The organism is Humibacillus sp. DSM 29435, assembly GCF_001758225.1.
Classification (GTDB): domain Bacteria; phylum Actinomycetota; class Actinomycetes; order Actinomycetales; family Dermatophilaceae; genus DSM-29435.
The window spans coordinates 287614-345284 of record NZ_MAST01000034.1; the positions used below are offsets into that span (position 1 = coordinate 287614).

The following is a 57671-nucleotide window of genomic DNA, read 5'->3' on the forward strand; positions in this document are numbered from 1 at the left end:
AGCCGACTGGTGCGCCTCGTCCCCCGTATGCACCCGTACGTCGGAGAAGTCGGCTCCGAGCCGAGACTCCATGTCCTCGCGCACCGGCTCGGCAAGCGGGCTGCCCGAGCTGTTGGCCAGGACGTTCAGCACCGGGCTCCTCATGATCGTCCCGGAGGCCGCGTTGCCGACCGTCCGCTGCAGCTGGAGCAACCCGGCCGGACCGACCACGTCGCCACGACCTGCCGCCGCCGCCCTGAAGAGCGTCGGGTCAGACCGCTCGTCGATTCTGGCTGCCGTGGGTCGCAGCGAGTCGCTTGCGCTGCGCTCGTGCTCGTGTGCGTGCATCTTCGCTCGCCTCCACCCGAACCGTTCTGTCACCGATGCTCCCAAGCTCCTCCGGATGGCGAGCGCCTGTCACGGGCCAGCAGGCGGCCCTCGGGGCACTGGTCCGTGCCCCTTCGGGCAGCCGCGGCGAGCGTTCGGTCAGAGGAGCAACGAGTGGTACCTGCCGAACTCCTGTGCCAGGCAGAGCCGCCCGAGCTTGCGGTACTCCCGCTCGACCGCCTTGACCAGCTCCCTCATCGAGACCGCGCCGTCACGGTCTGCCGCCAGGTAGGCGGCGGTGACGGCCGCCGAGCGGATTCCGCCACCGCTGAGCACGAACGCTGTGGAGCAGAACTCGAGGTCGAGCAGACCAGTGGTCGGGAGGGGAGCAAGGCAGGACCGCCACAGGGCGAGGCGGTGCGGCGCGTCCGGCAGCGGGAAGTCGACCAGCACGTCAAGACGACGGGTGAACGCCTCGTCGATGTTGGAGCGAAGGTTGGTCGCCAGGATCGCGAGGCCGTCGAAGCTCTCCATCCGTTGGAGCAGGTAGGCACTCTCGACGTTGGCGTAGCGGTCGTGGGCATCCTTGACCTCGGACCGCTTGCCGAAGACCGCGTCGGCCTCGTCGAAAAGGAGCACCCCGTTGACTCCGGCTGCCGCCGTGAAGATCCGGTCGAGGTTCTTCTCGGTCTCCCCGATGTACTTGTCCACCAGCGTGGACAGGTCGACGACGTAGAGGTCGAGGCCGAGATCTCCGGCCACCACCTCGGCCGCCATCGTCTTTCCGGTGCCGGAGTCACCGGCGAACAGGGCGGCCACCCCGAGGCCACGACCGCCACCGGGCCGCATGGACCACTCGCCGAGGACCCGCTCGCGGTGACGTCCGCGCGCTGCTACCTCGTGGAGCGCTGTCCGGGTCGGGGGAGGCAGCACGAGGTCGTCCCACCCCACGCGGGGCTCGATCCGGCGGGCCAGGCGCTGCAGGGCGCTCCCGTTCTCCGACCGCGCCCCTGACCGGACGTGCTCGAGGGTGACCACGCCATCTGTCGTCAGCCGGGACTGTTGTCGGGCGCTCGTTGCGGCCCGCGGCACCTGCCCGGGCCTCATCAGGAACTGCGAGGTGGCCCTACCCGGGTCGAAGCCGAGCCCGGACCCGCGAAAGGTCTCGCTCCACAGGCGCCCGCGCTCGGTCGCGGTGCTGGCTGGGACGTCGACGAGCAGCGGTGGGTCAGGCGACCAGAGCGGGTCCCAGGGGCTGCTGCCGACCAGGAGCAGGGGCAGGGGAAGGGCACGCAGGGCCGACAGCCCCTCGAGCGACCCGCCGATCGCCTCGACCGGTGAGGGGATGAGCCCGCAGCATCGCATCCGCGCCTCTCGGGCCGCCGCGCGCGCTGCGGCCACTGGCTCGGGCAGACGAGACAGGTGCGCGAGGTCGAGGACCAGGCCGTCGAGACCGGTCCGTCGCAAGGCGTCGAGCGCGACGAGCACGCCGGACCCGGTGGGGGGCTCTCGCAGGTAGCAGAGCCGGCTGCCGGCCCTCAGCGCTCGGGCCAGCGCAGACCCGTCCCCCCAGGCCACGGCAGGCGGGGGCACCACGACCCCGGCGAGGATCGCGTCGAGCTGGTCACTCCCGAGCAGGTGGGCCACGACGCGGTCCGGAACGCGCACGGCCCGACCCGGGAAGGGCCGGTCCTGGTCGTCGAGCACGAGCAGACCGGCCTCGATGAGCGGGCCGCTCGTGAGTCGTTCGCGCCCCGAGGCGGACGACAGAGGCACCCCACACAGAGCCAGGGCCACTCCGGCCGACGGTCGGCGGCGGGTCACATCGTCGTTGAGGTAGCCGAAGAGCTGCTCGAACCGCACGTCGAGGTCACCGGCCAGAGCCACCAGCAGCAGGTCGACGTCGAGGCCGGAGAGCCCACAGGTTCGGGCCAGGGCCGGGAGCCGAAGCCCTGCACCGACGGGGTCTGTGACATCGCCCTCCTCCCCCGACCCGAACGACCCCTGGAGCTCATCCGCATCGAGCACCCTCGACCTGGGGTCGGACTCGGCCCTGAGGAGCCGGTCCACGGCGTCGTCGCTGAGGTACAGCCCACGGAAGGGATCGTCGGGTTGCGGGTCACCCGCCCTTCGCAGTTCTACGAGTGTTCGGATTCGCTTCTCGACAAACGACATCCGTCCCATCAGATCGGTCAGGTTGGCGGTGCCGCTCATGTCCGCCGCCCGGTGCGCGGTGTTCGCGCTCGACCCTTCGACGTCGTGGCCGCCGGTCGAGCGGTACCGGCCGCATCGTCCGTGCCCGCTGCCGGACCGGGTACCCGGGTGGGGTCTTCGGCTGCGTGTTCCTTGGGCGACCCGTTCCCGGACGGGTCCACCCTACGGACCCGCGGTGGGGTGTCGGGGTTGTGACGGGACCGGTCGAAGTCGAACGCCCCCGTGGCGCGGTCCGAAAGGTCCAGCCGGGCCCCGTCCAGAACCGGCGGACCGGCGGGGCGAGGCACCCCAACGTCGATGGGAGCGATGACGACGACGTCCAGAGACGGCTTGAGCTCTCCACCGAGAGCCGACCAGACGTCGGCGAAGGCCCGGTCCTCCGGGGGCGGCAGGGCCACCGTGAGCGGGAACTCCATGCCGGTCTCGGCCAGCGGTCCGGTAAGCAGCTCGGTCGGCAACACGTCCTGCTTGATGAAGCACCGGAGCAGCTCGGAGAGGAGCCGGTGCTCGTCCTCCGGTCGCTGGGTCCAGGCCGACACCAGGTACGAGAGCTTGAAGTGACGCGGTGTCGGGCGGCGGGAAACCACTTCACCCCGAGTGCCTCTCATCTCTTGCCACCCCTGCTCTCGCCGACGCAGGTCCTCCCGGATGTCGTAGAGGTAGAGGTTGATCGTCGGTGCGTTGCGCCGTGCCGCCCAGTCCTTGGTCGGCGCGTCGAAGACGACGTCGAGCTCAGAGCCGGCGATCGCCTCGGCGCGCACGAGGGAACGCAACGCTTCGTCGACCTCAGAGATCATGGGTCAGCTCCTCGACGCGAAGTCGGCAGGGGGGGCAACGGTGCGGGGCGCGACCATCAGGGAGTCCTGGACGGGAGCAAAGAGCCGTTCGTCGGTGGCGGTCGCCACGAGGTTTCGGGGCCCCAGCTGGTCCCGACGGAAGATGAGGATCTGGGTGGCGCGGATCGTGCCGTCCGCCGCCACCGTGAGCGGGGCAGCGCGGACGTTGACGCCCGCGTCCCAGGAGAGGGTCACCTGCGTGCCCGGAGGGAAGTCGCTGCCGACTGCCAGCACGACGGATCCTGGGTCGGCCACCGGCTGCAGCAGCCGGACCACCGGTTGCAGCACCACGAGCGCGACCGAGGCGGAGTTGTTGGCCGGATCGGAGTCTGCGACGGTCGCCGTCACCACCGAGGCGGTGATGGTGGAGGTTCCGGCGGTGACGAGCTTCACGGTTGCCGTGAAGGATCTCGAGCCGCCGGGCGCTATCGGTCCCGGGTCGCAGGGGGCCCCGGTGAAGCACTCGGGTGTGCCCACGATCTCCACCGTGCCCGGTGGGGGCGTGATGGCACTCGGCTGTGACGGTGAGAACGTCGGCAGCAGGACGGTCAAGGTGACATCGGTGACGGGAACGCTCGACCGGTTGGCCACCACCACGGTCACGGTGCCCGTCCCGCCCACGTATCCCGGGGTGGGGTTCATCGCAACCGTCACCCCCGTGTCCGTCACCGGGAGCACGGCCGAGGTCACCGTGATCGAGGTGCTGGCCTCGTTGTCGGTCGCGAGGTCGTCCGGGCTGGCCGACCCGACCGCTGCCGTGACGGTGTGGGGCCCGAGCACGGTGCCCGTGACCGCGATGCGCACCGAGATGGTGGCCGCAACCAGACCGGTCGCCGGTGGCGGGGCCGCCTCCGGTCGAAGCGACTCGAGCGTGCAGGTGATGAGGGAGCCGCTGGTCGTGGTGGTGATGACGCAGCCGGACGGGAGCATCCCGGGGGTCAGCCCGGCAGGAAGCGCCATCGCGAGAACCGGGCGAGCGCTCGTTCCGGGCCCGGGGTTGGCGACGGTGGCGGTCAGGACCGTCTGGCTCGCGATGCTGATCGAGGAGGGCGAGGCCGTCAGCGACACCGCGAGGCTCGCCCACGGCTGCCAGGCGGGTTCGGTCTCGGGCCCGGCCTCCTGGGCCACGACGGTCAGGTTGGCAGCGGTAGGGCGAAGGCGGTAGACCCCCGGGTTGTCGGCGCTTCCCGCAGGCTGGCCGGACAGCACGATCCACGCACCGTCGGGCGACCACGCCGGGTCCTGGGCCGCCGAGATCGTGGTCCGGCTCGGGGTGGGCGCGCCACTGGCACCCGCCCGGCCGACCTCGTGCTGGTACTCCTGCGTGAACCCCGTGACCATCTGGACATGCGGAACCTCGTTGCTGACGGCGATCGCGGCGCCCCGGCGGTCGGCGAGGCCCACGAGGCGCACCGAGCCGTGGTGTTCATAGGCGATCCGCATGCCGTCGGGTGACCAGGCCGGGCTACGACCCTCGATGGTCCGCACGCACTGGCACGCCGTGGGAGCCGGCGTGGCCAGCTGGTGGCCCACCCCGGTTGACGCGTCGACCACCCACAGGGTCGAGACGTCGCCGGCCGGAGGTGCGGCGAAGACCTCACGGATCCCGGCCGGCCGCCCACTCGAGAGCGACACGCGTCTCGTCGCCACCTTCGATGGGGACCAGGCTGCGAAGGCGAACCGGGATGCCGTTCCCGGCCCACTCGGTGGGAGGTACCAGTCCGTCACCTCGAACGTCGAGGACGGGGAAGGGGTCGGGGGGGTGGTCGGCGTCGACGCCTGGACGGTGACCGGGATGCGGGCCTCGTTGTTACCGGTGCTGATCTCAGAGGGCGTGCCGAGCACGGCGGTCTGGATGATGAGGCTGTCCGTACCTGTCGCCTGCTGATCGCCGGTGACGCGAAGCCTGAAGGTTCTCGACTTCCCGGCCGGGATGGTGGCAACGACACAGTACGAGCTGGCGTACCGGTAGTTGCTGCACGACAGGTCCAACGGAGCTGCGACCGTGAACAGGCTTGCGCTCTGATCGGGCGGGAGGCTGATCTGAACATGACGGGCCGCACCGAGGCCGCGGTTGGTCACCGTCAGGTCGGCCTCCACCGAGGCACCGTTCTCGACGGTGAGACTCTTCGCGGCGAAGCTCGCGGTGAGGTCGGGCGGCGCCTCCAGGGTTCGGCCGATCGCGATTCGGGTTCCGTCCGGGGACCACGACGGATGCTGGTCCCACGCGATGGCCCCGGCCGGGTTCAGGGTGACGAGCCGGGCGCGGCGTTTCGCCACATCGGCGATCCAGAGCTTCGACCCGGAAACGGGGCACGACTCACCGCAGAGGTAGGTGCGGATGAAGGCGACGCGGGTGCCGTCCGGTGACCACGCCGGCTCCGAGTCGAGAACGGGGGCGGGCCGGTTCGGATCCACGGCAACCGGGGCACCTCCGGTAGAGCCGGACACCACGATCTCCCGCCCTTGCCCGGTCGGACCGATCCGGCTGTACGCCAGCCGGGTGCCGTCCGGGGAGTAGGACGGGGTCGACTCGTCCAGGGGAAGCGTGAGATCACCTCCCACGGTCCCTTCCTCGTTGGCGATAGTGCGTCGTCCGGTCCCGTCCGCTGCGCGAACGTCGTCGATGGTGGCGGGCGGGGTGCGTTGGGTGTAGCTGACGCGCAGGCTGTCGGGGTCAACACCGGGCAGCCACACCGGCTGAGTCTCCGCCCGCCCGGGTAGGTTCGCGATGTCGAGGTGGCTGTCGCCGAGCCCGAACGGCTGCGGCAGCGCCACCTCGTTCTCCCAGAAGCCGTCGTAGTCGCCGATCACAGCCACGACGTCGCCGTACGGATCGCCGTCGGTGGTCGAGAAGGCGAGGTTGACTCCCCCCTCGGAACCACGCGTCAAGGCCGCTTGCGAGCCCTGGGGCGGGTCGTTCCGGTCGCCCGCCCACGGCGAGTAGACGGTGGTCCCCCCTCCATCGAGCAGATCCGTGGCGTCTCCGTCCGTCAACAACTCAGGCAGCGTCATGGCACCGATGGAGCCGTCGGCGCGGTACTGGGTCGTCGTGAACATGAGAATCGTCTGTCCAGATTCGTCGAAGTTCATGTCGACGGATGCCGGCTGCGTCTCGGCGGCCGGCCCGGTCGTCAAGCGAATGGCGGGGTTGGGCGGGGGTGGTGTCTCCAGGCCGACGTACTGCGCCCAGATGTCTCCGAGTGGATCACCCTTCGTGCTGCTGAACGCCAGCCACTGGTCACTGAGCCACGTCGGCCAGGTGTCCGCCCCTCCCCTGGTGCCCGCGAGGTCGTAGACCGTGCTCGAGCACGGCTTCTGAGCGGGATCCAGTACGGCCAGGCGCAACCGGAAAACCCCGGACGCATCGGTGGCGTAGGCGACCCGCTTCCCGTCCGGCGAGATGACCGGATGCGACTCGACCTCGGTGTTGTCGCACGTGACCCGAACAGGGGGAGGCTGAACCGTCGGGCTTCCCGCGGCAGCAATGAAGTACACCTCCCCACGTGGGTCGTCGCGGGTGCTGATGAAGGCCTGCGCCCCGGTCGCATTGCTCGAGAGGTCACCCTCGTGCACCGGCGCCGGCGAGAACGGGGGGACGGAGGAGCCCGTGGCAGCCACACCGGGCCCGCCCTCTCCGTCGAACACCGTCACGGTGGCGATGGCATCCCGGGCGGCGGTGAAGGCGATCCGCGGCCCAACAGCATCCGGTACGGCCGTGCGCGCCGGGTCGACGGGGGGAGCTGCTGGCGCGGCGAAGCCTGCCGCACCCGCCGGCACGACGGCTGTCGAAGCAGGCGTCGCGATGCCCAGAGCAGCCACGAGCAGCACGGCCAGCACACCGGCCAGCCGGTATGCGGCCGTGGCCCCCGGGCGGGACGCACCCATCGCCCCGCCTCCTTTCTGCCGGGACCGCCGACGTCCACCCCACACTTCGACAAACGCCCCGCCGACGCACCGGCGCCGGGGACAACCTTTGAGGCAGGCCGACCCGTGCGATGGGGCAGCTCGTGACGGCACGGATGGCTCAGATGAGCCCTTGCCGTAGGGCGTACGCCACGGCGTGCGACCGGTTGCGCAGCTGGAGCCTGGTCGTGATGTCGTGCAGCACGTTCTTGACGGTTCGCTCGGAGTAGGACAGCTGCATGGCGATCTCGCCGGTGCTGTACCCGTCGGCGACGAGCTTGAGCACCTCGACCTCGCGCGTGGCCAGCCCCGTGAACCTCAGCCCCCGCGGGCTCAGCACCTGCCGCTGCAGCTGGCCCACCTGGTCGAGCAGCCGGCCCAGCAGGTCCGGTGGCACGCTCCCTTCACCGGTGGTGGCCCGACAGATCACCTCGGTCAGCCGATCCGCGGTGGCCTCGCTCCGGCGGAGCAGACCGACCACACCCATCTCGACGGCCGCGACGAGGTCTCGGTCATCGAGACGTCCAGCCACCAGCACGGTCCGGCTGGTGCCGCGCCGCTGAACCTGCCGCAGCAGCCGCACCGCATCCTCGTCGACCGCGTCGACGACGATGACCGCGACGCTGGCGAGGTCGATCTCCTGCGCCCGCAGAACCTGCACCTCGGGCCGCGGTCTGAGCTCGGCGACGACCCCCGCCGCTGAGATCGGATCCCGCGCGTGGACGCCGACAGTGACACGTTCCATGGTTCCCTCCCAGGGTGCCGCCCGAACTTCACATTCGGGCAAACCGACCGATCAGGGCAGTGTGCACGGGCATCCTCTCCGGGCACTCAACATTGGCTCAACGGGCAGACTTGGTGCCCGAGAGTGAGCCCTGGTTGCCGTCTTCGGGGGGCAGGGCACACGAGAGGGTGGAGCATGAGCACCGTGGCAAGACTCGAGGTGGAGAGCCTGACCCTCGCGGCGGGTGGTCAGGCCACCCTGCCGCTCGAGGTGCGCAACACCGGCGACTTCGTCGAGGACTACCTCGTCGAGATCATCGGGGTGCCCGCCCAGTGGTCGTCGGTCGCGGAGCCGGAGTTCACCCTCTACCCGGGAACGTCGACGACCACGTTGCTCACCCTCAACCCTCCGCGGTCGTCAGCGGTCCCGGCCGGCGAGGTGCGCTTCGGCGTCAAGGTGACACCGAACGACCACCCTGACGAGGCGGTCGTTCCCGAGGGCGTCGTCGAGGTGCTGCCGTTCCTGGACACGACGGCCGAGCTCGTGCCCCGCACCTCCCGGGGCCGCTTCAGCGGCAAGCACGAGATCGCCGTCGACAACCGTGGCAACGTGCCGGTGACCGTGTTCGTCGCCGTCACCGACCAGGGCGAGCTGCTCAAGCTCGACGAGTCGACCAAAGACGCCCTCACGGTGCCGCCGGGTCAGGCCCAGTTCGCCCAGGTGAAGGTGGCTCCGGTCGAGCGGCTCTGGCGCGGCCCGAGCAAGACGATTCCCTTCACCGCGACCGTCAGCCCGCAGGACGGCGCCCCCGTCACCCTGGACGGCAGCCACCTGCAGGAGCCGATCATCCCGCCGTGGCTCGGCAAGGCGCTGCTCGCCCTGCTCGCCCTGCTCGCGGCTCTCGCCGCCATCTGGTTCGGGCTGCTCAAGCCGACCGTGCAGGCGGCGGCCCGGGAGGCTGCCGTGCAGGTGGCGCAGGCTCCCGCCCTGAAGGCACAGGCTCAGGCCGCGAAGGCCCAGACCCAGGCCGCCAAAGCCAGCGAGGCGGCGCAGACCGCCCAGGCAGCGCAGACCGCGGCGGCGGCCACGGCCAAGAAGGCGGACACCACGAAGGCGGCGATCGCGAAGCTCGTGAGCGGGCCGCTCCCGCCCGTGGTGGTGACCGCCCCCTTCTCCAGTCGGCTCACGGTGAGCGCTGCGGCGGGCCAGACCAGGTCGGCCACCTTCACGGTGCCCAAGAACCGGACCATCAACGTGACGGACTTCGTGCTTGAGAACCCGCAGGGAGACGAGGGGCTGCTCACGGTGTCCATCGACAAGTCCATCATTCTCGAGCAGGCCCTGGAGAGCTTCCGCACGACGGACTACCACTTCATCTCGCCGTTCGTCGCGAACCAGAACACCAAGGTCATCCTCACCATCGCGTGCCGGCTGGTCGGTGCCCCACCGGGGCTCAAACCGGTGCCGACGACGTGCCGCAACGCCATGACCTTCGGCGGGCCACAGTCGACGAAGACCCCCAAGGCTGCGACGAAGAAGCCCTAGCCTCGCGCTCCATCAGGGCAGGCCCTGGTGCTGCACCCGCCTTCAGTGCGGGCTTCACGGCCCTACTCGGTCTGACGCGAGCGGCAACGGCACATCAACACGGTGCGCAGCCCGGGCCCGACGTCGTGCAGCGTGGCGACCGGGCCCTCGGGAAAGGCCAGCCATACGTTCTGGACTCCATGGTTCGACAGCGCGACGAGCTCGATGCCGTATCGGTTCAGGGTCCGCGGCACCACCGCCACCGCCTCGACGTACCCGTGCGCTCGAAGGCACCCCAGCAGCTCGGCTGCGTGCGCCGCCGCCAGGTGTCGCAGGATGGCCGCGGCCTCGCGCCGCAACGGGTCGGGCTCGGCGCCCAGGAACTCCTCGAGGCGGATCGCCTGGGCTCGCGCCCCGACCAGCCGGGCCGAGGTGGGCACCAGGTCGAACGCACGGCAGGCCGAGCCGTCGTCAGAGCCGGACCGTACGGCTCCGGTCAGCGCCAGGGTCCGGAACGGCAACGGCGCCGCGACCACCAGGGTCGCCATCGGCCAGCGCGACAACCTGGCCACCGTCGGCGACGACGGCTCGAGCCAGAACTGCGCGTGCGCCTCAGCACCCGGCTCGACACGCACGATCGTCGGGATGCTTGGGGCGGGGCAGCCGCCGGTCACCAACGTCGCCACTCGGGCGTCGGCCAGGGCCGTTCGCCCCACCTCCCCCCACGACGGCTGTCTCCCGTCCAGCGGCTGACCCTCTGTCGACTCGGAACCCCACACCTGACGTCTCCTCCCGGCCCATCTTACGCTTTCCGGCAGCGTGCACTTAGGTTAGCCTAACCTCATAATCAGTGCATCGCGGGACGTCGGGGGATGCCGGTCAGCGCAGGTGCAGGGTCACCTTGCCGAGGGCACGACGGTCGTCGATCTCGACGAGGGCGGCGGTAGCATCCGCCAGTGGGTGGGTGCTACCGATGGGGGGGTCGAGGGTGCCCGCTTCGAGCATCGGGAGGATGGCGTCCCACTGGGTGCGCAGGTAGGCCCGGTCGGAGGTCCAGAAGGCTCCCCAGCCCACGCCGACGACGCTGATGTTGTTGAGCAGCAGGCGGTTCACCTTGACCTCGGGGATCGCTCCGGCGGTGAAACCGATGACGAGCAGGCGTCCTTCCGGTGCGAGCGAGCGCAGGCTGTCGGTGAAGCGGTCGCCGCCGACCGGGTCGACCACGAGGTCCACCCCGCGGCCCGCGGTCAGCTCTTTGACGCGGGCCAGGAACCCGCCGGCCAGCACCACCTCGTCTGCGCCGGCGGCCCGGGCCGTCTCCGCCTTGTCCTCGCTCGACACGACGGCGATGACCCGAGCGCCCATCGCCTTGGCGAGCTGGGTAGCGGCCGTGCCGATGCCGCCGGCGGCGCCGTGCACGAGCACCGTCTCGCCGGCCACGAGGCGCCCTCGGCGCGCGAGGGCGAAATGAACCGTCAGGTAGTTCATCGGAAGGGCGGCGCCCGTGGCGAACGACACGGCATCCGGCAGCGGAAAGACGAGGTCGTCGGGAACGGCCACGGTCTCGGCGAAGGCACCGAGGATCGGGAAGGCCACCACCCGGTCACCCACCGCGAACGAGCTGCCCGGGGCCACCTCCCTCACCACACCCGAGCACTCGGACCCCGGGGTGAAGGGCAGGTCGGGCCGCATCTGGTAGAGCCCCTTGGTCATGAGCACGTCGGGAAAGTTGACCCCGGCCTCGTGCACGTCGACCAGCACCTGGCCGGCGCCGAGAGTGGGCTCGGCCACCTCTGCCACGGCCACGCTCGCCGGCCCGTCGAGCGACGTGACTCGAACTGCTCTCATCTGCGCTCCCTCATCTGGCACTCGGTCTCACTGTTCGCCTGACCCTAGCCGTGGCGCCGATCCGACCAGCGAGCCGGCGCCGACGCCGGCCGGGAGGCGCGCCCACCACCGCGCCCTACGCTGGCGTCGTGATGAAGCCGCTGACCCGCCTGCCCGACGGCACCGTGAAGCAGGTCAGCCCGTTGACCGGCACCCAGGTCTGGACCCTTCCCGGGCGGGCCGCGCGCCCCCTTGATGCTCCCGAGGGCGCCACCCGGCCGCTCGACCCGGCCCTGCACGATCGACACTGTGCGTTCTGCTGGGCGCGCATGCTCGAGACCACTCCCGAGATCGCCCGCGTTGTGCACGACGACCTGCACACGTGGCGGCGGCTGCGTGCCGTCGGGCCCGAGTCGCTCTGGTCGACCACGCCGGAGTTCCGGCTGTTCCCGAACCTGTTCGAGATCCTCAGCTACGACTACTGGCACCTCTCGCACGGGTTCGAGCCGACCCCGGAGTCGCAGGCCCGACGCACGTCCTACCTCGCGGAACCGGCCGGCAGGGCCCAGCTCGAGGCGCTGGCGCGCATCCGCATGCGGGCCAGGAACGCCCCAGGATGGGATGCCGAGCCGCTGGCCGAGTCGGACGTCGACCGCGAGTCGGTCGGGCTGTTCGCCGGCAACCACCAGGTCATCGCCGCCCGCCGCCACTACCTCGACGGGGCGACCGACGACTCTCAGCTCGCGTCGTCAGGAACCCTGACTCCCGAGGAGCACTGCCAGTACACGGCCTTCGCGGTCTCTGCCATGCATGACCTCTACCGGGGCAACCCCCATGCTCGTTACGTCGCCGTTTTCCAGAACTGGCTCCGCCCGGCAGGGGCGTCGTTCGACCATCTGCACAAGCAGATCGTCGCGATCGACGAGCTCGGGGCCCAGCTCGAGCGCGAAGCGGTCCGGGTGCAGTCCGAGCCCGATCTTTACGCGCGCTGGGGGGCCGGGTATGCCGCTGAGCAGGGCCTGGTCGTGGCCCGCACCCCCACCGCCGTCGCCTTCGCCGGGGTGGGCCACCGCTACCCGTCTCTCGAGGTGCACACCACGCGCCCCGACTGCCCACCGTGGCAGCTCGAGGGCGACGAGGTGCGCGACTTCTCCGACCTGCTGCACGCCTGTCATGCGGCCACCGGAGCTCACGTGCCGACCAACGAGGAGTGGCACCATCGCCCGCCCTCGTTCGACCTGCCGATGCCGTTGCGCGCCGTGCTCAAGTGGCGGGTGTCGACCCTGGCCGGCTTCGAGGGCGGCACCAAGATCTACGTCAACACCATCGACCCATGGACGGTACGAGACCACACCAGCGGCCGCCTCCGAGAGCTCGCTTCACGCGGGCTGATCTCTGCGCGTGTGCAGCTCGTCAGCTAGAGCCCGACCCCGTGGCCGCGGGTCACGACGTGAAGGCCATCGCCTCGGTGAGGTCGGCCCGGCGCAGGTCCCGCTGGTCGAGCAGATAGCTCTGGCGCATCAGCCACGGCGCTGCGTCTCCCTGCTGGGGCAGCACCCCCTCCGATCGCCGCACGTACCCCGACGTCAGCGGGAGCAACGGGCGTCCGGTCAGACCGAGGGGAGTCTGCGGCGTCGCCGAGCGCCATCCCCGCTGCTGCATCAGTGTGAGCAGGCGGCACACGTAGCGGCTGGTGAGGTCGGCCCGTAGCGTCCACGACGCGTTGACGTAACCGACGCACGCGGCCAGGTTCGGCACTCCCCCGAACATGGCGCCACGGTAGGTGACGAGCTCGCCGCTCTTCTGGGCCTTTCCGTCGACACTGATGGCGATGCCGCCGGCGAACTTCAGGGTGAGGCCGGTTGCGGTCACGATGATGTCGGCGTCGAGCTCGCGGCCGGAGCCCAGCCGGATGCCGGTCGGGGTGATGCGGTCGATCGTGTCGGTCACCACGTGGGCATGACCGCCTCTGAGCGCCGTGAACAGGTCGCCGTCGGGTACGAGGCACAGTCGCTGGTCCCACGGGTCGTAGGCCGGCTGGAAGTGCTCGCGCACCACCTCGGCCGACCCGATGCCCCGCACCGCGGCCTTGGTCAGCATCGCGCGAGCGACCTTCGGCCGGCGCCGTGTCAGCTGGTAGAACGTCGAGGTGGTGGCGATGTTCTTCCAACGCGCCAGCCTCGCGGCCGCCCCGCTCGGCAGCACGGCGCGAGCGAGCTCGCTGGCGCGGTCGCGGCGGGGCAACGACGTCACCCACGTCGGGCTGCGCTGGAGCATCGTCACGTCGGCGCCGCGCTCCGCCAAGGCAGGCACGAGGGTGACCGCCGTGGCACCCGAACCGATCACGACCACCTTGCACCCTGAGACCTCCAGGTCGTCGGGCCAGAACTGTGGATGCACCACGTGGCCGGCGAACTCGTCGTGCCCGGCGAACTCCGGCGAATGACCGCGTTCGTAGTCGTAGTACCCACAGCACAGGTAGAGAAAGCCGCAGGTCACCTGCTGGCGCACCCCGCCGCGCTCGACGGTCACGGTCCACCGGGCCTGCTCGCTCGACCAGTCGGCCGCCACGACGGAGTGACCGAACCGGATCCGCTCATCGATGCCGAACTTCGTGGCGGTGCGAACGATGTAGTCGCGGATCTGGTCGCCGTCGGCGATCGAGTCACGGCCGTCCCACGGCTCGAAGGGGTAGCCCAGCGTCGCCATGTCGGAGTCGGACCGGACCCCTGGGTAGCGGAACAGGTCCCACGTGCCCCCCACCGCATCCCGCGCCTCCAGCACGGCGTACGACAGGCCGGGGCACATGGTCTGCAGCCGGTAGGCCGCCCCCACCCCGGAGAGTCCCGCGCCGACCACGAGCACGTCGAGGTGTTCGCTCACCATCTCATTGTCCACGGCTGACCCGGTGACGTGGGCCTGGGTCGCCTACCGAAGGGTAACTTCGCTCGACCCTCGGCAGGGTGACCTCCGGCGACCTGGTCCGCCGACACGAGCGCAGCAACCGCTCGCCCGCACCACGGCACCCTGTCTCGTCACCCTTCTTCCGACGAGTCCCCGGGCTCGACCGCCAGTCCCCTCGGGTCAGCCGGCCCCGCTCAACAGGGCGTGCATCAGGCTGGCAGCGTGACCGGCGCCGTTCTCGTCGCGCAGCTGTTCACCGAGGTCGCGAGCCGTCGACGCCACCGTCGGTGACAGCGCCACCTCGATCGCTTGACGCAGACGCTCGGCGTCGAAGTGCTTGCGAGACAGAGGAGCCGAGCCGACGCCCAGCTCGGACACGCGACGGCCCCAGTAGGGTTGGTCGGCGATGTGCGGAACGACGACCTGAGGGGCGCCTGCCCGCAGGGCCGCCGCTGTGGTGCCCGCACCACCGTGGTGGACCACCACAACGCAACGCGGAAAGAGCCAGTCGTGCGGCACTGTCGCAACTGCCAGTACGGTGCCGGGAAGAGGCGCCGCCCCGAGGTCGGCCCACCCGGAGCTGACGATGCCTCGTCGGCCCGCTCGGTGCAGGGCGGTGACGAAGGTTCTCACCACCCCGACCGGGTCACCGGTGGGCATCGATCCGAAGCCGAGGTAGACGGGCGGCGACCCATCGTCGACGAAGGCGCGGAGGGCCGGGTCGACGACGCCCACCTCGGACGCGTCAGACGCCGTCGGGAACCAGAAGCCCGTCTGCCGGATCGAGGCCGGCCAGTCGGGCGACGGAGGAACGACGAGAGGGCTCGCCGCGAGCAGGGTGGGGGTCCGTCTCGCGGCAGCGGCGTAACCGAACATCGTGCGACCGGGCAGACCGTGCCGGCGCCGCAACAGGTCACCGGTCGACCGCACGACGCTCCAGGCCGCCTGCGCCGCCACCCAGCTCCAGCCGAGGTTGAGCACCGACCGGGACCGGGGCTGCAGAGCGAAGGTCGACGACGCACCGAACCCCGTCGGCCACACGGGTTGGAACGTCGCGTAGACGTGAGGGGTGCGCTGACCCCGTGTGGCCCCCGCCAGGGTCTCGACGGCGTCGAAGGTCAGCGCACTCGACACGACGGCATCCGCCGAACCGATGAGACGTTCGAGGTCGTCGGCCAGCGTCGAGGCGACGTGGCGCATCACCGTGCGCATCAGCCGCGCCTCGCGAACCTGGTTGGTGCTCGACCCGCCGAGCCATTCGCGCCCGATGTCGGACTCGATACCGCCTCGGAGGTCGAACGAGAGCGGTTCGAAGCGCAGGCCGTGCCCGACCACCAGGTCTCGGAACTCGTCGGCGGCGGCCAGCGACACGGTGTATCCGAGCCGCTGCAGCGACTCGCCCAGGGCCACGAACGGCTGCACGTCGCCGCGCGAACCCATCCCGACGAGCAGCACCCTCACTCGAGCAGCTCGCGCACCCGGGGCGCGACCTCCTCGGCGTACAGACGGATGCATTCCATCCGCTGTTCGTGCGGCAGCGTGCCGAAGGAGTACTTGAGCTGGAAGCGCGAGATGCCAAGGGAGCGAGCGGTATCGGCGATCTTGGTCGCCACCGTCTCGGGTGAGCCGCAGTAGACAGCCCCTTCCGGCCCGAGCTGCGCCCGCGCCTGACCCTCGCCCATCGGCGCCCACCCGCGCTCGCGCCCCAGCCTGTTCATGAACGGGATGAAGTGCGGTAGAAACTGCTCGACCGCCTGCTCGTCGGTGGCGGCGACGTAACCGGGAGAGTGCACCCCGATCGGCAGCTCGGGCCGGCCCATCTCGGTGAGGGCGCGGCGGTACAGGTCGGCCAGCGGCACGAACTGCTTGGACGATCCTCCGATGATCGCGATGACGATCGGGAAGCCGTAGTGCGCCGCTCGAACCACCGACTGCGGGGTTCCTCCCACCCCGACCCATGTGCGCAGCCGGCCCGACTCCGTCGCCGGCACCACGCCGGTGACCTCGACGGGCGGGCGGAACGTGCCACTCCACGACACCGGCCCCTCGGTCAGCACCGCCGCCAACAGGTCGAGCTTCTCGGAGAACAGGGTCTCGTACTGCTGCAGGTCGAGGCCGAACAACGGAAAGGACTCGACGAAAGAGCCTCTGCCGACGGTGATCTCGGCGCGACCGTGGCTGAGGGCGTCGAGCGTCGAGAAGCGCTGGAACACCCGGATCGGGTCTTCCGAGCTGAGCACGGTGACCGACGTGCCGAGCGTGATCCGCTCTGTGCGGGCGGCGAGCGCGGCGAGCACGATGTCGGGCGCGCTGATCGCGAAGTCGGGGCGGTGGTGCTCGCCGATGCCGAAGAAGTCGAGGCCGAGCCGTTCGGCCAGCTCACCCTCGGCCAGCACCTCGCGGATGACGACGGCGGGATGCAGCGGCGTGCCGCCGGTGTCGTTCGCGACGTCTCCGAAGGTGTCGAGGCCGAGTTCGAGGGTCATGCCCCCATCGTAGGGAGGTCGGGGTCGGCGCCGAGCGTCCACACCCGGCGCTCCACGGGGTTCCAGCGGCGTAGCGAGGTGATCGCCCCCTCGAGCTCGTCCAGACGTCCCAGGGCATCGAGCACCGCACCCAGCTGGCCACGGTCGACGCCCCGCGCCAGGGTCACGTGCGGGGTCCAACGGCCGGGCAGTACGAGGTCCGACACGCCCTCACCGCCGGCCATGAGGGCCGCGACGGCCGCCTGGAGCCTCATCAGCGGCTCGCTCGGCACGACGAGATGGGCCACGACGAGCCGGCGACCGCCGAGCAGCACCAGCGGGCCGAGGCGGCACGCCAGCGGCAGCCCCGACCCCGGGTCGCCGGCGAGGTCGACGAGCGTCTCTTCCACGTCGGCGGGCACACGCTCGGCCACCGACAGGGTCAGGTGCGGAGAGTTCGACTGGCCGCGGTGACTCGCCTGGCTCGGCAGGCCCGCCTCGGCGAGCACCGCCCACCGGCGGCGCACCTCAACGTCGGTGGCCTCGTCGAAGACCCCCTCGACCGACTGTCTCGGCGACACGCTCACCGGTCGAGGGTGGCCAGCATCCGGGCCAGCGACCGTCGCTCGGATGCCGTGAGGTCGCCGAAGAAGTGCTCGGCGTCGGCGCGTCGGGCCGCGTCGACCTGCGCCAGCACGGCCTCCCCCTGCGGCGTGAGGCGCACGGTCATGGCCCGTCGGTCGTCGGGGTCGGGCTCGCGGTCGACCAGGCCCCGCCCCTCGAGACGGTCGATGACGTCGGTGGCCGAACGGGGCGCGATGCGCAGGTGCTCGGCGACGACACCCAACCTCGTCGGTCCGTGACGCCCGACGACCCGCAGCGCGCGTCCGTCGTGGGGCGAGAGGTCGACCGGCCCGAGACCCACCGACCACCGACGACGCAGGGCCCGCGCCGCTCCCATCAGCAGCTCGTCGAGAGCCGGCTCCGCGGCGGCCACCGGCTGGGGCGTGACGTCATCGGCAGGGGGCATGCCCCGCAGCATACGGCTCGAGTTGCACCTCTACCTCATTGTGAGGTAACCTCACCATCATGAACTGGACAACAGAGATGGAGTAAACCTTGACAGCCACCACCGAAACCCGAGGCGCCGGCCCCCGTTCCAGCGGCGGAACCCGCGGCATTCCCGGCCCCGCCAAGATCGACCCCCGAGACCGCGCTCAGCTCGACGAGTCACCGGTGTCGATGCGCCGCGTCGTCGCGCTGTTTCGCCCCCATCGCCGCACGGTGGCCATCGTCACCGCGACGGTCGTTCTCATCTCGGTCATCTCGATGGCCAGCCCCTTCCTGCTGCGCGCGGTCATCGACGACGCTCTGCCCCACCAGAACGTCAGCCTGCTGCTCTGGGCGGTGGGCGGCATGCTCGCCGTCACCGTCATCACCTCGCTGCTCGGCGTCGTGCAGACCTGGCTGACCACCGCCGTCGGCCAGCGCGTCATGCACGGCCTGCGCACCGACGTCTTTCGCCACCTGCAGCGCCAGTCGATCGCCTTCTTCACCCGCACCCGCAGCGGTGAGGTGCAGTCACGCCTCACCAACGACATCAGCGGCGTGCAGTCGGTCATCACCTCGACCGCCACGTCGATCGCGAGCAACGTCACCACCGCCATCGCCACGATCGTCGCCATGGTCGCGCTCAGCCCGCGCCTGTCCCTGCTCTCGTTGTTCGTCATCCCGCCGGCGATCTGGATGACCCGCCGGGTCGCCCTGCTGCGGCGCGACATCACCTCGACCTTGCAACGGCGCCTCGCCGACCTGCAGAGCCAGGTCGAGGAAGGGCTCAGCGTCAGCGGCGCCACGCTCATCAAGACCCTCGGAGCGGGCCCGGCCACGGCCGACCGTTTCACCGCCATCTCTGGCGACCTCATCGACCTCGAGCTGCGCTCGCAGCTGGCCGGGCGCTGGCGGCTGGCCACGATGCAGATCATCTTCGCCGCCATCCCCGCCCTCATCTACCTCGCGGCCGGCTTCCCCGCCACCTCGGGCGGCATGACCATCGGCACCCTCATCGCGTTCACCACGCTGCAGGCCGGCATCTTCCGCCCCCTCATGGGCCTGCTCAACGTCGGCGCCCAGTGGGTCACCTCGATGGCCCTGTTCAGCCGCATCTTCGGCTACCTCGACCTCCCCGTCGACGTCGCACCGCCCGCCCACCCCGTGGCGGTCGACCCCGACCGCATGCGTGGCGACGTGCGTTTCGAGAGCGTGCGCTTCAGCTATGAGCCGGATGCCGCCGAGCCGCGGTTCGCCGTCGACGACGTCACGCTCGAGGTTCCCGCCGGCACCACCCTGGCCCTCGTCGGCGAGACCGGCTCGGGCAAGTCGACCCTCGCCGGCCTGCTCTCCCGACTGCACGACCCGAGCAGCGGCCGGGTCACCATCGACGGGATCGACCTACGCGACCTGGCACCCGAAGACCTCGCCCGCATCGTCGGCGTCGTGTCGCAGGACACCTACCTCGTGCACGCCTCGATCCTCGACAACCTGCTGCTGGCCGCTCCCGAGGCCGGCGAGCCCGAACTGTGGCAGGCCCTGGAGGCCGCGCAGGTGTCCGAGCTCGTGACCGGGTTGCCTGACCAGCTCGACACCCTCGTGGGTGCCCGCGGCCACCGGTTCTCCGGGGGCGAGAAGCAGCGCCTGGCCATCGCTCGAACCCTGCTGCGTAACCCGCGGGTGCTCATCCTCGACGAGGCGACGAGCGCCCTCGACAACGAGACCGAGCGTGAGCTGCAGACCGCGATCGACCGGCTGATGGCCGGCCGCACGACCCTGACCATCGCGCACCGGCTCTCCACGATCCGTGCTGCGGAGCAGATCGCGGTGCTGGGTGAGGGCCACGTCGTCGAGCTCGGCCACCACGACGAGCTGATGGTCCAGGCCGGCCGCTACGCCCGCCTCTCGGCCGCTCGTTCCGAGCCGTCGGCCCTCACGGCCGCCTGACCCGCCGCGACCCAGGCGATATCCGCGCTTTCGTGCAGGAGCGTCGGTTTTCCCGGGCCTCCTGCGGCCACAAGACGGTTACGGAATGCTCGTTCGCCAGACAACGAGTTGCGGTCGGTTGTCTAGTGACGTATAACCGGCCGGCTAGCGCCGGGGCAAGCGACACAACGGGGGAACCATGAGAACACGCACCTTGGCATCGCTCGGCGCCGGCATCGTCGTGGCGGGCACCTGTCTACTCAGCACTCCGGCTCAGGCCGACACCGACGGCACGATCGCGTTCTGGGACATGAGCGAGCCGGCGGGTTCGACCGTGCTCGTCGACCAGAGCGGCCATGGTGTCAACGGCGCCATCGGCAGCGGCATCCAGCTCGGAAAGCTCGACCGGTCCACCGGCACGACCTTCTTCAAATGGCCGTTCGCAAAACCGAACACCACCCCGGCCGACGCCCCTCGGCTCATCCGGGTCACTGACCCCAGAACCAACCCCGGCACGGCCGACTTCACGGTGGGGATGCGCTATCGCACCACGCAGAACTTCGGCAACGTCATGCAGAAGGGCCAGAACGGCAACAAGGGCGGCTACTGGAAGATCGAGATCCCGAAGGGTCACGCCACCTGCCTGTTCAAGGGGCAGAGCGGATCGGTGCTCGTCAACTCCAGCATCATCCTCAACGACGGACAGTGGCACACGATCGTCTGCAGCCGAACCTCCACCGGCGCGACCATGGTCATCGACGGCACCACGACGCGCCACAAGTCGGGCTTCGCCGGCAACATCTCCAACAACGTCCCCATGACCATCGGCGGCAAGAGCAACTGCGACCAGGTGACGATCACCTGCGACTTCTTCACCGGCGACATCGACTGGATCAAGCTCAGCACGCCGTGACGCCCCCTCGCAAGTAGGACGTGCGGCCGCACCCCTCGCGACCTGACCAGGCTCGCGGGTGTGACACCGTGTGCCCATGGACCTTCCCGACCAGCAGGCCCTGCGTGAGCCCTCGCAGCGCGTCTCACCGCGAGCCGTGCGGATGTGGACGGTCGAGGCCCTCTTCGTCGTCGCCTGGCTCGTCGCCGGGATGGTCGCCTGGTGGTTTCTCGACACCGGCTCCCGAGATGCGCAGTGGGTGGTCGGTTCGATCCTGCTCGTCGTCTCCGTCGGCTACGTCGCGATCATGCCCCGGTGGCGATTTCGGGTGCACCGTTGGGAGGCAACCTCCTACGCGATCTACACCCAGACGGGCTGGATCAAACAGGAGCGACGCATCGCGCCGCTCAGCCGCGTGCAGACCGTCGACCTCGAGCGCGGGCCGGTGGCTCAGCTGTTCAAGCTCGCCTCCGTCACCGTGACCACCGCGTCGGCGGCCGGGCCGGTCAAGGTGCACGGGCTCGAGCTGGCGGTGGCGGAGGAGCTGGTCGAAGGGCTCACCGCGGCAGCGGTGGCCGAGAAGGGCGATGCGACATGACCGAACAACCGCCCGAGCCCTTCCCCGCACCCGGCCCGGAAGCGGCGACGGGGCCCGTCCCCGACCTCGCCTGGCGGCGGCTCGATGCCCGGATGCTGCTCATCCACCCCCTCGAGACGCTGGTTCGCGCCCTCCCGGCCGTGCTCGCGATCTTCCTCGCCCGAGCCGGTTCCGACAGCGACGAACGCTGGGAGCTGATCGCCGTTCCGGTGATCCTCGCCTTGGGAGCGCTGCGGTGGGTGACGACGCGCTACCGCATCCAGGGCGGTCAGATCGAGCTGCGCCGGGGGTGGCTCAACAAGCAGACCACGACGGCGCGACTCGACAAGGTGCGCACCGTCGACCTCACGGCCAAGATCTACCACCGGGTGCTCGGCCTGGCCAAGGTCGAGATCTCTACCGGCAGCTCAGCGAAGGAACGCCTCGTGCTCGACTCGCTGCGGGTCGAGCAGGGCCGCCGGCTTCGCGCTGAGCTGTTGCACCGCGTCGACCGGGCGGTCACCGCACGGCCGGCGCCGACGGGCCGGCCCGTCGACGCTGCCGTGCTGGGCACGGCGGCTGCTCCTCGCGAGGGTGGCGACGTCGAGCTGCTGCGTCTCGACCCCGCCTGGGTGCGCTACGCGCCGCTGACGCTCACCGGCCTGGCCAGCGCCGCTGCCATCGTGGGCGTTGCCAGCCAGGGCTTGCGCACGGTCGGCGACGAGAGCGACACCATCAGGTCCGGGGCCAGATGGGTGTCCGAGCTCGAGTGGTGGACCGACCTGCTGCTCGTGCTCGTCGTGGTCTCGGCGCTAGCGGTGATCGCCTACGTGCTGACCTTCTGGGGCTTCCGTCTCACCCGCAACCAGCTCGGTAGCCTGCACACCCGCCGCGGGTTGCTGACGAAGCGGGAGACGAGCATCGACCACGCCCGCGTGCGCGGCATCCGCTTCGACGAGCCCCTCGGCCTGCGCCTGGCCGGCGGGCGTCGTCTCAAGGTCGTCACGACCGGCCTGCTGCACGAGCACGGCGGGAGCGACTGGCTGTGCCCGCCGGCCCCCGCAGCCGTGGTCACCGGGCTGGCCCGCGCCATCGTTCCCGACGAGGATGCCGTTGCCGGGCGTCTGCAGCAGCACGGCCCTGCCGCCCGCCGTCGCCGCCTCACCCGAACGTTGGCTCCGACGCTCGTGCTGCTGGTCGCACTTACCGCCGCGACCCTCGCGTGGGGCTGGCCGCCGGCGGTGGTCGCGCCGCTGCCGATCCTGCTTCTCGCGGCCGTCGCCCTGGCCCGCGACCGCTACGCCGGTCTTGGCCACCGCGTGACGCCTGGTCACCTGGTGGCCCGGGAAGGGTCGCTCGACCGCCGGCGCGTGGTGCTCGACCGCTCGGGGATCATCGGGTGGAAGGTGGAGCAGTCGTTCTTCCAGCGCCGAGCCGGCGTTGCGACTCTCGTCGCGACCACCGCCGCCGGGCAGCAGCACTACGACCTGGTCGACCTCCCCCTCGAACGGGCCTACGCCGTCATCGCGGAGGTCAGCCCCGATCTGCTCGCCGAGTTCCAGCCGTCACTGCCCGAAGGACCCGGGGCCATCGACTCATGCCGAGATCAACCTCTCGACTCGTCCACCTAGCTGAGGCCACCCACCTGGTGGCTACCTCTTCGGTGAGACCCGGACAGGCCCGTACGACAAGCAGTGCTCAATTTCCGCCTGTCGTACGGTGACGGTCAGATCACGACATACGAGCAGGTTCCCGGGACGTCACTGAACCCCACGCAATGGCGGTCCGGTAGCTGTAACGGTCGGAGAAGTCCACCCATTGGTGGGTGTCCGGATCGAGGAGGTACGCGTTGGCAGTCACATGAATCACGCCGGGCACGAACGGCTTGTTGGGGTGCACGGTGAACGTGCGCTCGTGGAAGGTCCCGTCACACGGCGGAACCTGGGGGTCGCCTGGTCCGTAGCCGCCGATCCGGCCGCCGTTCTGCCATGCCGAGACGTCGAAGTAATCGAGTACGTAGGGGGCCAGACACTTGACGGAGGCACTGAAGACCGCGCTGCCGTCGGCGGTGAGCCGGACTGGACCGGTCGCGATCTTGGCAAACACATAGGGACGCAGATAGACGCTCTGCGTCGCGACGACCGCCGGCAGGGGTTTCATCGTCTGTGGGTCGAGAACTGTCAGGCTGGCCGTCACCATTGAGGGACCGACGTGGAACTTCTCCTCCTCGACGCTGTAGGAGGCCACGGAGATGTCTCGACGAACCCCGTCGCAGACGATGTCGTCAGTGCGGCCACTGTAGCGCTCACCTCGGAGCGACTCCTGAGTGACCTTGACGGTCAGTTCGTTGAGGATGGCACCGCCGAAGCATCGAATTGACAGGGTCAGGGTCGCTGGACCAAATCTCAACGGGCCTCCGACATCCCTGATCTTGAGTTGCGGTGGAGCAATGTGCCTAGCCGTGGTGGCGGCTGACGCGGGACCGCCCAGGCCGGCCAGCACGAGGGCTGCCACTGCCGTCAGTCCGAACACCCTGCGCTTGACTCTGCCCATGACAAGACCAATCTCTCGATGTTGACCGTTGCTGAGCCGCCCCGCCGGCGGTGGGCTCAAGTGTGCCCCACACGGTCTCGACTCGGGTCGTGAACTGGCGAACTGCAGCTCAAGTGCGGCTCGGCTGCTGCGATGTCGGGCACCAACAGATCGAGGTGAACGTCTGGGGCCTGGCTTCTCAGCGAGGCTGCAGCAGGGTCACAATCTCGCGCTGTCCCTTCGACCGCGCATGCTGCACCGCGGTCACCCTGTCACCGTCGGGCAGCGCCGGGTCGGCGCCCGCCGCGAGCAGAGTGGCGACGATGCGCTGGTGGGCTGGGCCGCCGTCGCCGAGGATGACCGCCTCGAGCAAGGCGGTCCAGCCCAGGCGGTTCACGTGGTTGACGTCGATGCCGGTCTTGACGACCCGGTCGACGTAGTCGGCGTGCCCGCGCTCGCTGGCCGGGATGACCGAGACCCCGCCGTAGCGGTTGACGATCGTCAGGTCGGGGGTCGCTGGCAGCAGCGCCTCGAGCATGGCCGCACTTCCCGTGACGCCGGTGACCAGCCAGGGTGTGTCGTGACGGTCGTCGAGCGCATCGGCGCTCGCCCCCATCGCCACGAGCAGCCTTGCGGCGGCAACGTGGTCGGAGGTCACTGCGAGCAGCAACGCGGTGCGGTCGCGGCTGTCGCGCGTCTCGATCTGGGCCCCCGAGCGGAGGGCGAGCGCGACCCGGTCGGCGTCTCCGTCGGCCGCGGCCGCCAGCAGCTCCACGTCGGGGCGGGCCACCGGCTGGGCGGAGGCGGCCTTCTCAAGCACGGTTTCGAGCAGTGGAAAGCCGCGCAGCCGAGCCATCTGCAGGGGCGTGCGGCCCTCGCTGAGCGACGGGGTGGTGAGGTCCGCCCCTCCGGCGACAAGCACCCGCACCGTGTCGACGTAGTCGGCAGTGTTCGCGCCGAGCCAGACGGCCTCGTGCACCGCTTGGTAGCCGATGCGGTTCACGTGGTCGCGGTCGATCCCGGACTGCAGCAGCTGCCCGACGACAAGGGCATGTCCGCGCTCGGCGGCCCGGATCAGCCCGGTGCCGTTCCAGCTGTCCTTGTCGTTGACATCCGCACCGCTTCGCAGCGCCAACCGCAGCAGCTCGAGGCGGCCCTCACTCGCCGCGATGAGGTAGGCCGACTGCCGGGTGGAGTCCTGGGCGTTGACGTCGGCGCCCTTTTCGATGAGGCCGGCGGCCTGTCCGACGTCGTTGCGCCAGGCCGCAGCCCGCAGCTGGTCGTCGAGCCGCGCCTGCTCCGCCGTGGAGAGCTTCACCGCCCTGCCTATGGGCGTCGAGCCGGTCGTCGGCGACATGGTGGGCTCCTTCGTGGTCGGTGGCGAGCTCGGCGGTCGCACGCTGGTCGGCCGCCCTGTCGAGGTCGCTGTCGAGGTCGCTGTCGACGTCGCCGTCGAGGCCGCGAGACCCGCATCCGAGCTCGTACAGCCCGACAGTGCGACACTCGCCGCCAAAGCGGCGGAGGCTACGACACGACGGCTCATCCCCCTCATCGTGCCAGTGGCCGGGTGACGACCTCGTAGGGCCCCGACGCGACCGGTTCGTCGAACTTGCTGTCGACGTAGAGAGTGCGGCCCCACAGGGTCTTCGCGGTCGTCAGCACCCGCTGCGGGTCACTGGCCTGCTGACGCACGAGACGCGCCGAGCGACCCGACGGCTCGAGCCGGAGCGTCGCGATCATCCGCTGGAAGTTGCGCACGACCGTGAGCCGGTTTCCTTCTCGCACCAGCCCGTCGGCGCCGGTGAGATCGGCGCCGCCGGTCGCGACCGCCGACACCGCCCGGGTGCGCAGGTCGAACCGCCAGAGGTCTCCGGTCGTGCCCTGCGCCACGACGAGGGCTCGGCGGTCGGCCGTCACGACGACGCCACCGAGGTTGAAGCCCTCCGTGGTCTCGATCGTTCCGGTGGCGTCCGACCACAGTTCGACACCCCAGCCGATGGGGCCGGTCGCGACCCGAAACACCTGGGGCGTATTGGAGTTCGTGAAGTAGGCGGCACCGTCGGGCCCGATGGCCACGTCGTTGAGAAAGACGTTGTCGCCGGGCGCCCGCAGCGCCGCCAGCAGCCGACCGCTCTGCGAGTACACCCAGAGGTCGGGCCGCCCCGTGCCGATGCCGTTCGGGCCACCGGCGATGTAGACCCGCCCCGCGTCATCGACAGTGACGCCGCGGGCGGTGAACCGGCCGTCTACGCCGTCGCCGGGGAGCCACTCCTGAGTGCGACCGAACAGCGCCCAGCCGCGGTGGATCTCGCCTCCGGTGACCTCGCTGACGTAGAAGAGCCCTGTGCGCTGGTCAGCGCCGATCCCCTCGAACTTCGAGCCTCCGTCGTCTCCGGTCAGCCGGTACGTGCTCAGCGGCCCGTGCCGATCGGCGGATGCCGCCGGGCCGGGTGTCGTTCGCGTCGTCGCCGACACCGGGGCGACTGACGCTTCGGCGGCGACGGGGAGGACGACGAACGGAAGGGTGGCCGTGGCCACGATCGCGATGGCGGTTCGTTTCATGGTGGCTCCTGGAATGAGGTCGAGGTGGCGAGGTGTGCTGTCCTTCCACGATCGACGAGAACGCGCGAGGGCGCGTCGGGCAACGGGTCAGTGACGAGTAGCCGATCGGATGACGCCGCGCGCCCCTCGCGTCCGTACGCTGGGACGATCATGCGCAGCCAGCACACCCAGAACGAGGTCGACGTCCGGCGCCTTGGCGTGCGCGGCATCCTCGCCCCGGCGGCCACCCTCGACGCCTGGTTGCACGGGGTGCTGGTGGTGCTCATCCTCGTGTGTGCGGCTCGCTACGTGCTGCGTCACCCGGTCGACCTCACCGCCGGGCTCATCCTGGCCGGCGCCACTGCCCTGGCGGTCGTCTACACGGCCCGTCCACTCGTAGCAGGACGCTCGTGGGGCCCCACCGCATGGGTCGCCGTCGTGCTGACCCTCTGGATGGGGCTGACGCTCGTCGCGCCCTCGTTCTCGTGGACGGCCGTGCCGCTCGCCTTCGCCGCCCTGCAGATCCTGCCGTTCCGTGGCGCCGTGGGCGTCGTGGTCGTGATGACGGTCGTCGTCAGCCTGGCGTGGAACCGGATCACCGACGAGGTCGACCCGACGGTGGTCGTCGGGCCGATCGGCATCGCCCTCGTGACGGTGATCGCCTACCGCGCTCTCGACCTCGAGTCGCGAACCCGTCAGCTGCTCCTCGACGAGCTCACCGAGGCGCAGGCCGATCTTGCTATCGCCCAGCATCGCTCGGGTGTGCTCTCAGAGCGCGGCAGGATCTCGCGCGAGATCCACGACTCCGTCGGCCAGGGCCTCTCGAGCATCAACCTGCTGCTCAACGCCGCCGAGCAGGAGTGGAGCCGCCGCCCCGACCTCGCCCGGCACCACGTGCAGACCGCTTCGGCGACCGCGCGGGAAGGTCTCGACGAGGTGCGCAGTGTGGTGCGCGACCTGGCGCCCGAGGATCTCGAGGCCGATGACGACGGCGCGGCCCTGCCCGTGGCGCTGGCCCGGCTCACCGAACGAGAGGGACACGGCATCGAGGTGCAGCTCAGGGTTCACGGCACCGTGGTGGCGGTGCCCCCGCCGGTGGCGAGCGCGATCGTGCGCTCGGCGCGGGGAGCGCTCGCCAACGTGGTGGAGCACGCCGGGGCGAGCCGCGCCGTGGTCAGTCTCACCTACCACCCTGACGAGGTGCTGCTCGATGTGCGAGACGACGGGCGGGGGTTCGAGCCGAACGACGGACCGGGGTCGGGCCCGCGCGGTCGGGGGCTGCGCGGCATCCGGCAGCGGACTCACGAGCTGGGCGGCCGGGTGGAGGTGGAGAGCACCCCCGGCGACGGGGCGACGGTGTCGGTGCGCTTCCCGCTGGAGGGTCGGCCGTGAGCGTGAGATCCCCGGTCACCCTGGTGATCGTCGACGACCATCCGGTGGTGCGGGCCGGCTTGCGAGCGCTCGTGGACGGCCAGCCCGATCTCACCGTCGTCGGTGAGGCGAGTGACCTGCGCAGCGCCCGCCGTATCGTGACCCTCGAGCGCCCAGACGTCGTGCTGATGGACCTCAGCCTCGGAGACGGCCCCGGCGGGGCCGAGGTCACGCAGGTGCTGCGTGCCTTGGCCGACCCGCCGAACGTACTCGTGCTGACCACCTACGACACGGAGAGCGACATCCTCCGGGCACTCGACGCAGGAGCCGTGGGGTACCTGCTCAAGGACGCACCACCCGACGAGCTCTTCGCCGGCATCCGGTCGACGGCACGAGGCGAGACGGTACTCGCGTCAGCGGTGGCCGCCACCCTGGTGCGACGGGCGTCGTCGCACGCCGCGGGGAGCCGAGTCGTCACCGAGCGAGAGGTCGAGGTGCTCGAGCTGCTCTCGAGCGGCCGTGGTAACCGTGAGATGGCCCGCGAGCTGCTCGTCTCGGAGGCCACGGTGAAGTCGCACCTCTCGCACATCTACACCAAGCTCGGGGTCGACACGAGGGCCGGCGCCGTGGCGGCCGCCATCGAGCAGCGCATCATTCGCCGCTGAACCGCCGCCCTGTCGGGTCTGCCACCCTGCACTGTGCGGCCACGTGGCGAGCGTCGGTGCCGCAGCATCCCCCACGATGGCGAGACCGGGCAGCATCGGTCGCAGTCGCCCGGTGGCTACCGCCAACCGAGACGGGTCGCCGTCGTCGAGCGTGGTGGCCGCCAGCGTCGAGCCGTCAGGCAACCGCCCATCGGTCTCCGCGGTGAACGAGATCAGCTCCGGCCAGGGCGTCGACCTGCGCCCGGTGGTAGTCGGCCGACTCCTGCGCCCCCATCCTCGCCTCGGCCTGGTAACCGTCGCCGCGGGGGCCGATCATCCCACTGACCAGGGTCCTCGGAACGGCATCCGCCCTCTCCTGCGCCAGATCGCGCAGCAACGCGACAGCAGCCCGGTTGAGCCGCGTGAGAGCCACCCCGTCGTACCCGAGGCGTCGGCCCCAGTCGCGGTTGGCGCGCCACGTCGGTGACTCGAGCATGAGGCCGGATGCCGCCGACGCCGCGATCCTCGCGTAGTCGGCGTAGTAGTCCGACAGCAGCTGTCGGCCGGTCGCCGAGTCGAGCGGGAGCGAGAACATCCAGCCCGTGTTGTGTACGAGAAGGGCGCTACGGACTGGGTCAGCGCGATGGCGGCGCTGTGGACTCCCTGAGGATCAGGTCGGTGGCGAGCTCGACGTGGTGCGAGTCGACCGACCCGCCGTCGCTGAGACGAAGGGCGGTACGCACAGCGAGCCGGCCCATCTCGGCCAGGGGCTGGCGCACCGTGGTCAGCGGTGGAGACGACATCCGCGCGAGCTGGGTGTCGTCGAAGCCGACGATGCTGAGATCCGCCGGCACATCGAGACCGCGCCGCCTGGCCGCCTCCATGACCCCCACGGCGATCTCGTCGGAACCGGCGAAGATCGCGGTCGGCGGCGAGGGCAGGTTGAGCAGCTCCAGCCCGCAGTCGACACCGTCTGAGTAGATGAAGCGCGACGAGCGCACGAAGCCGTCGGGCACGGGCACTCCGGCGGCCTCCATGGCCGCGCGGTAGCCGTGCATCCGAGCCTGGTTGCAGGCCGCCTGTGAGTGCCCTCCGAGATAGGCGATGCGCCGATGACCGAGGTCGAGCAGGTGCTGAACCGCACTGACCCCACCGGAGAAGTTCGTCGAGCCCACGCTCGTCACGTCAACGTTCGGCATCTCGAGCGGGTCGATGACGACGAGCGAGATCCCCTCGCCGGCAAGGGCGGAGAGCTGCGATGACGACAACACACTGGTTACGGCGATCAGAGCCCGTCGCCCGGCCACGGACAGCCCGCGGGCCCAGCCACGAGCGTCCGCGTCGGCGGGTCCAGCCCCGATGGGCCGGCACGTGACCACCACCGGAACGCCCGACTCGGCCGCCGCGTCGAGTACACCCTGGAGCACCTCCGCGGTGTAGGCGTGCAGGTCGCCCTCGAAGGCGAGCTCGAGCACGTCGGTCGTGGTGGCCGGCAGCCGGTGCGTCGTGCGTGGCAGGTAGCCGTGCTCATCGAGCAGCTGCCGCACCCGGGCCCGGGTGGCATCAGACACGTCGCTACGGTCGTTCACGACCTTCGACACGGTGGCCACCGAGACTCCGGCCTGCGTCGCCACCGCCGAGAGGGTGGTGCGCCCTTGGGTCTTGGTACCCACGTCACAAGCCCTGCGGGGTGCGCAGCGGGGCCGAGACCTCGACGGGGGTCACCAGCACGCCGCCGGCCGAGACGACCCGTAACGGCCCGGTCAGCCGCACGGTGGCACTGCACGGCAGGCCATCAGACGACGAACCGACCCACAGCCGGATCTCCCCGGGCTCGACGACCCGACGCAGGTCACGCCCGGTGAAGCCGGTGCGGTCGGCGTGCACTCGGAAGGTGACGAAGCGTGACTCGCCGGGTTCTACTGCTACGCGGGCAAACCCGATCAGGCTCTTCACCGGCCGCGTCACCTGCGCGACCACGTCGTGCAGGTAGAGCTGCACGACCTCCTCGCCGGCACGGTCGCCCACGTTGGTCACCCGTACCGTCACGCTCAGTTCGCCGCCGGTGTCGATCTCGTCGGAACTGAGACTCAGGTCGCTGACCTCGAACCGGGTGTAAGACGAGCCGAAGCCGAACGCGAAGAGCGGCGTCGGGTCGAGTGTGCTGATGCCGCCCCCGCCCAGCCCAAGAGGGGGTTGGAGATAGGTGCTCGGGCCGCCTCCGGCGATGCGGGGAACCTGAACCGGCAGCTTCCCAGTGGGCTGCACCCGACCCGACAGGATGCCGGCCAGCGCACCTGCTCCCTCCTCACCGGGCATGAACGCCTGCACCAGAGCGGCCGCGCCCTCGGCGACCTCGCCCAGCGCATACGGGCGGCCCGACACGACCACGACCACGACGGGGGTGCCGCTGGCGATGAGCGCGGCGACGAGCTCTCCCTGCACACCGGGAAGCGACAGGTCAGCGGCGTCACAACCCTCCCCAGAGGTGCCCTGACCGAACAGGCCCGCGAGGTCACCCACCGCGACCACACACAGGTCGGCCTCCTGAGCGCTCGCCAGGGCCGCCTCGAAGCCGGTGCGGTCGTTGTCGTCGATGGCGCAACCCTGGGTGAAGGTGACCCGCGCCTCCGGCAGCTCCGAGGCCAGTGCGTCGACGAGGGTCGGTACCGCGACGCCGAGCCCGCGCGCCGGGTAGCGCGGCAGCACATGGTTGGGAAAGGCGTAGCAGCCCATGAAGGTTCGAGCGTCAGCGGCCGTCGGCCCCACCACGGCAATGGTTGCGGGCGACGTTCGGCCGGGGCCTGTCAGCGGTAGAGCCGTGCCGGCGTCGAGCAGCACGACGCTGCGCTCAGCGAGCCGCCTTGCGAGCTGCCGGTTGGCCGCGCTGTCGAGCTCGACGCGGTCTGCGCCCGCCGCTGATCCTTCCGGGGTCCACCCCGGGTCGAGCAGGCCCAGCCGGATCTTCTGTCGCAGCACCCGGCGGGCGGCCCGGTCGACGAGCTGTTCGTCGAGGTCTCCACGCGCGACCCGGTCGGCGAGGTGCTGCCCGAAGCCCAGCGTGTCGGGCAGCTCGACGTCGAGCCCCGCGCTCAGCGACTGCGCGCCAGCGTCGTCGACGTCGACTGCCACCCGGTGCATCGAGGCGAGGAACGGCACCGCCCAGTAGTCCGACACGACCGTGCCGGTGAAGCCCCAGGTCTCACGCAGCAGCTCGGTGAGCAGCCACGCGTCGGCGACCGCCGGCACCCCGTCGACGTCGGAGTAGGAGTTCATCACCGAGTCGGCGCCCGCCAGCCGAACGGCCATCTCGAAGGGCGGCAGGATGACGTCGAGGAGCTCGCGCCGCCCCATCGAGACGGGGCCGTGGTTGCGGGCCGCCCGGGCGGCCGAGTAGCCGGCGAAGTGCTTCAGGGTGGCCACGACCCCCGCGCTCTGAAGCCCTCGTACGTAAGCCGATCCGAGCATGGAGACGAGATAGGGGTCTTCGCCCATGGTCTCCTCGACCCGACCCCAGCGGTAGTCACGCACCACATCGAGCACCGGCGAGAGGCCTTGATGAACCCCCAGTGAAGCCATGTCCCGACCGATGGCGGAGGCCATCTGCTCGACGAGGTCAGGGTCGAAGGTCGCACCCCACGCGATCGCAGCCGGATACACCGTGGCGCCGTAGGTGGTGAACCCGGTCAAGCACTCCTCGTGCACGATGGCCGGGATGCCGAGTCGCGAGCAGTCGATGACGACGTGCTGCTGGCGCACCACCTCGGCGGCGCCCTCCGCAGCGGTCCGGGGGACGCTGCCGTAGATACGCGTCAGGTGCCCGAGACCATACGCCGCAGCGTTCTCGAGCGACACCGTGCCCGAGGCCGCGAACACGTCCTGCATCGGGGCCACGTTGAGCACGGCATCGGAGTCGGGTGCCTCAGGGGGGTCGATCGCGGTGGAACCGGCGGTATCGGCTGGGTCGTCGGCGTGCATGTCGTTACCGAGCCACCGGCTGCCGAGCTGGCCGACCTTCTCCTTGGTCGTCAGGGCCGCGAGCAGCGCATCCGTTCGCTCGTCGAGCGAACGTCGCGGGTCGCGCCACGGCTCGGTCTCCCGGGCGTCTCGGGAGTCTCTGGTGAGGTCGGCCGCGCCGAGGCCCGGCGATGCGGTGGCGGTCGGTGCTGGCTGCGTGTCGGGCACGAACAGCTCCTTTGTGGTTCTGGAGAAACGTATCGAAAACTTTCGGTCACCCTAGTACCCCAGCGGCTGCACTGTCATCATGCACAGTTCGCGCCGTGAACGAGTGATCCAGATCCAAAATCCTCGCAACAGATCGTGATGTCCAGGGTATTGACAGCGCAAAGTTTCGAAAAGTACCGTCAAACCCACTCACTGTTGCGAAACCAGGGTGACTTGGTCCGCAGCGCAGCCGCTGCGCTACCGGCCCCACACCCCGGGCGACACCAGGACGGCCGACAGTCGGCCACGACCCAGACGGAGATCACCGTGGATCCCAGAACAACCTCTCGTCGTACCTTCCTCGGGCTCGCCATGGGCGTGCCCCTGGTCGCAGCCCTGGCGTCGTGCGGCAGCGACGGCCCCAGCAGCACCCCAGGCAGCACCGGCGGCGCCGGAGCAGGTGCGGGCGGCGGATCAGGCGCCAGCTACTGGTCACTCACCGGCCAACCCGGTGAGGGCATCCGCCAAGCCACGGTCGACCGCTTCAACAAGGCCAACTCGAGCACGCCCATCAAGCTCACCCTGTTCCAGAACGACGCGTACAAGACGAAGATCAAGACGGCGATCGGGGCCGGTCAGTCTCCCACCATCATCTGGGGCTGGGGCGGCGGCACCCTGCGCACCTACGCCGAAGCCAACCAGGTCGAAGACCTCACCTCGTGGTTCGCCGAGAACCCCAAGGTCAAGGGCCGCCTCTTCCCGTCGTCGTTCGGCGCCGGCACCGTCGACAAGAAGATCTACGCGATGCCTTGCGAGACGGTGCAGCCCATCGTTCTCTACTACAACAAGAAGGTTCTCGACAAGGTCGGCGTGGCGCCCCCGAAGTCGTGGGGCGACATCATGGCCATGGTCCCCAAGCTCAACGCTGCCGGTATCGCACCGTTCTCCCTCGGCGGCCAGTCGCGGTGGACCAACATGATGTGGCTCGAGTTCCTCTTCGACCGCATCGGTGGGCCAGAGGTCTTCCAGGCCGTGTTCGACGGCCAGAAGGACGCCTGGTCGAACCCCGACGCCATCACGGCGCTCACCAAGATGCAGGACCTCATCAAGGCCGACGGCTTCATCAAGGGCTTCTCGTCGATCACGGCCGACTCGAACGCCGACCAGGCACTGCTCTACACCGGCAAGGCCGCCATGATGCTGCACGGTTCGTGGACCTACGGCAGCATGAGCGCCGACGGCGGCGACTTCGTCTCCAGCGGGAGCCTCGGCTACATGAACTTCCCACCCGTCGAGGGTGGCAAGGGCGACCCGAGCGACACCGTCGGCAACCCGGGCCAGTACCTGTCGATCTCGGCCAAGGCCAGCGACGCCGAGAAGGAGACCGCGAAGAAGTTCTTCGCCACCGCCATCCTCGACGACGCCGAGGTCAAGTCGTGGATCGACACCGGGTCGATCCCGATCGTCAACGGCAGCGACGCGAAGATCGCGGGCTCCAAGGATGCCGACTGGCTGAAGTTCCTCTACGGCGTGGCGAGCGGCGCGAAGGTGTTCGCCCAGTCGTGGGACCAGGCGCTCAGCCCGACGGCCGCCGAGACGCTGCTCGACAACATCTCCAAGCTGTTCCAGCTGTCGGTGACCCCGCAGCAGTTCGCCGACAACCTCAACGCGGTCATCGGCAAGTGACCTCGACGAGCGTTCGGCCCGTGCTGCCGGCCCCACCCGGGGGCGGCAGCACGGCCGGCAGCACGGCCGGCCGGTCTGGCGGCAAGGTCGGGGTGGGCTCCGTCGGCTGGATGGCTGCCCCCGCGCTGCTCTTCTTCACCGCCTTCGGAGTGATCCCGCTCTTCGGTGTGCTGGCGCTCAGCTTCACCTCGTGGGACGGTATCGGCGCGATCCGCTTCGCCGGTTTCGACAGCTGGACCGCCGTGCTCACCAACCCCGGGCTCCCCCACGCGCTCTGGGTGACCTTCCTGGTGATGGCTCTCTCGTGGCTGGTGCAGACCCCTCTCAGCATCCTGCTGGGGGTGTTCCTCGCCGGTGCGGAGCGCTACCGCGCCGTGTTGTCGGTGCTCTACTTCCTCCCGTTGTTGCTCAGCTCGGCCGCCATCGCGATCACCTACAAGGCGCTGCTCGACCCCAACTTCGGTCTCGGTGCGGGCCTCGGCCTTCCGTTCCTCTCCCAGGACTGGCTGGGCCGACCGAACCTGGCCCTCGGCGTCGTGGTCTTCGTCGTGTCGTGGCAGTTCATCCCGTTCCACTCCCTCATCTACCAGGGCGCCGTGCGGCAGATCCCGACCTCGATGTACGAGGCGGCGCAGATCGACGGGGCCGGGAGGATGCGCCAGTTCTTCTCGATCACCCTGCCCCAGCTGAAGAACACCATCGTCACCTCCTCCACCCTGATGGTCGTCGGCTCGCTGACCTTCTTCGACCTCATCTACATCCTCACCGCCGGCGGCCCGGGCGACGCCACCCGGGTGCTCGCCCTCGACATGTACATCACCGGTTTCCAGGCCAACCTGATGGGGCCGGCGAGCGGCATCGCGCTCATCCTCGTGCTCGTGGGTCTGTCCATCGCCCTGCTCCTGCGACGCATCGGTGGCGGCGACGACACCGCCAGCCAGCTCGAAGGAGCCTGACATGACGGCCGTCACCACCCTTCGACGCCGCGCCGCGAAGCTGAACTGGATCGGTGGCCTCGCGGGCTGGTTCTGGCTCGCGATCGTGATCATCCCGATCTACTGGATCGTCATCACGAGCCTGAAGCCGCAGAGCGTCTACTTCGTGACGAACCCGTTCGCCCCGCCGACCAGCCCGACCCTCGACTCCTACCGCCTGGTCATCGAGTCCAACTTCGTCCGCTACTTCTTCAACAGCGTGATCGTGACCGTCGGCGCCGTCGTGCCAGCGGTGTTCGTCTCGTTCATGGCCTCTTTCGCGATCGTGCGTGGCCGTGGGCGCTTCCTCAAGTCGGTCAACGGGCTGTTCCTCATGGGTCTGGCCATTCCGCTTCAGGCAACGATCATCCCGGTCTACCTGCTCATCATCCGGCTACACCTCTACGACACCCTGCTCGCCCTGATCCTGCCCTCGATCGCCTTCGCGATCCCGCTCTCTGTGCTCGTGCTCTCGAACTTCGTGCGTGACGTGCCGAACGAGCTGTTCGAGTCGATGCGCCTCGACGGGTGCAGCGAGTGGCAGACGCTGTGGCGGCTCGCGCTGCCCCTCACCCGCCCCGCTCTCGTGACGGTCACGATCTACAACGCCCTCGGCATCTGGAACGGCTTCCTGCTCCCCCTGGTGCTGACCCAGAGCCCTGACCTTCGCGTGCTCCCACTGGCCCTCTGGACCTTCCAGGGGCAGTACAGCGTCAACGTGCCCGCTGTGCTGGCCTCGGTCGTGCTCACCACGCTGCCCATTCTCGTGCTCTACGTGGTCGGTCGCCGCCAGCTGTTGAGCGGGCTCACGGCCGGCTTCAGCAAGTAGGGTCGGAGCGCTACCGAGCGCCCGCGGCCCGGCATCCGGGCCACGCCGATCCTTTTACCGTGGAGCCATTCTCATCATGAAAGCCTTCGTCCTGCCCTACGCCGGAGCCGAGCTGCCGCAGCTCGCAGAGGTGGCCCCGCCCGCGACGTCTGCTGACGAGCTGCTCGTGCGGGTGAAAGCGGTCGGCGTCGGCATCCACGACTCGTACTTCCTGCCCGGCGACGCCACCTACCCCTACCCGATCGGGATCGAGGCGGCGGGGGTCGTCGAGACGGCGGGACTCGCCGTCACCGCACACCACCCGGGCGACCGGGTCGCGTTCGTCAGCTCGATGCAGCCCAAGGGCGGAACGTGGGCCGAGTTCGTGGCGGTGCGAGCCGACAGCCTCATCGTGTCGGTCCCTGAGACGATGAGCTTCGTCGAGGCGGCTGCCCTTCCGGTTGCCGGCAACACCGTTCTCCGCGCGCTGCGGGCCCTGGGCCCCGCCGCGGGCTCGCTGTTCATCGCCGGCGGGTCAGGGGCCATCGGCACCCTCGCCATCCAGCTGGCCGTCCGGCGGGGGTGGAGGGTGGCGGCATCCGCCTCCGAGGGCAACCGCGACTACCTGCGCTCCCTCGGCGCCGAGCTGGCCGTCGACTACCGCGACCCATGCTGGGCGGCTCAGGTTCTCCGGTGGATGCCGGGTGGTGTCGACGCTGCGATCGCCGTGCAACCGGACACCTCGACCGGCAGCCTCGGTGTCGTCCGCGACGGTGGCGGTCTCATCAGCATCTCGGGCGACCGACTGGAACCGGAGCGGGGAATCGTGGTGCAGGTGGTTCCGCACAGCGCGGATGTGGGTGACGAGCTGAGCCGGCTCATGCTCGACGTGGCCGCCGGTGAGGTTCGGGTGGAGATCGAACAGGTGCTCGCGTTCGAGGATGCCGGGGAAGCGCTGGCGAAGGTGGCCACTCGGCACGCTCGGGGCAAGATCGTCCTGCAGCTCGACGCCTGAGCACGCCGGCGCCACCGCTCGAGAGCGGTGGCGCGACTGCGGGTGACTGACGCCGGTGGGGGTCAGCGTGTAGACGGCACCAGGTCGTGCTCCGGATCGGGCCCTGACGGTTCGACCGAGTCGTCATCGTCGTTGTCCAACATCGACGCTTCGTCGAACGGGCGCTGCCCGGAGAGCACGGCATCCGCCTGCTCCCGGTCGATCTCACCGACCCAGGTGCCGATGACCACGGTGGCAATGGCGTTGCCGGCGAAGTTCGTCAGGGCGCGGGCCTCGCTCATGAGCCGGTCGATGCCGACGATGAAGCCGACGCCGGGCACCAGGTCGGGCCGGTGCGACTGCAGTCCGCCGGCGAGGGTGGCCAGGCCGGCCCCGCTGACTCCGGCCGCGCCCTTGCTCGCGATGATCATGAACACGAGCAGCGAGACCTGCTGGCCGATGCTGAACGGCTTGTCCATGGCCTCGGCGATGAAGAGGCTGGCCATCGTCAGGTAGATCGCGGTGCCGTCGAGGTTGAAGGAGTAGCCGGTCGGCACGGTGATGCCGACGACCGGTCGCGAGACGCCGAGGTGCTCCATCTTGGCGATGAGCCGCGGGAGGGCCGACTCCGACGACGACGTCGAGAGAATGAGCAGGAACTCGCGGGCGAGGTACTTCATCAGCGACCAGACGCCGATCCCGGCGACCATCTTGAGGACGGACCCGAGAAAGCCGAAGACGAAGATGATGCAGGTGGCGTAGAAGGCGAGCATCAGCAGACCCAGGCTCTTGAGCGACTCGAGGCCGGTGGCCCCCACGAGAGCGGCCATCGCGCCGAAGGCGCCGACGGGTGCGGCCCACATGATCATCGCCATCAGCCGGAAGACCAGCCGCTCGAGGTGCTTGATTCCGCGCAGAACCGGCTCACCCTGTTTGCCCATCTTCTGCAGCGCGAAGCCCACGAGCAGGGCGACGAGCAGGGCCTGCAGCACCGAGCCCGAGGTCAGGGCCGACACCAGGGTGTCGGGGATCAGGCCGAGCAGGAAGTCGGCCGTGGTCTCGGAGGTCTTGGCCACCTGAGAGGTTCCCGACGCGGTGATCGCGTCGGTCAGGTCGAGGCCGGCGCCCGGCTTGACGATGTTGCCCACGACGAGCCCGATGCCCAGGGCGACGGTCGACATCGCCACGAAGTAGCCGAGGGCGAGCCCACCGACCCGGCCGACCTGGGCGGCCTTGCGCACCGAGCCGATGCCGAGCACGATCGTGCAGAAGATGATCGGGGTGATCATCATCTTGATGAGGTTCACGAACCCCGAGCCGAGCGGCTTGAGGCTCTTGCCCACCTCAGGAAAGATGGCGCCCACCGCGATGCCCAGGAGCATGGCCACGATGACGGCGATGTACAGATAGTGCGTGCGGTCGCGCTTCTTCGTCGTGGTGTCGACGGCGCTGTCGGCGGTGCTGCTCACGGTGACCTCCAGGTCGGGCAGGGTCGGGCGTTCAGAGGGTGGTCGGGGCCCGGGTCTGCCGGGCCGGCTGATCCGACTATGGCGGCGAGGGTGACTAGGGTCACGGTTGTGTTCATTGAGTTCTCGAGCCCACTCGAGACCCGGCGAGGCCCCGTTCCGGTGGGGCGACCGTGAGTGCCCTCTTCGGCAGGGCCCGACCGACCCGGCTGTTGCCGGCGCGTTGGAGCGTCGCGACACAGACGTTCGTGCTGCAGGTCGGCATCGCGGTCGTGGTCGTGGCGGCCGGCCTGGTCGGAACCTGGCTGCAGGCCGAGCGCACCGCCGATGATGGTGCCATCGACCGGGCGACGGCGGTGGCCGAGACGATCGCCCTCACGCCTTCCGTCATCGACGCCGTGTCAGGGCCGTCACCGACCGCGCCGCTCCAGCCGTACGCCGAGCGGGTGCGCAAGGAGTCTGGAACCGACTTTGTCGTCATCATGACCCTCGACGGCATCCGGTACACCCACCCCGACCCCAGCCAGATCGGCAAGCGCTTTCTGGGCCACATCGAGGCGGCCCAGCGGGGCGGCATCGTCAAGGAGGACTACACCGGCACCCTCGGCCCCTCGGCCCGTGTCGTGGTGCCCGTCACCGACGACGGCACCGTCGTAGGCCTCGTGTCGGTCGGCATCCGCAAGACGGCGGTCGGCGAGCAGGTGCGGTCGCGGCTGCCCGGGCTGCTCCTCGCCGGCCTGGCCGCCGCCCTCCTGTCGGGTCTGGGCACCGCCTTGGTGGCGCGCCGAGTGCGTCGCCAGACCCACGGTCTCGACGAGCGCCAGCTGCGCGAGATGTACGAGTACTACGACGCGGTGCTGCACGCCGTGAGCGAGGGCCTGGTGATCACCGACCTCGACGGCCGCCTCCGCCTCGCGAACGACGAGGCGGTGCGCCTGCTCGACCTGCCCCCTGATGCGGTGGGCCGGGCCGTCGGCGACCTCGGGCTCGCCGCACCCCTCGCGACGGTGCTGGGGGATGCCGGGCCGCACCAGGACGAGCTGCACGTGACCGCGGCGCGCGTGCTGGTCGTCAACACCGCCCCGGCCCAGTGGGACGGTCGGCTGCTGGGTCAGGTCGCCACGCTGCGTGACCGCACCGATCTCGAAGCACTCACGGGAGAGCTCGACTCGGCTCGCGGACTCACCGAGGCCCTCCGCTCCCAGGCGCACGAGGCCGCCAACCGGCTGCACACCATCATCAGCCTCATCGAGCTCGGTCATGCGGACCGGGCTCTCGACTTCGCCACCGACGAGCTGCAGGTCAGCCAGCGCCTGACCGACAGTGTGGTCGGCGCGGTCGACGAGCCCGCCCTCACTGCACTGCTGCTCGGCAAGGCCGCCGAGGCACACGAACGCGGCATCGACTTCGAGATCGCTCCGGACTCCACGTGGCGACCCGACATCGCGCCGACCCGGGATGTGGTCACGATCGTGGGGAACCTGCTCGACAACGCCTTCGACGCGGTGTCGGCGGTCGACCTGTCGAGCGGCGTGCGACGGGTGACCATCTCGGCCAGCAGCCATCCGAGCGACGGCGACGAAGGTGGCGGCTGCGCCGTGCTCGTCGTCTCCGACACCGGTCCGGGGCTCCCGCCAGGTGGGGTCGACGATGCGTTCCGGCGGGGCTTCTCGACCAAGGAGCAGGGCAGCGCCGGCAGACGGGGCATCGGGCTGGCCCTGGTCGCGCAGTCGGTCACTCGGCTCGGTGGCCACCTCGAGGTGTCGGGCCCGCCGGGTGCCACCTTCACGGTTCGCTTCCCGCTGCCGGACCGGGCGTGAGGCTCGGGAATGAGGCTCGGGAATGAGTGACGACCACGATCTTCGGGTGCTGGTGGTCGAGGACGAGCCCATCGCCGCGCAGGCCCACACGGAGTACGTCTCGCGGGTGCCCGGCTTCGTCGTGGTCGACACGGTGGGGACCAACCGCGACGCCCTGCGCGTTCTCCGGCAGAGCCCGGTCGACGTCGTGCTGCTCGACCTGAACCTGCCGGACCGGCACGGGCTCGACGTCGTGCGCGCGATGCGCGCGGCGGGCTACCGCGCCGACGTCATCGCCGTCACCTCGGCCCGAGACCTCGACGTGGTTCGCACCTCGGTGTCGCTCGGCGTGGTGCAGTACCTGCTCAAACCGTTCGTCTTCGCCACGCTGCGCGACCGTCTACTCGCCTATCGCGCCTACCGCGACCAGCTCGCCGACGTGGCCGAGCTCGGCTCACAGTCGGAGGTCGACGACGTGTTCGCCGGGCCGCGCAGCCCGGTCGACACCCGGCTGCCGAAGGGCATGGGCGAGGAGCTGCTCCTACGGGTCTCCCGGGTTCTGCGGGAGGCCGAGGGCGGGCGCTCGGCGTCCGAGATCGCCGAGCAGGTCGGCGTGAGCCGAGTCACCGCCCGCCGCTACGCCGAGTACCTCAGCGACAACCGGCAGGTGACCCGCAGCTCCCGTTACGCGGGGGCCGGCCGCCCCGAGGTGGAGTACCTCTGGTCGCGCTGACGCGCAGTTCGGGCGTGCGCTCGGTTCACGCGTCATCGGCGAGCCAGTCCCGGATGCCGGTGCCGTGCTGGTCGAGCGTGGGCGGTGGCCGGTGGTCGTGGCGGGTCGCCTCCTGCCCGTGCGGCCCGAAGAACCGCAGCGGCGGCCCCGGCAGGGTGATCCGTCCGAGCGTGTGGTGGTCGACCTCGATCCGCAGCCCCTGGCTCACGGTCTGGTCCCAGTCGTAGACCTCGTCGACGGTGCGTACGCGTCCGGCCGGAAGGCCCTCGGCCGACAGCCGCTCCAGCAGCGGAGCGGCATCCCAGTCGGCGAAGGCGGCCTCGACCACGGCGATGAGACGGGGCCTCGCCTCGACCCGCTCGGCGTTGGTGGCCAGGCCCTCGGCGTCGGGATCGAGGCCGAAGGCGACGGCGAACCGCTGCCAGAGGCTCTCGCTGCCGAGCGCGATCTGCACGGCCCCGTCACGACAGTGGAACAGCCCGTACGGGGCGATCGACGGGTGGTGGTTGCCCTGCGCCCGGCCGACCTCTCCGGCCACGGTCCAGCGCGTCCCCTGGAAGGCGTGCACCCCGACGGCCGAGGCCAGCAACGAGGTGCGCACCACGACGCCCACGCCGGTGCGATGCCGTTCGTGCAGAGCCGCCACCACCCCGTAGGCGCCGTTCATCGCAGCGAGCAGGTCGGCGATCGGCACCCCGACTCGCTGGGGGTCGTCGGGGCCGGGGCCGGTCAACGACATGAGCCCGCCCTCGCCCTGGGCGATCTGGTCGTAGCCGGCGCGGCCGCCTTCGGGCCCGTCGTGGCCGAAACCGGTGATCGAGAGCACGACCAGGCGCGGGTTGCGCCGCATCAGCACCTCGATACCCAGGCCCAACCGCTCGAGCACGCCGGTGCGGAAGTTCTCGACGAGCACGTCCGCCCGGTCGACGAGCGCGTGCAGCACCTCACGGTCGGCGGCATCCTTGAGGTCGAGGGCGATCGACTCCTTGTTGCGGTTGGCGGCCAGGAAGTACGTCGACTCTCGAGCGGCCCCGTCGCCGACGAACGGTGGCCCATAGCCTCGGGTGTCGTCGCCCGTACCTGGCGTCTCGACCTTGATCACCCGCGCCCCGAGGTCGCCCATCATCATCGTCGCGTGCGGCCCGGCGAGGGCCCGTGACAGGTCGACGACGAGTACATCGGCAAGGGGTCCACTCATCCCCCCACCTTGGCACCACCGGGCCAACCCGCAACGGCTGGGAGACCCCCCTCAGTTGAGACTGGCGGCGCTCGGCGGGGCGATGTCGAGCGGTGCGAGGGCGTCGAGCTCGTTCCGGGAGAGGCTCGAGACCGATTCCAGCAGGGCGGCCTCCGACTCACTGATGCGTCGGCCGACCAGCTGACGCAATGAGTAGGCGAGCGCTCCGGTCTGACGCACGGTGACGTCGTCGACCGGGGGCTGGCGCCTCGAGGTGACTGCGATGCCAACGACCCGACCGCCCTCCTCCTGGGCGGCCCCGGCCGCGAACTCCTCTCGTGGGTTGAGTCGCTCGTGGGCGTGGTGGGCCCGCAGGCGCAGCAGCAGGTCATGCCACTCGGTGGCCGCGGCATCCGGCTGAACGGCCTGCAGGTCATCGCCCGTGAGACGCCCGGTTCCCGGCAGGGCACCCGGCGCGAACGCCCGACGGTACGACAGCAGCGCGAGGGTCCAGAGACCCTCGATCACCACGCCGTCGTTGTCATCTCCGGCATCCGGGGCATCCGGAGCATCCGGAGCATCCGGAGCATCCGCGCCCTCGATACGAGTGCGGTCACCCTCTTGCACCTCCTCCGGGGGCTGCGGTCGGCGCTCGATCTCCACCATCAGCCGTTCACAGCAGCGCAGCACGACCTCGAGCTCGTCGAAGACGGCGTACAGGTCGGCCAGCTCGAGCGCCTCCGGCGAGAGCAGGGCTCGAACGTGGGTCAGGTCGGCCGTCATCAGCCGACCGACGGCCCGAGGCCGAGCGACTGCGGGGTGCTCGAGTCGGGTGACGGCTGGTGCAGCCCCCCGTCGAGGGCACCGAACTCGGTCATGAGTGATCGGCTCCCGCCCCAGGGCGTCTGCTCCTCGGCGATCAGCGTGTTGGTGGTCAACAGCAGACCGGCCACGGAAGCGCCGTTCTGAAGGGCCGAGCGACACACTCGCAGCGGGTCGATGATGCCCATCTCGATCATGTCGCCGAACACCCCTCTGAGGGCGTCGAACCCGCCATCAACCCCCATTTCGGAGACCCGTTCCACGACCTCCGCACCGGAGTAGCCGGCGTTGGAGGCGATGAGGAAGGTCGGTTCGGTGAGCGCGCGACGCACGATGTCGACGCCCATCGCGTAGTCGTCGGACAGCTGCAGCGCGTCGAGAGCAGGAGCCGCGTGCATCAGCGCCACTCCCCCGCCCGCGACGATTCCCTCGGCCATCGCCGCTCGGGTCGCGGAGAGGGCGTCTTCGACGCGGTGCTGCAGCTCGGCCAGCTCGGCGTTAGTCGGCGCCCCGACCTTGATGACCGCCACCTTGCCCGAGAGCGAGCCGATGCGCTCGGTGAGCACATCCTCGTCGATGCCGAAGCTGGCCCGTTCCATCTCCGCGCGCAGCTGGGTGATGCGGAACTGCACGTCATCGGGCTTGCCGGCTCCGTCGATGATCGCCGTCCGGTCGGCCGTCACCCGCACCTGGCGGGCGCGACCCATCATCTCGAGGGTCATGTTCTCGAGGCTGAAGCCGGAGTGCTTGCTGTAGACCTGCCCGCCGGTGATGGTGGCGATGTCCTCGAGCTTGCGCAGCCGACGGTCGCCGAAGCCGGGCGCCCTCGTGGCGACGGCCTGGAACACCCCGTTGACGTGGTTGTGCACCAACATGCTGAGCGCCGAGCCTTCTACTGTCTCGGCGATGACGACGAGGGGGCGCGGCGCCCGCATCACCTTGTCGAGAATCGGCATCAGCTGCTGAACGGAGGTGATCTTCTCGCTGCACAGCAGGATGTACGGGTCGTCGAGCACCGCCTCGAGGCTGGCCGAGTTGCTGACCAGGTAGGGCGAGAGGTAGCCGTTGTCGTACTCGAACCCCTCGACGAACGTGACACTCATGCCGTGCTCCGACGACTCCTCGACGGTGACGATGCCGCCGTCACCCACGGTGTGCAGCGCCTCAGCGAGAACGTTGCCCACCAGCTCGTCGTTGTTGGCCGAGATCGCCGCCACCCGGGCGAAGTCGGCACGCGACTCCACCGGGTGCGCGACGCTGCGCAGGTGGGTCACGAGGGTCGCCACGGCCATGTCGATGCCGCGCTTGACCAGCACCGGGTTGCCACCCTTGTCGATCGCCCGCATCCCCTCTCGGATGATGGCCTGGGCGATGACCGTCGCCGTGGTCGTGCCGTCACCGACGATGTCGTTCGTCTTGATGGCCGCCTCCTTGACCAGCTGCGCGCCCATGTTCTCGAACTGGTCACTCAGGTGGATCTCGCGGGCGATCGTGACGCCGTCGTTGGTCACCACCGGCGAGCCGGTGATCTTCTCGAGGATGACGTTGCGCCCCTTGGGCCCGAGCGTCGACTTGACCGCCTCGGCGAGCTGGTCGACTCCCGACTGCAGCAGCCGTCGGGCCTCGGGGCCGAATCGCAGGTCTTTGGCCATGGGTCCTCCTGGGTAGTTTGGTGAGTGGTCGTCGGAGTGGAACGGCTGCGGTGATCGGTGGACGCTGCGGTCCGGATGCCGTCAGGGAACGAGGATCGCGCGCCCACGAACCTGGCCGGCGGCCAGGTCGGCCAGCGCCTGGGGGGCATCGTCCAACGAGTAGGCCTTGGTGTGCAGCGTCACCTTGCCGGCCTCGGCGAGCACCATCAGCTCGGCGAGCTCGTTGAAGGTGCCGACGATGTTGCCCACGATGTTGCGCTCGGTCGAGATGATGTCGAGCGTCGGCACCGTCAGCGTTCCGCCGTAGCCGATGACGTAGTACGAGCCACCCGGACGGGTCATCGCGAACCCCTCGTTCTCGGCGCCTTCCTCCGCCACGAAGTCGAACACGACGTCGGCGCCTTCGCCTCCGGTCAGGTCCGTGACGGCTTCGACCTGCGAACCGTCTGCGAGCACCGTCTCGGTCGCGCCGAGGCGCTTCGCCAGTGCGAGGGCGTCCCCGTTGCGGTCGACGACGATGACCCTCGTCGCACTGAGTGCCGCGAGGCACTGGATGCCGATGTGGCCCAGGCCTCCGGCCCCGATGACGACAGCCGTGGTGCCCGGATACAGCAGCGGCAGAGCCTTGCGCACCGCGTGGTAGGCGGTGATGCCGGCGTCGGCGAGCGCGGCCACGTCCTGGGGCCGGGTGGCCGGGTCGAGCCGCACGCAGGCGCGGGCGGAGGTCAGCAGGTAGTCGGCCATGCCGCCGTCGCTGTCGAGCCCGGGGAACGAGCTGTTCGAGCAGTGCATGTCCTGCCCTGCTCGACAGGCCCGGCAGAGGCCGCAGGTCGGGGTCGGGTGCAGGATCACGGTGTCACCGACCTCGAGGTTCGTGACTCCCGAACCGATCTGCTCGACCCAGCCGGCGTTCTCGTGACCGATCGTGTAGGGCAGGGTCGGCGACATGGCCGCGTCCCACTGGCCCTCGATGATGTGCAGGTCGGTGCGGCAGACACCCGCTCCGCCGATCCTCACCACGACGTCGAGCGGGTTCTTCGCGACGGGGTCCGGCACCTCCTCCACCACGGGTTGCTGGTGATAACCGTGCAGTCGGACTGCTCTCATGACGCTGCCTCCGTATGGGTCGAATCCGGGGAGCTGATGGTGGCGGTCTCGGGGTAGCGATCACGCAGCAAGCCGCGGCACACGCCGCTGTTGGCTTCGGCGCTCACCCGGGTCAGTCGGCTGCGGTTGAGGTGCATCGGCAGGTCAGTGTCGACGACCCGTTCGCCGGTGACGGCATCGACGACCAGCGGTGAGTCGTCACCACTGGGAAGACCGAGCTCGGCCCGCCGCTGCCTCAACCGCTCTCGGTCGGGCGTGTGCGGCGCGTCGCCGAGGGTCATGCCGGCGAACGCGCTCGCGGGGGTACCGGCTGCCAGCATGGGACGGCAGACCCGGTCGGTGCCGGCGAGCACGGCCCGGCGCACGAAGTCGGCCCGAAGGGTGTCGAGCTCGTCGACAGCCTCCCCCTCGAACGAGGCGACGAACCCCGCTCGAGCAGCCACCCCCGCGTTGATGGCGTCAGAGGCAAAGTGGTCGTCGAGCACCACACTGGCCCGGCTCACCCCGTCGACCCCGCTGACCGCGTCGTGGGCGTCGGCCACCATGAGATACGCGAAGTTGGGCGCGCAGAAGTAGGTCGGCAACCGCAGCCGTACCTGCGCCGTCCCCCGTTCGTCGACCGTGCACGACGCCACGAACTTGAGCGTGGTGATCGACTCGTCGAGCTCGGGGTCTCGCACGGTGCCGAGCGCCGCCACCACCCGAGCCGTGACGGATGCCGTGTCGTCGACATCGCCGGTCGTGGCTGTCGTTCCGGTCGGGTTGGTGGCGGTGGCGGTCACACCCGTGCCTCCTCCTGAGTAACCAGCGCGGCGTCGTCCTGCGACGCCGGCTCGCTGGAGGCGGAAGACAGCTGGCACTCGGCCGGCACCTCGATGTCGTAGAGACGCGCGGCGTTGAGGCCGAGGATCTTCTTCTTGGTGTCGGTGGTGAGTCTCGGGTAGTCGGAGAACTCGTCAGAGGGGTAGTCCCAGTCGACGAAGCCCTCGATCTGCCACTTCGGCTCCCAGATGTTGTAGTCGCTGCCGAAGGTCATCTTGTCCTCGCCGACCCAGAACAGCAGCTCGCCCATCACCTTCGCGAAGAACTTCGGTCGGGCGTGCATGAGGCCGCCGATAGCGACCGAGAGCCCGGCGTACACGTTCGGCTCCTGGGTGGCCATGAAGCAGAAGTCCTCGATGCGAGGGAGCCCGACGTGCTCGACGATGAAGTTGAGGTCGGGAAAGTCGGTCGCGGCGTGGTCGACGTCAGAGACATCGAACGCGTCCTTGTCGAGGGGCCAGATGGTCGGGCCCTTGTGCACGTGCACGTTCTTGATGCCGAGCTCCTGGCTGCGCTCGAGGAACCGGTAGGCCTCCGGGTCCTTGAGGGTCCAGCCGCGCGAGGTGTCCTTCCATTCGGCGGTGTAGAGCTTGACGCCCTTGGAACCCCATCGTTTGACGTCCTCCTCGAGCTGCTTGAGGCCGGCGTCGCCCTCGCGCGGGTCCCACCGGGCGTTCACCACGAACCGGCCGGGGTGCTTCTCGGCCAGGGCGCCGGTCTGCTCGGTCGTGTTGAACCCGTTGCGGTACCACTCCAGAAGGTAGGTCGGCTGGAAGATCGCCACGTCGACGTGACCGTCCTCGAACACGTCCTTCATGAGGTCCTCCTCGGAGGGCTTCTGGAAGTGCTCGATCGACCAGTGCGTCTCGGGCGGGCCGAGCGACTGGTAGGCGTGGAAGCAGTCGATCCAGCCCTTGGCGTAGTTCTCGTGCCCCGCCACCCAGTTCTCGGGGCTGGCGTCCCAGAAGTGCATGTGGCTGTCGACGATGAAGTACTTCTCGCCATTCTTCTCGTACATCAGCTTCTCCCTCAGTTGGCGGTGAGGTCGAAGCCGATGTACTCGGCGGCGTCCTCGGGGTTGGCGAACATGATGGTGCGGTCGTCGAGGTGGATCATCCGGCCGTAGTGGGTCGACATGTTCTCCTCGAAGGTGGCTGCGTCGAAGAAGCCCTCCTCCTCGCCGAGCGCCTCCGAGAGCTCGTCGTAGTCGAAGTCCATCCGGCCGACGGCATCGAGGCGGATCATCGACGGCAGCGGGGTGACGGTCACGTCGGGCTTGGTGCCCATGACCTCGGCCACCACCGCCCCCACCTGGTTGTTCATCAGGGTGACACCGCACTTGTTCGACGGGCTGCTGTCGCGCTTGAACGGGCTCTCTGCGGTCGTGAACGTGGTCACAGGGTCAGCTCCTTCGGGTCGTCGAGGCCCAGCTGGCGCAGGATCTCGCTGAAGCGGCTCTTCACGCGGTCGAGGGAGTCCTCGAACCGGGGCGGCTTGGCGTCCGGCTGTGACCACAGGGGCTGCAGGTCTCGGGAGGCCTTGATGCAGCGCTCGGTCCAGGTCGAGAGCCACTGGTTCATCAGGTCCTTGTTGTGCTGCGCGAACTCCTTGTCGTTGACCAGCAGGTCGAACATGGCCAAGGTGTAGCGCAGGTCGCGCTCGGCGTAGTCGTGTTCGCCGGCGCCCACCACCGTGGGGGTGACGTAGTCGCCGTTGCGTGGCGCCGCCTGCTGCACCAGCCCGCTGCGGAAGAGCTCGCCGACGAGCGGCTCGAACACGATGTTCGCCGCGAACACGGCCTCCGCCCAGTCGTCGACCGCCGTCAGCTGCTCGGCGACCCGCCGCACGCCCTGCCAGGCCGGGTCGGAGTTCCACGTCTCGATGTGCGCCTCCCCGTCGAACGCCTCGATCTCGTCACTCAGGGTGAGGTTGTAGAGGGCCAGGTCCTGGGCGAACCGCAGGCGGTGCATGCTGTTGACCGCCATCGCCGTGTTGTGCATGTTGGTGGGACCCCGCCGGTTGGCATTGGCGAAGAGGTAGAGCCCAAGTCCCTGCTCCACGTGCATCCACGCGCCGACGTTGCGCTCCACGAACTGCACCCAGTTGGGGTTCCACTGCTCGAAGGCCTTCGTCTCACGGGCGCTGTCGACGTTCTGGGTGATCTGGCGCACCACGTTGGAGTTGTAGCGGTAGAACGTCATCTCCCACTCTTCGTTCGGGTCGCGGAACTCGTGCCAGCCGTGGGCCGGCCAGTCGTAGCCCTTGCCACCCGATCCCGGGAACCGCTCGGGCACCGGGCGGTCTGAACCCCACGCCTTGAGTGCGGTCCACTCGAGCGGGTAGCCACCCTGGCCGTCGGCGAAGCCGTAGAGCCAGCCCTGGCTCAGGTAGTGGCGCGGGTCGGGCTGCACCTCGACCGTGACGTCCTCGTAGTGGGTCTGCTTGCGCTTCTGCGGTGTGAAGTAGCTGTAGTTGCGCGCCGTCGAGTCGGGGAACTCCTTGGCGCCGGCCTCCGCGTCGGTGAAGCGCGGCTGCGGAAGGCTCCGCTCGGTCGTGGTGGTCATCTGGTCCGCCTTTGCTCGTGCGATCAGGACATTCCGGTGGTGGTGAACTTGTCGTAGTAGATGTGCTTGTCGGTCGCCCCCAGCTGCAGGAGCGTCTCCATGGCGGCCTCGACCATGGGCGGGGGCCCGCAGACGTAGCAGTCAGCGGCATCCAGCTCGCTCTCGTGGCGTCTCACGACGTCGGTGATGAGGCCGGTCTCACCGTTCCAAGGGGCGTCATCCGGCTCCGAAAGTGCTGGTACGTAACGGAACCCGGGAAGCTTCTCGCCGAGGGAAGCCAGCTCCTGCTCGAAGCAGAGGTCGTGGCGACGTCGAGCGCCGTAGTAGAAGGTGATCTTGCGGTCACTCCCCTTCTCGGCGAGCTGTCGCAAGACCGACAGCACGGGGGCCATGCCGGCGCCCCCACCGACGAACACCATGTCGCTGTCGCGACCCTCGCGCAGGGTGAACACTCCGAACGGGCCCACGACCTCGACCTTGGTCCCCGGGCCCATCGAGTGGCCCAGCAGGTGCGAGAACGCACCGTCGGGGTAGGCCCGGATCACGAACTCGAGCTGGCCACTGGTCTTCGCGGAGCAGTTGGCGATGGAGAACGACCGTGTGACATCGGTGCCGGGAACGGTCATCTCGACGTACTGCCCTGGGAAGAAGGCGAACTCGGTGGGCTCGACCAACGAGAGCACGAGGCTGTGCAGGTCGGGGGTGACGAGCTCGTTGGAGACCACCTCCATGGTCGCCGTCTGGATCGGCAGCCCGGAGTGGATCATCTCCTCGTCGTAGTTGAGCAGCTCGATCGTCACGTCCTCGTAGACGTGCGCCCGGCAGAGCAGCGTGTAGCCCTCCTCCCGTTCGAAGTCGGGTAGGGCGAACGAGGAGTACTTGTCGAGCTCGATGTCATCGCCGTCGAGCACGAACGACTTGCAGGCCGCGCACTGGCCCTCCTTGCACCCGTGCATGAGCATCAGCCCCTGCTCGGATGCCGCTCGCAGCACGGTCTGCTCTTCCTGCACCTCGATCTCGATGCCTACCGGCTCGAACCGCACGACGTGTGTCTCGCCCATGCTTGTCTTGAACCTCTCAGGTGAGGCCTGGGGAGGCGCGACGATGGTCGCGCCTCCCCCGGCCGTGCGGTGGGGAGTCCCGTGCTAAGACGGATCAGACCGCGGCGGGTGCCGGACGCCCTCCCGGTCCCTGACGGATGTAGTCAGCGTGGAAGGCCAGCTGCTCTTCAGGGGTCATCTCGTTAAGCAGCACGTTCGGGCTCGCGAAGGGCGGGCAGCGGCGCATGTGGTCAAGGGTCCACATCTTGCTCGGGTCGAGGTTGAGGTGCGGCTGCGCCACGAGCGTCTTGCCGTCGTCGCGCACGTAGCCCATGTCGGTCACCACGTCGGCCATGTTCCAGCCGTGGTAGAGCGTCTCCCACTCCCGCTTGCCGATGAGCTGACCCATGTTCGGGGTGTTGCGGCCCTGGTAGGTGGGGCGGAAGGCCTCGACATCGGTCCAGCGGCAGGCCTCGTGGCAGTAGGTGCGCATCTGCCCGCCCACCTCGGCCATCACCATGTCCTCACGAACGAGGCACGGCACCATGCAGGTCCAGCAGCGACTGGGGTACACGTAGTCGACGTCCTCGAAGATGATCGGGTTGTGGCCGTTCGGGGTGGCGAGGCGGCTGTAGTTCTCCCACCAGGCACCGTACTTGTCGTACCAGCCCGGGTACTTGTACTCGAACCACTCGAAGTCCTTGTCGGTCATCGGGTCGATGCGCCAGTAGTTGGCGAGCCAGCCGGTAGCGAAGAACTGGGCGACCTCGTGCACGTAGCCCTTGTTCCAGATCTGGTTCCACGACTCCTCGATGAGGTCGTGCGGGATGACCAGGCCGTACTTCTCGAGCGGCACCAGGTAGCTGCGGTAGTAGTCGTCGTAGATCCACCGACGCCACATCTCCGCGTAGCTCTCTCGGTCCTTGCGGCGGTCCTTGGTGCCGTACTCGATGAAGGTGCCGATGGCGGCATCCACGACGCGGTGGTTGTTCCACCATGCGTAGCGGAGGTCACGCTCGAGCAGCTGGTGGTTGCCCTCGTCGGCGAGCGCCATGAGCAGCGTGGCGTAGCCGTTGCTGATGTGTCGTGACTCGTCGGACTGCACCGAGTGGAACACCGTGGGCAGCAGGTAGTCACCGTTGGCGGCCGCTTCGGCCGGCATGGCGACGAAGAGGGTGTTGGTGAACGCGGTCTCGGCCACGATCGTCAGATAGATGCTGGCGGCGGTGATCGCGTCACCGGTGATGAAGCCCTCGGCGAACTGGCGGCCGATCGTGCCGCAGTAGTCGTTCTGGAAGTTCTTCAGGCTGCTGTTGAAGCCGGCCGGGTCGATGTAGCTGTTCATGTAGAGGCGCTTGAGGTTCTGCTGGATCGTCGAGTGACGCACCTCGTCGATCATCTGGATCGCCTGGCCGTTGTGCAGCTCGGGGTTCGGCACGTTGCGGAACAGCAGCGGCATGGCGCGGGCGGCCGAGATCTCGGGCAGCGGGATGATGCTGAGGAACAGCTTCTGCCACTCCAGCCAGCGCTCCTCGACCTGGCGGAACATGTTGCCGCGAATCGCTCCGTCGGCCGCGCCGTAGACGCGGTGGTCCTTCTCCTCCTGCATGGGGAAGTACGACCTCAGCACCTGCTTGAGGGGGTCCTTCTTCTTCGCCTTGGCGAAGGTGTAGTCCGTCCCGTACTGGGAGACCGGCTCGTGGTAGAGCGGCTCCCACGCAAGCTCTTGGATCTTCTCGTGAGCCTTCGCAATGCTCTGGCGACTCATCGACACTCCTTCGGGTCCGTGGAAGACGACGACCTTCGGGGTAGCCGTCCGAGTCTTAGTGAACCCATCCCCGACGGCATCCGCGGTCTCACTCTGAGACGGGCAGCAGCCTGGTCACGGTGTCTCGAAAACGGCGGCACGCAGCTCGTCCAGCTGAGCATGCACTCGCTTCATGACCTCTCGGTTACCCTCGGCCCGTGGCTCGATCCCCAGTGCTGCCAGTAGTTCTCGTGCGGGAGCACCAGGGTCGCCGCTCTCACCGAGCACCGGGTGCAGACCTTGGTCGACGAGGTGCTCGAAGACGAGGCTGACCACGCTCCAGGGGTTGTACGTCTCGTTGTGCACCACAGCCGCAGCCTTGGTACCGACCGGGTCGGCCTTCGGCTCGGACTCCGCAAAACGATCGATCCGCTCATTCACGACAGCCTCCAAGACGTGTTCGTCAGGTTCGTGGGCCAGCTGCGACGGGTCCACCACCACGGTGGCATCGGTCTACCGCAGCGGTGAAGGGGCGCCGTCTCACTTTGAGACACTGGCGCAATCCGGCGGGTGCGTACCATTGCCCAAGGATCACGACAGCGCTCGTCGTGGGGGCGTGGCGGGGGCGCCCCGAACAGTGACCCGGCCGGGTCGCGGAGGTGAAGCCACATGATGCGTTCTCCTGCAAAAGACCGACCCACCGATCGCGACCGTGCCGACCGCGGCGACCTCGTCGCCCGCGACCGCCAGCGGTTCCTCGCGGGCGAGCCCCTCGACCCGGCTCGCGTACGCGGTGACATCCTCGCCTCGTGGCGTCGTTCGCGCGAGCAGGACGTCCCGGCGGACCGCGTGGTGCACACCTTCCAGGACGACATCGACCCTGAGATGGGCCTCACCCGCAGCGCCCGGCCCGTGCTCCGGGCACTGCGCGAGCAGATGGAAGGACAGGCCGTCAGCATCATCCTGTCTGACCACACCGGGCTGGTCCTCTCGCGCAGCAGCGGCGAGCCCGAGCTCGACCGCTACCTCGACATGGTCGAGCTGGCTCCAGGCTTTTGCTACGGCGAGGACAGTGTCGGCACGAACGGCATCGGCACTGCCCTCGAGATGGGCGGCCCCGTCGCTGTTCTCGGGCACGAGCACTACGTCGAGAACCTCGAGCGCCTCTCGTGCGTGGCGGTTCCGATCAAACACCCGGTGACCGGTCGCACGGTCGGGGTGCTCAACCTGACCTGCTGGACCCGTGACGCCGGCCCCCTGTTGCTGAGCCTCGCGAAGAATGCCGTGGCCCAGATCCGACAGGAGCTGACCGCGGGCGCCGGCGACGGCCAGCTCAAGCTGCTCCAGGCCTACCTGCGCGCTTCGCGCCGTTCGTCCGGCATCGTCTTCGCCGTGACCGGTGACACCGTGATCCTCGGTGACAGCGTTCGCACCCGCCTCTCCCCCGACGACCAGTCGGCGATGGTGACGCACGCCCTCGAGTCGCTCGTGAACGGCAACCGCAAGCAGATCGACATCGACCTGCCCTCTGGTACTCGGGCCCGCCTGCAGGCGCAGTCGGTGGGCGAGGACGAGAAGGGGACGGTCGTCAGCGTCAGCCTCGCCGAAGCGTGGACCGGTCGGCGTCCGAACATCGAGCACTCCTCGGATGCCGGCCTGCCCGGCATCGTGGGCACCGATCCGGTGTGGGCACACTGCTGTCGTGAGGTGGAGACGGCCGCCCGGAACGACGAGTGGCTCGTCGTTCGCGGCGAAAGGGGCGTTGGCAAGCTCGCCGTGCTGCGCGCGGTCCATCTTCGTCTTCACCCCGGCAGCCAGGTCACGGTGCTTGACGCCGCAGTCGAGCGCACGGCATCCGCCTGGGCCCGGGAGCTGGCCGTCGCTCTCCACGGCAGCTCAACGGGCGTCGTCATCACTCACACGGAGGCTCTCGACGCCAACCGGCTCAACGCGGCCGCCGAAGCGCTGCAGGCTGCGAAGGCCAAGCCCGGCAGCGAGCTACGTTGGGTGGCAGCAACACTCGCCGATGGCGCCGACGAGCTCCACCTGCTGCCCCTGCTCGACCTTTTTCCGCGCACGGTCGACGTGCCGCCGCTGCGGCTCCACCTGCGGGACCTGCCCCTGCTCGTTCCTCACCTGCTGCGGCGGATCGACCCGCACGGGCACCTGACCTACTCGGCGGACGTGATCGCCACCATGGTGAGGGGAAGCTGGACCGGCAACGTGACCGAGCTCGACGGCGTGCTCCGCGAGATCGCAGCGCACCGTCGCTCGGGCGAGATCGTGCTCGAAGACCTACCGCCAGCTGCCCGCACCGTCAGTCGGCGACGCTTGACGCACATCGAGGCGCTCGAGCGCGACGCGGTGGTCGCGGCGCTTCAGCAGGCTCACGGCGACAAGACCCGGGCGGCGAAGGCCCTCGGCATGTCTCGCGCCACGATCTACCGCAAGATCCGCGACTACGGCATCCTGGCACCGGTCCGTCCGCTCAGTCAGGGGTAGCGGGGCGGCTTTGTCGCTGGCGCCGTCGCTGTCGCCGTCGCTGTGGGGGGTCGTCGGATGTCGCAAGGTGAGACGTCGACCGGCTCTGACCGCGAGCCAGACTGTTCCATGACCGACTCACAGACCTTCCGGCTGATGTACCGCAGTCGCGACCGCATCTCTCCCGACGAGCGCAAGCTCGCACTGGGCGCGCTGTTCACGAAGGCCCGCTCGAACAACAAGGCCCTGGGCGTGACCGGGGCACTGCTCGTCGACGGTGACCAGTTCGTGCAGACCCTCGAAGGCGACGAGCCCGAGGTGAGGATGCTGTTCGACCGCATCAAGGCGGATCCGCGCCACGACAGCGTCGAGCTGATCAGCACCGAGATGGTGCCCGAACGAGTCTTCGCCCGCTGGTCGATGGCGCGGGTCGGGCACGACGGGGAGCCCGACATCGCGCTCATCGCCCACACCGACGGCATCTCGCCCGCCTCGAGCCGCGGTGGCACCCCTGGTCAGGTGGGGGTGCTCGATGCCATGCGCCGCGCTGCCGTGCGTGCCGACGAACAGGTGTCCTGAGCAGCGCCGGTCAGGCGGCAGGCACGCCCGAACGCCTCCCGAGGCGGGCCAGCACCTTGGCCTGGCGCTCGGCGCCGTCGGGCACGTCGACCGCGGACTTGCAGACGCCCTCGCCGTAGAGATGCTCGCCGAAACCGTCGGCCGACCTTTCGATCGTGTCGAGCTCAGCGGCATCCAGAATCTCGTCGTGCCCAGCTGACTGGGCGAGGTCCCAGCGGTGCACGATCAGGTCGAACCCGTAGAACGTGGTGATCGCCGCCCCGATCGTCGAGCGGCCGAAGACCCCGTCGTACTCGAGGTCGGCCACGGCAGGGTCGGCCAGCAGCTCCCGGAGGTGGCGGTCGTGCGCGTGCCAGGCCTGCGCCGGGTCGACCGTCGCCGGGATGCTGCTGCCGGCGTCGACGCCGTGCTGGGCGAGGAAGTCGCGCTGGGTGCTCATCACGTGGTCGAGCACGTCGCTGGCCGCCCACCCTTCGCAGGGTGAAGCGGCCCCCCAGTCGGTCGGGGTCAGGGAGTCGACGACGGCGCCGAAGCGGTCGGCGAGCTGGGCGTAGCGGTCGGACGTGACGGTCATGTGTCTGCTCCTTCGATGGCTTCCCTCTCGAGGGTAGGCACCCGTCCACGCGCCGGTCTTGATAGTTTCCGACATATGCCGATGGTGGGTTCCCGGGTTCGTGACGACGTCGAGCGCGCCCACCTGGTCGACCCGACCGACCTGCGCTACTCGATCGAGCGTGCCAGCGTGTCCCCCGACCTGGCCGGTCTGGCGCGCCGCTTCTGGATTCCGGTCTGGGCCGTGCCACCTGGGCAGAGCTCGCCTCAGAGCGTGCTTCAGTACCCGGTCTGCCTCATCGTCGTGTCGAACACCTACGCCCGTTTCTACGGGGTGGCGTCAGGTCTGTCCCACACCGTACTGGAGGGTCGCGGTTGGGCGGTTGGCCTGATGCTGGCACCCGCCGCCGGCTACCTGCTCACGGCGCAGCCGGTACGCCGGATGACCGACCACCACGTCGACCTGTCGACGGTGCCGGGGCTCGGCGGTGCGGAGCTGACCCTGCGGGTACGCGAGGCGATGAGCAACGACCCGGAGTCACCGGCGGCTCAGGAGCAGGCTCGCGAGGCGGTCGAGGATGCCTTGCGGCCCCGGTTGCCGGTCGACGATGAGGGTCAGCTCGTCAACGCCGTCGTCGAGCTGGTCGAGACCTCACCCGACCTGCTGCGCGTAGATGACCTCTGCGATCGGTTCGACATCTCGGAGCGCACCCTGCAACGCCTGCTGCACAAGCGCATCGGCCTGTCGCCCAAGTGGCTGATCCGTCGCCGTCGGCTCCAGGAGGGGGCCGACCGGCTGCGCGACAGTGACGCCGACCTGTCTACCGTGGCGGCCGAGCTGGGATACGCCGATCAGGCGCATTTCACCCGCGACTTCCGGATGTCCACCGGCATCACGCCAGGCCAGTTCGCGGCCCGGTTTCGCTGAGCGGTGTGACGCTGCGGCCATGACTGCAAAATCAGGGTCCGTTCGTGCGCTGGCCCGGTCAGACGGCGTCAGCCCACGTGGAACCCCAGCACTACAAGTGACGGTGAAACCTCGTGAAAACCAGGTGGCCCGGGGTGGGACGCTGTGGTCATGAACGAGGTGCTTGAGCAGGCCTTGGCGCCAGTTCTGCAAGATCTGAGCGGTGCCGGGGTCTCGCTGGCACGCATCGAAGAAGAGAACTGGACGGGCCTTGAGGATCGGCCATCCGCGATGGTGTGGAGCACCGACGGTTCCGGCTTCGGCATCGGTGTTGATCGACTGGCCCCGTCGGTGCAGCACCAGTCCGCCGTCTGGGTTCGTCCGGTCGGCGAGAAGCCGATCGCGTTGATTGGTTCGCTCAGAGCGGCGGAAGTAGCCCCCTGAGTCCGACAGCCCGGACAGCGGCGCCGTGGTACGCCCCTTCAGCTCTGGGACCAGGGCCTCGACCTGACCGAGGGCTGACCCGCTCACTCCTACCGCGCGAGGATCCCGTCGGCCAGTGCCTGCGCGAGCCAGTCCCGGTAGGACTTCTGCGACCAGCCACCAGTGTCGCGCATCAGGAGGTGTACCTCAGGAGAGGTGAGGGTCCACACCACCTGCGCGGCACGCTCGACCGAGAGACCGTCCCGCAACGGCCCTCGGACGGCGATCCACCCCACGATCGTCCGCATCGCGGCCCGCCGCTGCCGCACCTGGATGTCCTCTCGGAGGCCGGCCGCCTCCTGGTCGACCGCGGCCGCGCTGCGCAGGATGTCGTCGAGGGGTCGGATGCGCTCGAGCTGCCCGGCGACTCCGGAGGCCAGCATCCGAACCTGCTCACGCTGGTCGGGCTCCTCACGCAGAGCCTGTGGCCCGGCTCGCTCGAGCACACCGACCGGGGCGTCGTCCCCACCGATTGTTACGTCGAGCACGGCTTTGAGCAGCCCGATCTTGGAGCCAAACGTCTTGTAGACCGTGTCGACGGAGACCCCGGCCGAGCCGGCGACCGCGGCGAGAGACGTACTGGCGTAACCGGCGTCGAGGAAATGCGTGGTGGCCGCGTCGACCACTCGGCGACGCGTCGCCCGGGCACGGTCGGCACGCACGGACGAGTGGTAGGAGCGTTTCTCCCTTGACACGGGCGTATCGTCAGGCACATATTCATTCTACTTAGCCTAGAGTCAATCTAATCGCGGACATGCGGTTTAGGAGCAGAAAACATGTCGGTCAGCCATCCTTCCGTGGACGTCATGCACCGCATCTTCGACGAGGGGTTCTCCGTCGGCGATGACTCGGTCGTCGACGAGCTCTGCTCACCG

General features: G+C 69.4%; 52 protein-coding genes (2 of these 52 only partly in view). 20 read left to right on the forward strand and 32 right to left on the reverse strand.

What is annotated here, in order from left to right:
• The 5 genes from BA895_RS17580 to BA895_RS17600 form a co-directional block, all read right to left on the reverse strand.
• Positions 1-327, reverse strand: the 5' portion of a protein-coding gene (locus BA895_RS17580; RefSeq protein WP_070193143.1) for a DUF4157 domain-containing protein. The gene continues 378 nt to the left of window position 1, outside the view; only the first 327 of its 705 coding nucleotides appear in the window; it begins with the start codon at positions 325-327; the stop codon falls past the left edge of the window.
• 138 nt (positions 328-465) lie between these two features.
• Positions 466-2520, reverse strand: coding sequence for an ATP-binding protein (locus BA895_RS17585; protein ID WP_070193144.1), 2055 nt, complete (start codon positions 2518-2520; stop codon positions 466-468).
• On the reverse strand, positions 2517-3317 hold the full coding sequence (locus BA895_RS17590; RefSeq protein ID WP_083283490.1) for a DUF4255 domain-containing protein: 801 nt from the start codon (positions 3315-3317) through the stop codon (positions 2517-2519). The genes BA895_RS17585 and BA895_RS17590 overlap by 4 nt, the downstream gene beginning before the upstream one ends.
• A 3-nt stretch (positions 3318-3320) precedes the next feature.
• Entirely contained in the window at positions 3321-7244 is a 3924-nt protein-coding gene (locus BA895_RS17595) for a DUF11 domain-containing protein (RefSeq protein ID WP_070193145.1), read from the reverse strand.
• A 139-nt stretch (positions 7245-7383) separates the two neighbouring features.
• Positions 7384-8007 carry a response regulator transcription factor gene (locus tag BA895_RS17600; protein ID WP_070193146.1) on the reverse strand — a complete coding sequence of 208 codons (624 nt, stop codon included), beginning with the start codon at positions 8005-8007 and terminating at the stop codon, positions 7384-7386.
• Between the two features lie 174 nt (positions 8008-8181).
• Here BA895_RS17600 and BA895_RS24040 point away from each other — a divergent pair, with 174 nt between their 5' ends.
• A complete protein-coding gene (locus BA895_RS24040; protein WP_070193147.1) occupies positions 8182-9531 on the forward strand; it encodes a hypothetical protein in 1350 nt (449 codons plus the stop codon).
• A gap of 62 nt (positions 9532-9593) precedes the next feature.
• Here BA895_RS24040 and BA895_RS17610 read toward each other — a convergent pair whose 3' ends face one another.
• Positions 9594-10289, reverse strand: coding sequence for a hypothetical protein (locus tag BA895_RS17610; protein WP_139142743.1), 696 nt, complete (start codon positions 10287-10289; stop codon positions 9594-9596).
• A 100-nt stretch (positions 10290-10389) separates the two neighbouring features.
• A complete protein-coding gene (locus tag BA895_RS17615; RefSeq protein WP_070193149.1) occupies positions 10390-11358 on the reverse strand; it encodes an NADPH:quinone oxidoreductase family protein in 969 nt (322 codons plus the stop codon).
• 131 nt (positions 11359-11489) lie between these two features.
• Here BA895_RS17615 and BA895_RS17620 point away from each other — a divergent pair, with 131 nt between their 5' ends.
• Complete coding sequence (locus BA895_RS17620; RefSeq protein ID WP_083283491.1) at positions 11490-12758, forward strand: DUF4921 family protein; 1269 nt, start codon at positions 11490-11492, stop codon at positions 12756-12758.
• Positions 12759-12780: 22 nt separating this feature from the next.
• On the opposite strand, the gene BA895_RS17625 is transcribed toward BA895_RS17620, so the two are convergent.
• From BA895_RS17625 to BA895_RS17645, 5 genes are all read right to left on the reverse strand, one after another.
• Positions 12781-14223 carry an NAD(P)/FAD-dependent oxidoreductase gene (locus tag BA895_RS17625; protein ID WP_070193151.1) on the reverse strand — a complete coding sequence of 481 codons (1443 nt, stop codon included), beginning with the start codon at positions 14221-14223 and terminating at the stop codon, positions 12781-12783.
• Positions 14224-14421: 198 nt separating this feature from the next.
• The gene (locus tag BA895_RS17630; RefSeq protein ID WP_175442367.1) at positions 14422-15702 is read right to left on the reverse strand and encodes a glycosyltransferase; all 1281 of its coding nucleotides are present in this window, start codon (positions 15700-15702) and stop codon (positions 14422-14424) included.
• Positions 15699-16727, reverse strand: coding sequence for an LLM class flavin-dependent oxidoreductase (locus BA895_RS17635; RefSeq protein WP_070193153.1), 1029 nt, complete (start codon positions 16725-16727; stop codon positions 15699-15701). Before BA895_RS17635 ends, BA895_RS17630 begins: the two co-directional genes overlap by 4 nt.
• Complete coding sequence (locus tag BA895_RS17640) at positions 16724-17293, reverse strand: 2'-5' RNA ligase family protein (protein WP_175442368.1); 570 nt, start codon at positions 17291-17293, stop codon at positions 16724-16726. The genes BA895_RS17635 and BA895_RS17640 overlap by 4 nt, the downstream gene beginning before the upstream one ends.
• The gene (locus tag BA895_RS17645; protein ID WP_254666541.1) at positions 17290-17736 is read right to left on the reverse strand and encodes a MarR family winged helix-turn-helix transcriptional regulator; all 447 of its coding nucleotides are present in this window, start codon (positions 17734-17736) and stop codon (positions 17290-17292) included. Before BA895_RS17645 ends, BA895_RS17640 begins: the two co-directional genes overlap by 4 nt.
• Positions 17737-17825: 89 nt before the next feature.
• On the opposite strand from BA895_RS17645, the gene BA895_RS17650 reads away from it, so the two are divergent.
• From BA895_RS17650 to BA895_RS17665, 4 genes are all read left to right on the forward strand, one after another.
• The gene (locus tag BA895_RS17650; protein WP_371327734.1) at positions 17826-19703 is read left to right on the forward strand and encodes an ABC transporter ATP-binding protein; all 1878 of its coding nucleotides are present in this window, start codon (positions 17826-17828) and stop codon (positions 19701-19703) included.
• Between the two features lie 178 nt (positions 19704-19881).
• Positions 19882-20595, forward strand: a complete 714-nt coding sequence (locus tag BA895_RS17655; protein WP_070193155.1) for a laminin G domain-containing protein — start codon at positions 19882-19884, stop codon at positions 20593-20595.
• A 76-nt stretch (positions 20596-20671) separates the two neighbouring features.
• Entirely contained in the window at positions 20672-21172 is a 501-nt protein-coding gene (locus BA895_RS17660; RefSeq protein ID WP_070193156.1) for a PH domain-containing protein, read from the forward strand.
• Complete coding sequence (locus BA895_RS17665; protein WP_083283492.1) at positions 21169-22782, forward strand: PH domain-containing protein; 1614 nt, start codon at positions 21169-21171, stop codon at positions 22780-22782. The genes BA895_RS17660 and BA895_RS17665 overlap by 4 nt, the downstream gene beginning before the upstream one ends.
• Before the next feature lie 100 nt (positions 22783-22882).
• On the opposite strand, the gene BA895_RS17670 is transcribed toward BA895_RS17665, so the two are convergent.
• Entirely contained in the window at positions 22883-23704 is an 822-nt protein-coding gene (locus BA895_RS17670; RefSeq protein ID WP_070193157.1) for a hypothetical protein, read from the reverse strand.
• Positions 23705-23882: 178 nt separating this feature from the next.
• Positions 23883-25001: an ankyrin repeat domain-containing protein gene (locus BA895_RS23235; protein WP_254666542.1), complete on the reverse strand. Its 1119-nt coding sequence runs from the start codon at positions 24999-25001 to the stop codon at positions 23883-23885.
• A 10-nt stretch (positions 25002-25011) separates the two neighbouring features.
• Here BA895_RS23235 and BA895_RS23675 point away from each other — a divergent pair, with 10 nt between their 5' ends.
• Positions 25012-25254 (forward strand): hypothetical protein, encoded by a 243-nt coding sequence (locus BA895_RS23675; protein WP_139142745.1) that lies wholly within the window; start codon positions 25012-25014, stop codon positions 25252-25254.
• On the opposite strand, the gene BA895_RS17685 is transcribed toward BA895_RS23675, so the two are convergent.
• The gene (locus tag BA895_RS17685) at positions 25232-26245 is read right to left on the reverse strand and encodes an SMP-30/gluconolactonase/LRE family protein (protein ID WP_070193159.1); all 1014 of its coding nucleotides are present in this window, start codon (positions 26243-26245) and stop codon (positions 25232-25234) included. The genes BA895_RS23675 and BA895_RS17685 overlap by 23 nt on opposite strands.
• Positions 26246-26395: 150 nt before the next feature.
• Between BA895_RS17685 and BA895_RS17690 the strand changes: the two genes are divergently transcribed.
• The gene (locus BA895_RS17690) at positions 26396-27616 is read left to right on the forward strand and encodes a sensor histidine kinase (protein ID WP_070193160.1); all 1221 of its coding nucleotides are present in this window, start codon (positions 26396-26398) and stop codon (positions 27614-27616) included.
• Complete coding sequence (locus BA895_RS17695) at positions 27613-28260, forward strand: response regulator transcription factor (RefSeq protein ID WP_217493938.1); 648 nt, start codon at positions 27613-27615, stop codon at positions 28258-28260. Before BA895_RS17690 ends, BA895_RS17695 begins: the two co-directional genes overlap by 4 nt.
• 175 nt (positions 28261-28435) lie before the next feature.
• Here the strand turns inward: BA895_RS17695 and BA895_RS17700 are convergent, their stop codons facing one another.
• The 3 genes from BA895_RS17700 to BA895_RS17710 are packed head-to-tail and all read right to left on the reverse strand — an operon-like array spanning position 28436 to position 32424.
• Positions 28436-28834, reverse strand: coding sequence for a homocysteine S-methyltransferase family protein (locus BA895_RS17700; RefSeq protein ID WP_070193161.1), 399 nt, complete (start codon positions 28832-28834; stop codon positions 28436-28438).
• 40 nt (positions 28835-28874) lie between these two features.
• Positions 28875-29912, reverse strand: coding sequence for a LacI family DNA-binding transcriptional regulator (locus tag BA895_RS17705; RefSeq protein ID WP_070193162.1), 1038 nt, complete (start codon positions 29910-29912; stop codon positions 28875-28877).
• Between the two features lies 1 nt (position 29913).
• Positions 29914-32424, reverse strand: coding sequence for a glycoside hydrolase family 3 N-terminal domain-containing protein (locus BA895_RS17710; RefSeq protein ID WP_254666543.1), 2511 nt, complete (start codon positions 32422-32424; stop codon positions 29914-29916).
• A 306-nt stretch (positions 32425-32730) separates the two neighbouring features.
• Between BA895_RS17710 and BA895_RS17715 the strand changes: the two genes are divergently transcribed.
• The 4 genes from BA895_RS17715 to BA895_RS17730 all read left to right on the forward strand — a co-directional run bounded on the left by BA895_RS17715 (position 32731) and on the right by BA895_RS17730 (position 36886).
• Positions 32731-34089 (forward strand): extracellular solute-binding protein, encoded by a 1359-nt coding sequence (locus tag BA895_RS17715; protein ID WP_254666544.1) that lies wholly within the window; start codon positions 32731-32733, stop codon positions 34087-34089.
• A 110-nt stretch (positions 34090-34199) separates the two neighbouring features.
• On the forward strand, positions 34200-35045 hold the full coding sequence (locus tag BA895_RS17720; protein ID WP_070193250.1) for a carbohydrate ABC transporter permease: 846 nt from the start codon (positions 34200-34202) through the stop codon (positions 35043-35045).
• A gap of 1 nt (position 35046) precedes the next feature.
• Positions 35047-35892 (forward strand): carbohydrate ABC transporter permease, encoded by an 846-nt coding sequence (locus tag BA895_RS17725; protein ID WP_070193164.1) that lies wholly within the window; start codon positions 35047-35049, stop codon positions 35890-35892.
• A gap of 76 nt (positions 35893-35968) precedes the next feature.
• Positions 35969-36886 carry an NADP-dependent oxidoreductase gene (locus BA895_RS17730; RefSeq protein WP_070193165.1) on the forward strand — a complete coding sequence of 306 codons (918 nt, stop codon included), beginning with the start codon at positions 35969-35971 and terminating at the stop codon, positions 36884-36886.
• 62 nt (positions 36887-36948) lie between these two features.
• Here BA895_RS17730 and BA895_RS17735 read toward each other — a convergent pair whose 3' ends face one another.
• Entirely contained in the window at positions 36949-38334 is a 1386-nt protein-coding gene (locus BA895_RS17735) for a cation:dicarboxylate symporter family transporter (RefSeq protein ID WP_070193166.1), read from the reverse strand.
• A 170-nt stretch (positions 38335-38504) separates the two neighbouring features.
• On the opposite strand from BA895_RS17735, the gene BA895_RS17740 reads away from it, so the two are divergent.
• Positions 38505-40151: a sensor histidine kinase gene (locus BA895_RS17740; RefSeq protein WP_070193167.1), complete on the forward strand. Its 1647-nt coding sequence runs from the start codon at positions 38505-38507 to the stop codon at positions 40149-40151.
• A 22-nt stretch (positions 40152-40173) separates the two neighbouring features.
• Entirely contained in the window at positions 40174-40863 is a 690-nt protein-coding gene (locus BA895_RS17745) for a response regulator (protein ID WP_070193168.1), read from the forward strand.
• Between the two features lie 25 nt (positions 40864-40888).
• Here the strand turns inward: BA895_RS17745 and BA895_RS17750 are convergent, their stop codons facing one another.
• The 11 genes from BA895_RS17750 to BA895_RS17800 all read right to left on the reverse strand — a co-directional run bounded on the left by BA895_RS17750 (position 40889) and on the right by BA895_RS17800 (position 52235).
• Positions 40889-42061: a CaiB/BaiF CoA-transferase family protein gene (locus tag BA895_RS17750; protein WP_070193169.1), complete on the reverse strand. Its 1173-nt coding sequence runs from the start codon at positions 42059-42061 to the stop codon at positions 40889-40891.
• A gap of 51 nt (positions 42062-42112) precedes the next feature.
• On the reverse strand, positions 42113-42823 hold the full coding sequence (locus BA895_RS17755; RefSeq protein WP_070193170.1) for a hypothetical protein: 711 nt from the start codon (positions 42821-42823) through the stop codon (positions 42113-42115).
• Positions 42823-44514 carry a chaperonin GroEL gene (gene groL, locus BA895_RS17760; protein ID WP_070193171.1) on the reverse strand — a complete coding sequence of 564 codons (1692 nt, stop codon included), beginning with the start codon at positions 44512-44514 and terminating at the stop codon, positions 42823-42825. Before groL ends, BA895_RS17755 begins: the two co-directional genes overlap by 1 nt.
• A gap of 81 nt (positions 44515-44595) precedes the next feature.
• The gene (locus BA895_RS17765) at positions 44596-45621 is read right to left on the reverse strand and encodes an NAD(P)-dependent alcohol dehydrogenase (RefSeq protein ID WP_070193172.1); all 1026 of its coding nucleotides are present in this window, start codon (positions 45619-45621) and stop codon (positions 44596-44598) included.
• Positions 45618-46403, reverse strand: a complete 786-nt coding sequence (locus BA895_RS17770; RefSeq protein ID WP_070193173.1) for an iron-sulfur cluster assembly protein — start codon at positions 46401-46403, stop codon at positions 45618-45620. The genes BA895_RS17765 and BA895_RS17770 overlap by 4 nt, the downstream gene beginning before the upstream one ends.
• A complete protein-coding gene (locus BA895_RS17775; protein ID WP_070193174.1) occupies positions 46400-47461 on the reverse strand; it encodes an amidohydrolase family protein in 1062 nt (353 codons plus the stop codon). Before BA895_RS17775 ends, BA895_RS17770 begins: the two co-directional genes overlap by 4 nt.
• An 11-nt stretch (positions 47462-47472) precedes the next feature.
• A complete protein-coding gene (mimD, locus tag BA895_RS17780; protein WP_070193175.1) occupies positions 47473-47841 on the reverse strand; it encodes a propane 2-monooxygenase effector subunit MimD in 369 nt (122 codons plus the stop codon).
• The gene (locus BA895_RS17785) at positions 47838-49007 is read right to left on the reverse strand and encodes a toluene hydroxylase (RefSeq protein ID WP_070193176.1); all 1170 of its coding nucleotides are present in this window, start codon (positions 49005-49007) and stop codon (positions 47838-47840) included. Before BA895_RS17785 ends, mimD begins: the two co-directional genes overlap by 4 nt.
• 23 nt (positions 49008-49030) lie before the next feature.
• Positions 49031-50068, reverse strand: coding sequence for an NADH:ubiquinone reductase (Na(+)-transporting) subunit F (locus BA895_RS17790; protein WP_070193177.1), 1038 nt, complete (start codon positions 50066-50068; stop codon positions 49031-49033).
• 94 nt (positions 50069-50162) lie between these two features.
• Positions 50163-51815: a methane monooxygenase gene (locus tag BA895_RS17795; RefSeq protein WP_139142746.1), complete on the reverse strand. Its 1653-nt coding sequence runs from the start codon at positions 51813-51815 to the stop codon at positions 50163-50165.
• A 114-nt stretch (positions 51816-51929) separates the two neighbouring features.
• The gene (locus tag BA895_RS17800) at positions 51930-52235 is read right to left on the reverse strand and encodes a hypothetical protein (protein WP_217493939.1); all 306 of its coding nucleotides are present in this window, start codon (positions 52233-52235) and stop codon (positions 51930-51932) included.
• Positions 52236-52463: 228 nt separating this feature from the next.
• Here BA895_RS17800 and BA895_RS17805 point away from each other — a divergent pair, with 228 nt between their 5' ends.
• Both BA895_RS17805 and BA895_RS17810 read left to right on the forward strand, forming a co-directional pair.
• Positions 52464-54296: a sigma-54-dependent Fis family transcriptional regulator gene (locus BA895_RS17805; protein WP_083283494.1), complete on the forward strand. Its 1833-nt coding sequence runs from the start codon at positions 52464-52466 to the stop codon at positions 54294-54296.
• A gap of 108 nt (positions 54297-54404) precedes the next feature.
• On the forward strand, positions 54405-54854 hold the full coding sequence (locus tag BA895_RS17810) for a BLUF domain-containing protein (protein WP_175442369.1): 450 nt from the start codon (positions 54405-54407) through the stop codon (positions 54852-54854).
• 10 nt (positions 54855-54864) lie between these two features.
• On the opposite strand, the gene BA895_RS17815 is transcribed toward BA895_RS17810, so the two are convergent.
• Positions 54865-55428, reverse strand: a complete 564-nt coding sequence (locus BA895_RS17815; protein WP_070193179.1) for a maleylpyruvate isomerase family mycothiol-dependent enzyme — start codon at positions 55426-55428, stop codon at positions 54865-54867.
• A gap of 75 nt (positions 55429-55503) precedes the next feature.
• On the opposite strand from BA895_RS17815, the gene BA895_RS17820 reads away from it, so the two are divergent.
• Positions 55504-56334 (forward strand): AraC family transcriptional regulator, encoded by an 831-nt coding sequence (locus tag BA895_RS17820; RefSeq protein ID WP_070193180.1) that lies wholly within the window; start codon positions 55504-55506, stop codon positions 56332-56334.
• Between the two features lie 150 nt (positions 56335-56484).
• On the forward strand, positions 56485-56757 hold the full coding sequence (locus BA895_RS17825; RefSeq protein WP_139142747.1) for a hypothetical protein: 273 nt from the start codon (positions 56485-56487) through the stop codon (positions 56755-56757).
• An 89-nt stretch (positions 56758-56846) separates the two neighbouring features.
• Here the strand turns inward: BA895_RS17825 and BA895_RS17830 are convergent, their stop codons facing one another.
• On the reverse strand, positions 56847-57458 hold the full coding sequence (locus tag BA895_RS17830) for a TetR/AcrR family transcriptional regulator (protein ID WP_175442370.1): 612 nt from the start codon (positions 57456-57458) through the stop codon (positions 56847-56849).
• Between the two features lie 114 nt (positions 57459-57572).
• Between BA895_RS17830 and BA895_RS17835 the strand changes: the two genes are divergently transcribed.
• Positions 57573-57671, forward strand: partial view of an ester cyclase gene (locus BA895_RS17835; RefSeq protein ID WP_070193183.1) — the start only. The gene runs 330 nt beyond the window's last position; 99 of the gene's 429 nt are visible here — the first part of the coding sequence; its start codon is at positions 57573-57575; the stop codon falls past the right edge of the window.

Bases quoted from the DNA above. Each gene is read 5' to 3' on its own strand.
- BA895_RS17585 (WP_070193144.1), bottom strand. From the start codon at position 2,520: ATGAGCGGCACCGCCAACCTGACCGATCTGATGGGACGGATGTCGTTT.
- BA895_RS17590 (WP_083283490.1), bottom strand. From the start codon at position 3,317: ATGATCTCTGAGGTCGACGAAGCGTTGCGTTCCCTCGTGCGCGCCGAG.
- BA895_RS17595 (WP_070193145.1), bottom strand. From the start codon at position 7,244: ATGGGTGCGTCCCGCCCGGGGGCCACGGCCGCATACCGGCTGGCCGGT.
- BA895_RS17600 (WP_070193146.1), bottom strand. From the start codon at position 8,007: ATGGAACGTGTCACTGTCGGCGTCCACGCGCGGGATCCGATCTCAGCG.
- BA895_RS24040 (WP_070193147.1), top strand. From the start codon at position 8,182: ATGAGCACCGTGGCAAGACTCGAGGTGGAGAGCCTGACCCTCGCGGCG.
- BA895_RS17615 (WP_070193149.1), bottom strand. From the start codon at position 11,358: ATGAGAGCAGTTCGAGTCACGTCGCTCGACGGGCCGGCGAGCGTGGCC.
- BA895_RS17620 (WP_083283491.1), top strand. From the start codon at position 11,490: ATGAAGCCGCTGACCCGCCTGCCCGACGGCACCGTGAAGCAGGTCAGC.
- BA895_RS17625 (WP_070193151.1), bottom strand. From the start codon at position 14,223: ATGGTGAGCGAACACCTCGACGTGCTCGTGGTCGGCGCGGGACTCTCC.
- BA895_RS17635 (WP_070193153.1), bottom strand. From the start codon at position 16,727: ATGACCCTCGAACTCGGCCTCGACACCTTCGGAGACGTCGCGAACGAC.
- BA895_RS17645 (WP_254666541.1), bottom strand. From the start codon at position 17,736: ATGCCCCCTGCCGATGACGTCACGCCCCAGCCGGTGGCCGCCGCGGAG.
- BA895_RS17655 (WP_070193155.1), top strand. From the start codon at position 19,882: ATGAGAACACGCACCTTGGCATCGCTCGGCGCCGGCATCGTCGTGGCG.
- BA895_RS17660 (WP_070193156.1), top strand. From the start codon at position 20,672: ATGGACCTTCCCGACCAGCAGGCCCTGCGTGAGCCCTCGCAGCGCGTC.
- BA895_RS17665 (WP_083283492.1), top strand. From the start codon at position 21,169: ATGACCGAACAACCGCCCGAGCCCTTCCCCGCACCCGGCCCGGAAGCG.
- BA895_RS17670 (WP_070193157.1), bottom strand. From the start codon at position 23,704: ATGGGCAGAGTCAAGCGCAGGGTGTTCGGACTGACGGCAGTGGCAGCC.
- BA895_RS23675 (WP_139142745.1), top strand. From the start codon at position 25,012: ATGGGCGTCGAGCCGGTCGTCGGCGACATGGTGGGCTCCTTCGTGGTC.
- BA895_RS17685 (WP_070193159.1), bottom strand. From the start codon at position 26,245: ATGAAACGAACCGCCATCGCGATCGTGGCCACGGCCACCCTTCCGTTC.
- BA895_RS17690 (WP_070193160.1), top strand. From the start codon at position 26,396: ATGCGCAGCCAGCACACCCAGAACGAGGTCGACGTCCGGCGCCTTGGC.
- BA895_RS17700 (WP_070193161.1), bottom strand. From the start codon at position 28,834: ATGTTCTCGCTCCCGCTCGACTCGGCGACCGGCCGACAGCTGCTGTCG.
- BA895_RS17720 (WP_070193250.1), top strand. From the start codon at position 34,200: ATGGCTGCCCCCGCGCTGCTCTTCTTCACCGCCTTCGGAGTGATCCCG.
- BA895_RS17725 (WP_070193164.1), top strand. From the start codon at position 35,047: ATGACGGCCGTCACCACCCTTCGACGCCGCGCCGCGAAGCTGAACTGG.
- BA895_RS17730 (WP_070193165.1), top strand. From the start codon at position 35,969: ATGAAAGCCTTCGTCCTGCCCTACGCCGGAGCCGAGCTGCCGCAGCTC.
- BA895_RS17745 (WP_070193168.1), top strand. From the start codon at position 40,174: ATGAGTGACGACCACGATCTTCGGGTGCTGGTGGTCGAGGACGAGCCC.
- BA895_RS17750 (WP_070193169.1), bottom strand. From the start codon at position 42,061: ATGAGTGGACCCCTTGCCGATGTACTCGTCGTCGACCTGTCACGGGCC.
- BA895_RS17755 (WP_070193170.1), bottom strand. From the start codon at position 42,823: ATGACGGCCGACCTGACCCACGTTCGAGCCCTGCTCTCGCCGGAGGCG.
- groL (WP_070193171.1), bottom strand. From the start codon at position 44,514: ATGGCCAAAGACCTGCGATTCGGCCCCGAGGCCCGACGGCTGCTGCAG.
- BA895_RS17765 (WP_070193172.1), bottom strand. From the start codon at position 45,621: ATGAGAGCAGTCCGACTGCACGGTTATCACCAGCAACCCGTGGTGGAG.
- BA895_RS17775 (WP_070193174.1), bottom strand. From the start codon at position 47,461: ATGTACGAGAAGAATGGCGAGAAGTACTTCATCGTCGACAGCCACATG.
- BA895_RS17785 (WP_070193176.1), bottom strand. From the start codon at position 49,007: ATGACCACCACGACCGAGCGGAGCCTTCCGCAGCCGCGCTTCACCGAC.
- BA895_RS17790 (WP_070193177.1), bottom strand. From the start codon at position 50,068: ATGGGCGAGACACACGTCGTGCGGTTCGAGCCGGTAGGCATCGAGATC.
- BA895_RS17795 (WP_139142746.1), bottom strand. From the start codon at position 51,815: ATGAGTCGCCAGAGCATTGCGAAGGCTCACGAGAAGATCCAAGAGCTT.
- BA895_RS17805 (WP_083283494.1), top strand. From the start codon at position 52,464: ATGATGCGTTCTCCTGCAAAAGACCGACCCACCGATCGCGACCGTGCC.
- BA895_RS17810 (WP_175442369.1), top strand. From the start codon at position 54,405: ATGACCGACTCACAGACCTTCCGGCTGATGTACCGCAGTCGCGACCGC.
- BA895_RS17815 (WP_070193179.1), bottom strand. From the start codon at position 55,428: ATGACCGTCACGTCCGACCGCTACGCCCAGCTCGCCGACCGCTTCGGC.
- BA895_RS17820 (WP_070193180.1), top strand. From the start codon at position 55,504: ATGCCGATGGTGGGTTCCCGGGTTCGTGACGACGTCGAGCGCGCCCAC.
- BA895_RS17825 (WP_139142747.1), top strand. From the start codon at position 56,485: ATGAACGAGGTGCTTGAGCAGGCCTTGGCGCCAGTTCTGCAAGATCTG.